We start from the raw sequence: 45,645 nt of genomic DNA, 5'->3' as shown, positions 1-45,645 counted from the left end.
GTCGCGGTGGCCGGCTGGGCCGGGGCGGCCGGCGGGACGTACTTGGCCTGGTTCTCGCCCTCGATCTCGAAGCCCATGAGGAAGTTCCGGTCGCGGTCGGTGTTCGTGGTGGCCCAGCCGCCGGCCAGCCCACGGCGCTGCGCCACCTCCGCGCCCTGCTTGGCCGCCTCGACCATGGCCGGTATGCGGTCCTGCATGGCCTTGCGCGCTCTGGCCAACAGCTCCCGTGAGTTGCGGTCGCGCAGCGCGCGGCGCTCGGCCATCTCCCGGCGGGTCTGGTCCATCCGCGCCGCCGCCAGTGCCGCTCGGTCCCGCACACTCATCGTCAGACTCCCATCACCACCGGCCCGCCGTGCAGGCGGACCACCACGCAGCCGACCATGCCGTCCCGTTCGACGGCCGTTGCCACCGCCACCCGCCCTCGGGCCGCGCCGGCACGCTCCGCGAGTGCCAGCAACGCCGTCAGGCCGAACACGCCGGACACCGCTCCGGTGTCCCCGACGAGTCGGCCAGGGGCGACCACCTGGTCGACCTGCATCCCCAACACCTCGTGTACCGCTTCGCTCTCCACACTGTCCATTCCGGACACCGCAAGACCCCACACCTCGCTCGGCGCCACCCCGGTGAGGGCGTGCCGCAGGCTGTCGACGAGCGCGCGCCGAGGCTCGCCGTCGCCGGCAAGGCGGGTGTCCAAGGCTACGACCTCCGCGACCGCCGATCGGTTCCCTTCGGTCGACCGCCGCAGGTACAGCAGTCCGCACCCCTCGCCGAGCCGGGCCTGGTCGCCGGCGCGGCGGGCCAGCAGCGCGCGGGCGCCGCTGTACTCCTCGGCCGCGCCGACGAACACCCCGCTCGCTCGGCCGGTGCGCAGCAGCCGGCCGGCGTAGCGCAGGGTGGCGATGCCGGCGAGCCGCCCGGCGGCGAGCGTGGTGTTCGGCCCGGTCAGGCCGTGCCAGCTCGCGCTGCGCGCGGCGGCGCTGTTCATCAGCGCGAACGGTAGTTGTGCCGGGTCGACGAGGTAGGGCTTGCGGCGGGTCAGCGAGTGGGCGGTGAAGGTGAACTGGGTCAGCGTGCTGCCGCTGGTGGTGCCGAGCACGACCCCGGTGCGCGCGTCGATCGGCACCGCGTCCCGCGCTTGCGCCAGCAGCTGGCCGACCGTGTGCACGGCGAGCCCGGTGGTCCGGTCCATGACGCTGGTTCCCTTGTGTCCCAACAGGTCGCGCAGGTCGAACGCGGGCACCAGGTGGGCGGTGTCCGGTTCGGGGAACCAGTCGTCGGCCACCTCGGTGGTCGGCGCCGGCTCGCCGGCCGCGATGCCGGTGGCGAACGCGTCGTGCCCGAGACCGAACGGGGAGGTCGCCGACCAGGCGGTGATCACGATCGCCATGTCAGGGTTTCCTGCCGAACAGCACCACGGAGTTGTTGCCGCCGAAGGCGAGCGCGTTGTTCTGCACCACTCGCAGGTCGGCGGTGACCGAGGTGTTGGGCACGCAGTCGATGGCGCAGTCCTCGGCGGTGCGCACGTGGTTGATCGTCGGCGGGATGAACCCCTCGGCCAGCGCCAGCGCGCACGCGGCGGCGGACAGCGCGCTGGCCGCGCCCATGGTGTGCCCGAGCATCGACTTGACCGACACCGTGCGCGGTGGCGCGGCGCCGAAGACGTCGTGAATCGCGCCACACTCGGTGGCGTCGTTGGTCTTCGTGCCGGTGCCGTGCGCGCAGATCAGGTCGACCTCGGCCGGCGCGACCCCGGCGTCGTCGAGGGCAAGGCGCATGCACGTCGCGACCGAGTCGCGGTCCGGCGCGACCGGGTGGCCGGCGTCGCAGTTGAGGCCGTAGCCGAGCACCTCGGCGTAGACGCGAGCACCCCTGGCGAGCGCGGCGTCCAGCGGTTCGAGCACCAGTACCGCGGCTCCCTCGCCGGTGAGGATGCCCTGCCGGTCGGCGTCGAACGGCCGGCAGGCCAACGGATCGATCGCGCCGAGCCGGTAGAAGCCGGTGAACGTCATGCGGCACATGGCATCCGCACCGCCGCACAGCGCGACGTCGACATCGCCGGTGGCGACCGCGTCGAACCCGTCACCGATCGCGTAGTTGCCGGCGGCGCACGCGGTGGCCACAGTGGACAATTCCACAGTGGACAGTCCAAGTTCGCCGGCGACCCCGACGGCGAGCAACGCGGCGGGCACCAACGCGGCCTGCTCCGCGGTCACCTCGCCGCCGCGGACCACCGTCCTGGCGATCTCCTCGCCCTGGTCGGCCGCACCGTCGGTGGTGCCGATGGAGATCATCGCGCGCGCGTCCAGGAGGCCGTCGAGGTCCGCGTCGCGCACCGCGAGCGTGGCGGCCGCGGCGGCGAACTGGCCGGCTCTGGGGAGGATCTCCGGTCTGCGCAGCCATTGTCGCGGGTCGAACCCGACGACCTCGCAGCCCGTGGCGTGCGCGAAGCCGGTGGTGTCGAACGCGGTGATCGGCCGGGCGCCGCTGCGTCCGGCCCGCAGGCCGGCGGCGAACTCGGCGGCGCCGGTGCCGATGCTCGACACCACGCCAAGCCCGGTGACCGCCACCCGCCGCATGCCGATCACCCGTCCAGTGCGGTGCTCAGCACGTCGTAGACGCCGTCCAGGGTGACCAGCCGCTCGAACTCGGCGGAGTCGACGTCCACGTCGAACTCGATCTCCAGGTTGGCCAGCAGCTCGATCAGTTTCATCGAGTCGGCGCCGAACTTGTCGACGAAGTGGTCGGTCGAGGCGACGGTGTCCTCGTCGACCTCCAGTACCCGGCACACCACGGCCTTGATCTCGTCGGCGCGCTCGGCGACAGTGACGTTCACTTGGCGTTCACTTGCGGTTCATCCAGGTCGACTGGTTGGAGTAGTCGTCCTCGTCGTCGAGTTGCTCGTTGGCGCGGACCGGCCGGCGCGCGGGTGGCGGCGGCGCCGGAGCCACCCGCGGCGGCTGCGGGGGTGGTGCGGGGGCCGGCGGTGGCGGCGGCTCGTCCTCGATGGTGCCGATACCGCCTGGGCGGGTCTCCCCGCGTGGTGGGGGGCGGAAGGTGAACGGCTGTTTGGCATCGGGTTCGTCGCCGAAGCCCATGATGTAGTCGCGGTCCCGTTCGGTCTTCTCAGTTGCCCAGCCGCCCGCCTGGGCGCGGCGGCGACCGAGCTCGCCGAGGTGCTTGGCGACCTGCGCGGCGACCGGGCCCTGTTTGCGCAGGCTCTCGGTGGCGCGTTCCCTGGCGGCGCGGGCGTTGCGGGTGCGTAGTGCCCGGCGCTCGGACATCTCCCGGCGGACCTGCTCCATTCGCGCCCGCGCCTTGGCGGCTCTGTCGTGCGCGCCCATCTCACTCTCCCCTTGCTACCGGCTGCCCTCGCCGAAAGCACCACGGACCTGGGCGTCGGTGATGTCGTCGAACAGGTCGCCGGTGGTGCGCCACTGGCTGCCGGCCCGTTCGCCGCCACCACCAGCACCCGCGGCGCCCGCGCCGGCGCCGGCCATCATCGGCATGCCACCCGCGGCGGCGCTGCCCTGCGCCTGGTCGTGCTGCTGGTCACCGCCATTATCCTCCTCCGCCGCGGTGGCGAGACCGGCCTCGCCGGAGGTTTCTTCGGCGGGGGTGTCGGTGTAGTCACTGGCGTCGGGGAGGCCGAACGCGCCGGCCTGGCCGGCGGCGCCGCCGTCGGGGTCGGCGACGAACCCGCCTTCGACGCCGGGGACGACGGACTGGGCGGAGGTGGCGCCGTACTGGCCCGCCGGGTCGGGCAGGGTGTGCTGGCCGAGGTTGGTCGGTTCGGGGAGCGCGGTGCCGGCGGCGAACTGGCCGCGCGGGTCGGGCAGCCCGCCGGGACCGGTGAACTGGCCACGGTGGTCCGGGGGCTCAGCGGGGCCGAACTGACCACGCGGGTCCGCCGGCTCGGCGGCGAACTGACCACGCGGGTCGGGCAGGCCGCCGGGGCCGGTGAACTGGCCACGCGAATCGGCCGGCCCACCGGGACTGCCGAACTGACCGCCCGGATCAGGCAATCCACCGGGACCGGTTACCTGGCCACGCGGATCAGCAGGCTCACCAGGGCTGGCGAACTGACCGCGCGGGTCAGGCAACTCACTTGCCGCAACGAACTGACCACGCGGGTCGGGCAACCCGCCGGGGCCGGCGAACTGGCCGCGGGGGTCGGGTAGGCCACCGAGTTCGGTGCCGGCCGGAGCGCCCGGGGCGGGCAGGGGGCGCGCGGCCGGCCCTTGTTCGGCGGCGTAGTCCAGGTTGTAGGTGACCGGCTCACCGGTGCCGTCGTCGACGGTGACCGTGACCGTGTCGGTCGAGCCGTCCGGCCGCTCGGCGGTGATGGTCAACTCGCCGTCCTGGATGACGCACCTGCCGTCCTCGTCGGCCTGGATCGGCTCGTCGGCCGTCGGCGGCTGGCTGCCGTCCGGGCCGAACGACGCGGTCGGCCCCCCTGGCACGCCCGGCTGCGTCGAGATCGGCGTGCCCGGGGTCTGCGTGCCCGGGGTCTGCGTGCCGTCGCCGAAGTCGAGCGAGTAGGTCTTCGGCTCGCCGGATCCGTCATCGACGGTCACCGTCACCTGGCCCTGACCGTCCGGACTGGACACCGAGATCGAGCGCTCACCATCGTCGATCGTGATGGTCTCCTGCTCGCCAGGAGTCGTCGGCGTCGTCGGCGTCGTCGGCATCAGGGAGTCCAGCTCCGGCGGGTCGCCCGCGCCGCCGCCTGGCGCGCCGGGCGCCTCCGGTGCGGGCATCTCCGGGATCGACGGGGCGCCACCACCCGATCCGCCACCGGAACCACCGCCGGAACCGCCACCGCCACCCTGGTCACCGGGGCCGCCGGGTCCGCCTGGCTGCTGCTCCGGGCCACCGAACTGCGGCGGCGCCTCGCCGAACTCGTTCTCGTAGTCCGACAGGTAGCTGTTCAGCTCGTCGTAGTAGGCGTTCACCGCGTCCAGCGTGTCCGCGCACGTCTGCATGAACGTCTCGTACAGGCTCTCGTGCAGGTGCGGGTTGAACGAGTCCCGGATCCACGACCGGCACTCCTGCCGCACGTAGTCCTTGTTCTCGTCGTTCAGGTCGCAGCGGTCGTCCCGGATCCGGTTCTCGATGTCGGTCCCGCACACCGAGTCCACCCAGGACGCGACCTCCAGGATCTTGTCCTTGCTGTCCAGCCCGTCCCCGTTGGCCAACGCGACGACCTTGCTCGCCATGTCCGGCGTGGCACTGCCGATGGTGGGCGTGTAGATCCCCAGCACGTAGTCGGCCTTCGCCTTGCACTCGGCGAAGATGTTCTCCACGGTCAGGGTGATCGTGTCCGGAGTGGCCGCCAGGAACTCGATCAGCTCCGTGGAGTTCGGCGTGATCTGCTCGGAGTAGTACTGGTAGGACGCGTTCGCCGCCGGCCCGGACCACGACTGGTACAGCGTGTTCAGCTCGGTCTGCGTGGTCGTGTCCAGCGCGCTGATGGCCCCGTGCGCGGTCCGGATCCGTTCGGCGTCCTCCAGGAACTTCTTGAAGGAGATGCCTTTCTGCTCGTCGAACTTGGTCTCGATCTCGTCCATGGTGAACCGGCCGGCCGGGCCGAGCGTATCGGCGGGCACCTGGTCGTTGATCGGGATGAAGTCCTCGAACACCCGTAACGCCGGGCGCGCCAGCTCGAACAGCTCGTCGGAGGACGCCACACCGGACGCCGACGACGTCGGCGCGGTCAGCTCGTCCAAAGTGGACGTGTTCTGCCCGAGATCGTCCTGCACCTGGTGCGAGCTGTAGCCGGCGTCCTCGGACTGGCCCGCGGCCCGGTCGTAGACGTCGTTCAGCGAACCCTGGTCGAAGTCGCCGCCCCGCACCGGGTACTGGTCGTAGTACTCCCGGACCTCGGCCGGCAGCTCGTCCTCGAAGACGATGCTGCCCATCGACAGGTTGTTCTCCTTGAGGTAGGCCGCGAGCAGGTGCTCCTTGGTGTCGGCCGCCACGAACGGGTCGTCGAGCAGTCCCCGGACGTCCTCCCAGGAATGACTCAAAGGTCACTCCCGGAGGCGGTCACCGTACTGGTGGCAGCCGTCTCCCCCGAGGAGTAGGTCTCGCCGGCGCCACCGAGCTGGCCGGCGAAGGACATGAGGTTCGCGCACATGGCGTTGGCGCCCTCGCCGAGCAGCTGGATGGCCGCGGCGTAGTCGGTGTGCTTCTCGGTGTGCGCGGTGCCGAACTCCTCGCCGGTGAGGTCGGTCTGCGACAGGTCCTCGATCTCGTCCTGTGCGTCCTCGGCCGCGTTGTTGATGTTGCGGCCGGACGAGCTCATCTGGTCGGTGTCGGTGGTGTAACCGTCCGGAGGCGCGACACCGCCCGTGCTCGAGTTACTGGTCATTCAGGTACTCCCCCTTTGGATCAAGAGGCACTAGGTGCGCGACGCCCTCTTCGACGCGCCGAAACGACGGCCGGTGCCGTTTCATCCACACCCAGAATGTACCTATCCGTGGCCACGGGACGTGCCCGCACCAGGTATTTGCTTACCCAAACCCCCGGGGCCGGTCACCGACTCCCGAGATCGTCCAGGACGAGCACGCCGTGCACGCTGTGCACGGGATCGCGGGAGTCGAACAGGTCGCCGTGCACGCTCCAGCCGATGCCGGCGGCGGCCGTCTCGTCCGAGGCGCCCGCCTGCTCGGGGACCACCACCTCGGCCGGTTCGGCCGGCGCGGTCGGCACCGCCACGGTGTGGATGGTCGGCTGGTCGACGCCGTTGTCCAGGGTCAGGGTGATGGTGGTGGCGTCGAACAGGGAGCGCTCGGCGGTGATGGTGACCGCACCGTGCGCGAACACGCACTTTCCGTTGGTGCCGGCCGGAACGCGCTCGTCGGCCTGGCCAGCGGGTGCGGCCGGTTCGGCGGTCAGGCCGCTGGCCGCGTCGAAGTCCAGGTCGTAGGAGGTGGCCGGGCCGGTCCCGTCGGCGACGGTGACCGTGAGGTGGTCGACGCCGCCGCCGAGCACCACGAGCTGGCGGCCGGTGGCGACGAGTTGGCGGTCGGCGGTGAACGGGGTGGCCTCGGCGATGGTGCGCAGGGTGACCAGTGCCGCCGCGAGCAGTTCGTCCACATCGGACTTCAGGTCGTCGGTCGCGCGGTACCAGGCGTCGACCTGTTCCCTGGTGAGGGCCTGGTCGTCGAGGCTCAGGTGGGTGTCGAGAGTCTGGTCGCGGTAGGTGCGGTACCGGTCGTGCGTGGCGGCCAGTGCCGATCGCAGGCCGGTGGCGGCCGCGCGGACCGCGGTGGCGTAGGTGGTGAGCGTCGCGGCGGCGGAGTCGTGCGCGATGCGGCCGACGATGTCGTCGACCACGGTGGCCAGTTCGGCCAGCCGGGCGACGTCCTCGCCGATCCGGCCCCAGTGCAGGCCGCGCAGCTCCGCGCGTTTGGCCGCCGGGTCCGGGTCGAGGTCCAGCTCGAGCTCGGCCACCGCGGCGACCCGCTCGTCCAGTGGCTCGCCGACGATCGCCCAGGCGTCGTCGGCGGGAACCTCGACGGCTGCCGGCTCGGGGGTCTGCTCGGGGGTCTGCTCGGAGGTCTGCTCGGTGTCCGATTCGGACGTTGGCTCGGCGTCCGATGCTGGCGACTCGACATCGGACTCGACGCCCGACGCACTGGCCGGCTCGGCTTCCGAGTCGGGGACCGGCTCAGCGCCCGACTCGGGAGTCGACTCGGGAGTCGACTCCGCAGCTGACTCGGCGGTCGGCTCGGCAGGCGACTCGGCCGCCGGGGCGGGAGTCGGCTCTGGTGGTGGCAGGTCGCGCAGGGCGGTGGTGTCGGCCGCGCCGATCGCGTCCAGGGTGGTCGGCAGGTGGGTCAGGTCCTCGACCACGGCGGCGAGGTAGAGCCGGAAGGCGGTGCCGTGCCGAGCCCACGACTCACCGAAATCCGACACCCTGGCACTCGGGGTCCGCAACACCTCGACGGAGGCGTGGACGATCTCCGGGTCGTATTCGAGGCCCTCAGCCATGTGCTCCCGGCGCTCCCTCGGTCACGCGTGCGCGGCCACGGATCGTACGCTCGCCGGCACTGTAGGTCAGCCCGCCGCAGAGACTACGCCCACCAGCCGTTGGGCCGCAGCCTCGGCCTCCGCATGCGACGGTGCCTCCACCATCACCCGGACGAGTTGCTCGGTCCCGGACGGGCGCAACAGCACCCGACCGGTGTCACCGAGAGTGGCCTCGACCTCGGCTACCGCCTCGCTGACCCGCGCCGAGGTCGCGACCGCGGCCTTGTCGGCGACCCGCACGTTCACCAGCACCTGCGGCAGCCGGGTCATCACCCCGGCCAGGTCGGCGAGCGACCGCTTGGTGTCCGCGATCCGCGCCATCAGCCGCATCGCAGTGAGCAGACCGTCGCCGGTGGTGGCGTGGGCCGGCAGCACCAGGTGCCCGGACTGCTCGCCACCGAGCGAGAGGTTCCCCGACCGCAGCTCCGCCAGCACGTACCGGTCGCCGACCGCGGTGGTGCGCAGCGCGATCCCGTTCGCCCGCATGGCCAGGTGCAGGCCGAGGTTGCTCATCACGGTCGCGACCAGCGTGTCCTCGGCGAGTTCGCCAGCCTCGTGCATGGCGATCGCCAGTACCGCCATGATCTGGTCGCCGTCGACCACCTCGCCGTCGGCGTCCACCGCCAGGCACCGGTCGGCGTCGCCGTCGTGCGCGATGCCGAGGTCGGCCCGCTCGGCGAGCACCAGCTCGCGCAGGCCGTCCAGGTGGGTCGAGCCGCAGCCGTCGTTGATGTTCTCCCCGTCCGGCAGCGCGTGCACGGCGATGACCTCGGCCCCGGCCTCGCGGTAGACCTGGGGCGCGGCGGCCCAGGCGGCGCCGTTGGCGCAGTCGACCACCACCCGGATGCCCTCCAGCCGGTTGGGCACGGCCTTGAGCAGGTGCGCGAGATAGCGGTCCAGCGCGTCGGAGATGTCGTAGACCCGGCCGACACCCGCGCCGGTCGGGCGGGTGAACCCGGCGCCGGCCGTGCCGGCGATGGTGGCCTCGATCTCGTCCTCGAGCGTGTCCGGCAGCTTGTGCCCGCCCTCGGCGAAGAGCTTGATGCCGTTGTCCGGCATCGGGTTGTGCGACGCGGAGATCATCACGCCGAGGTCGGCGTTCAGCTCGCCGACCAGGTGCGCGACCGCGGGGGTCGGCAGCACCCCGAGCTGCATCACGTCCGCGCCCGCCGAGGTCAGCCCGGCGGCCACGGCCGCCTGCAACATCTCCCCACTGGCCCGGGGGTCACGGCCGACGACCGCCACCGGCCGGTGGCTGCTGTCGTGCGCGGCCAGTACCCGTGCGGCCGCCGCCGCGACGGACATGGCCAGCTCAGGGCCCAGATCGCCGTTGGCGAGTCCGCGAACTCCGTCGGTACCGAACAGGCGCGCCATCGTTGGGGGAACCTCCAAGGCGAGAAAACAGTGAACGCCACGACCGATGCGTCGTCCGCACCGGTCGTGGCGTTCACCGCATGGCTACGGCGTGACCCACACCAGCTCTTGCCGGGAGATCAGCGCTTGCTGTACTGCGGCGCCTTGCGGGCCTTCTTCAGGCCGTACTTCTTGCGCTCCTTGACCCGGGGGTCACGAGTGAGGAAGCCGGCCTTCTTCAGCGCGGGGCGGTCGTCGCTGTCGATCTCGATCAGCGCGCGGGCGATCGCCAGGCGAAGCGCACCGGCCTGGCCGGTGATGCCGCCGCCCTTGAGGTTCGCGCGGATGTCGAAGGCTTCCGGCTTCTCCAGGATGACCAGCGGCTCACGGATGAGCTGCTGGTGCACCTTGTTCGGGAAGTACTCCTCGAGCGTCTTGCCGTTGAGCACGAACTGGCCGGTGCCCGCGACCAGGCGGACGCGGACGACCGCCTCCTTGCGGCGACCGACGGTCTGCGCGGTCTCCCCGGTCACGCGCGGCGTGGCGGGCTGGGCCGCCGGCTCGGCGACGCTGGTCTCAGGGGTAGTCAATGGTCCTCAATTCGTGCTGGTGGCGGTGTTACCGGCTGACCTTGGCGATCTCGAACGGCTTCGGCTGCTGGGCGGCATGCGGGTGGTCTGGACCCGCGTACACCTTGAGCTTCTTGCCCTGGGCGCGGCCGAGCTTGTTCTTCGGCAGCATGCCCTTGACGACCTTCTCCAGCAGCCGTTCCGGCCTGGAGTCCAGCAGCTCACCGAAGGACTGCTTGCGCAGACCGCCAGGGTAACCGCTGTGCCGGTAGGCAAAGGCCTGGTCGCGCTTGTTGCCGGTCAACACAACCTTGTCCGCGTTGACGATGACGACGAAGTCGCCAGTGTCGACGTGCGGCGCGAACGTCGGCTTGTGCTTGCCGCGCAGCAACGTGGCGACATTCGAGGCGAGCCGGCCAAGCACCACATCCTCGGCATCGATGACATGCCAGGTGCGGTCCACCTCGCCAGGCTTCGGGCTGTACGTGCGCACGGATCTACCTCGTCGTCATTCGTCTGGGTGCCTGCGCGGGCGTCAGCGGACACGAGCCCGCGCCGCGCAACAACACAGAAAGATACCCGGCGTCTCCGAGCAGGGTCAAAGCACCCCCTCCACCGGGTCGCCGCACGGGTCTCCACACGGGTCTTCGTACCGCTCAGACACGCGGGAACGCTACGGTGCAGCCGGGCTGATCAGGAGGGGTGTCATGGTGATCCGACGACTTGCCGCCGGGCTGCTCACGGTGTTCGTGCTGGCCGGCTGCACACAACCGACCGATGGCGCGCCGACGCCCAACCGGGCCGCCGCCGACCGGATCGTCATCGATGCCGCGATCAAGGCGTTCCAGGAGCACTTCGCCGGGCTCGGGGACGAGCACGCGCGGGTCTACAACTACCTCAACCACGGCGACACCAAGGTCACCACCGAGCACGAGTCCTACAAGCTCGGCGAACCACCGATCACCCTGCTGCTGCGCCGCCAGAACGAGGACGGGGACCAGTCGGCCATCCTGCACCCGCCGGACGCGCCGCTGGACTACGTCCGGCTCGACGAGCGGCACGCGGACCTGGCGCCGACGCCGTGGGTGTCGGTGCCGACGCTGTACCAGGACGGGTTCCAGACCTGCTTCCTGCTGACCGCGTGGGTGGCCTGCCACCTGGACAACGCGCTCGCGCAGACCCGGCTGGAGGCCCCGGACCTGCAGCCCCGCGAGGTGGTGACGACCGAGGACGGCTACGAGGTGACCACCGGCGCTCTGCTCGGCCTGATGATCGACGAGGGCTTCATCGCCATCCCGGAGGACAAGCTCGACGAGATCACCGAGCCGATGCGCAAGTCGATGGTGCCGGTCACCATCCAGCTCAACGAGAACATGCGGTTCGCCGGTTTCGAGATCCGCGGCAAGGTCTCCGACGGCGACGCGACACCGCTGGAACTCCAGATCGGCTACGAGATTCTCGACGAGGTGCTCGAGGACGACTTCCCGGAGATACCGACGGGTAAAGACGTGACCGCAATCACGGAAAAAGCCGCGGTCGACCGGTTCTGGACGGGATTCAACAGCCGAAAAGACGACTGACCGCACGCGGTCGGACACGAACAGCGAGTGGGGCCCCGGAGAAATTCTCCAGGGCCCCACTCGCGTTGTTCGACTTGCTGGCTCAGGCGTCCCAGCGAGCGGTGTTGCGCTGCTCGGTGTCGCGGTAGCCGTCGGTGCTCTGCACCACGGCGGTCTCGATCTTGGCCAGGACCGCGCGCAGGTGGTCAGCCGAGGTGAACCACTTGTTCTTGGTGTCCTGGAAGCCGCCCGACGCGCCACCTTCCCAGTCCTGCTCAAGGTTGCGGATCTGCTGGCCGAGCGTGTCCAGGTTGCCCTCGATCGCGCTGACCTGGGACTTGATGGTGCCTGCCAGCTCCTCCAGGGAGCCGAATGTAACCCTAATGTCGCCCATGAGACCTAACTCCTAGATGTGATGACGAACGTTTGACTTCGGGAGGTTGAACGATCAGCCGTCTTCCAGCGTCGCCATGATGGCCGAGACGTCGGACGCAGCGGTCTCTTCCTGCGTGGCGTAGTCGCGCGCAGAACCGGTGACCTGGTCGGCGATGTTGAACAGCGCGTCGTTCAGGTTCTTGAAGTCGGTCTGGTACTGCGTCATCAGGTTGGTGAACGCCGAGGCGGCGGCACCGGACCAGGCGCCCTGCACCGAGTCGACACCCTGCGCAAGCTTGCGGCCGTTGTCCTGAAGCAGCTCGTTGGTCTGGACCATCTGGTCCGCGGCCGTGGTGAGCTGCTCTGTCCCAGTCTTGAAGTCACCCATCGGGACTTAACCCCCTTCGTTCGGGTCTGTGGTCGTACGCGTCTTGGTTCGTACGCCTTCTGCGACGTAGACCCTGCCACGTCCGGTTCCACGTTGTCGCCACCTCTTCGGAGGTCGTTGCGACAGTGAACGTTGCACGTGGGAACCGGGCGTTCGTTTCGATTGGACACGCGGGTGGTGGCGATTTCATGCCGCACAACGACATTTGCCGAAGCAATCTCGGAAAATGAAGCTCTAGCTGCGGTTTTGTTCGTCGGAGAGCCCGAGGACCGAGTCCGGAAAGGCAGCCGGCCGGTAGGTTTCGTCAGTCACGTCAAGCAGGATTCGCTGTTGCGAAAAGTCCTCGTCGTCGGTGTCCTGGCGAGCCGTTGCCGCCGCCGATGGCGCGATCCCGGCCGAATCCGGCGCGTCCGCGACACGCCGGTCGTCGTCCCGGCGGTCGGTCGACCCGTCGTCGGGACGCTTCTCGGCGGCGCCGTCGGTGGCCGCCGGCTCGGCCCGCTCGTCCACGTCGAGCAGCAGCGCGTGTTGGGAGAAGTCGTCGTCCTCTGGCTCCGCGACCGGCTCGGCGGCGGGCAGGCGGTCGATCAGCGTGCCGGCGTCCGGCAGTTCCTCGACGGCCAACTCGTTGGCCTGCCTGAACTTCGCCGCCTCGTCGCGGGTCTCCTGCGTGGTCGGCGCCACCTGGTCGCGGTGAACTCCGCGCAGCCGTCCCGTTTTCGCCTGCTCGGCCAGCTCGCGGTTGCCGGAACGGAACTCGGCCGACTGCGCCCTGGCCGCACTCGCCGCTCGGCGGGCCCGCGTGAGCGCGGCCTCGACCTCGGCCGAGAAGCGTGCCGCTGCCGCGCGAAAACCGCCATCTTGCCCGGTCATCAAGCACCTCCACGTCGAGCGTAGCGAGTGCCTACCCGGTGACGGTCAACGTTGCGACAACTGTTTCGCAGGCGGTACTGACCGCTGACCGCGCGGCGCTGTCGTCGGCGTACTGACAGCCGATGTTCACCTGGGTCTGGCCGTCGAACACGACGTACCAGTCCACTGTGGCCTCGGGCAGCCGCTCCCGGTAGCTGATCACCTCCCGGCCGGCGAAGGACGCGCGGTCGTCGAAGTCCGCGTACGTCTCGCCCGCCTGCTCGAACTTGGCACGCAACTGGCTCACCGCGCGCGGGCGGTCGGCCGTGCTGTCGAAGGACAGCCGGACCTCCTCCACCAGCAACCGGTCGTCGCCGGCCTCCCGGCCGGTCGGCTTGAGCTCGGTGCGCAGCCGCTGCTGGTCCGAGCCGGTCTGCAGCCAGCCCTCCGGCAGCGCGAACTGGTACTCGTACTGGGCGATCACCCGGCTCGGCCGCGCCGGCGTCGACGAGGCCGGCCCGCCTTCCGTGCCGGTATCGCCGCCGCCGAGCGCGACCACCAGCACCACCGCGAGCACCACGGCGACCGCGCCACCCGCGCCGAACAGCAGCAGCCGGTTGTTGTTCCGGCGGACCGGCGGCGGGGGGAAGATCGGGGGCGGCGGCAGCACGGGCAGGCCGCCGGTCTGCGTCGGGGTGCGGGGAACCGGCAACCGGGGCACCGGCGGCCCTGGGCGGCGAGGGCCACGCTGGTCGGGCACGGTCAGGTCCTCGCCGGCCAGCGGGCCGGTGCCCTCCACGCCGCCGACCACGGCCCGCAGCGCGCCCCTGGCGACCACGGTCTCCGGCTGGTCAAGAGAGGTCGGCACGACGCCGGTGCGCTGGTGCACCAGCCGGGACACCAGCGGGATCCGGCTCGATCCGCCGACCAGGAAGATGCCGGTGAGCCCGGCGGGGGTGAGGCCGGCCTCGCGGATCGTGGCCACGGTGAGCTCGGCCGCCCGGTCGATGTGCTTGGTGATCAACCGCTCCAGGTCGTCCCTGGTGATGTGCGCGTCCGCGAACGGCGGCGGCATCGGGATGTCGGTGTAGGTGTGCCGCGACAGCGTCTCCTTCGCCCCGCGCACGTCCTGGTGGATCACCCGCCGACGTCTTCGGTCCGGCAGCTCCCGGCCCTCGATCAGGCCGCGCCAGGCCGCCTCGTCGGTACTGGCCACCACCGAGCCGACGTGGTCGAGCAGCAGCTGGTCCACATCCGCGCCGCCGAAGGTGGGGTCGCCGTGGGTGGCCAGCACCTGGAACCCCGGCGACCCGGCGCGCAGCGAGCGCACCACGCTGACGTCCATCGTGCCGCCGCCGAGGTCGAGCACCGCGAGCGCGGGCGGCGGGCCGGGACGGCGACCCGACGGGAAGCTCGCCGCGTGGAACACCGCGGCGGCCACCGGCTCGGGCACCAGCACGATGCGGCCGGCCAGGCCGACCGCGGCCCGGCGCAGCGTCTGGGTGCGGATGCCGCCCCAGTCGGCCGGGTGGGTGAGCACCAGCTGGTCGACCGCCAGGCCGCCGGCCACCCGGCGGGCCTCGGCGACCGCGCGGGCGAGCACCGCCCGGATCACGTCGCGCACCAGCACGACCGAGGCGCCGAGCAGCAGCTCGGTCTCGTCGATCCGGCGCTTGGGGTGTGGCTCGTAGCGGGACGGGTCGACCGCGGCCTGCCGGTCGGCCTCCTGGCCGACGAACAACGTGCCGTCCGCGGCCGCGTAAACCGAGGAGGACATCAGTGGGTGCCCGTCGACGGCGACCACCTGCGCCTCGCGACCGCGCACGGAGGCCGCGACACAGGTACTCGAGGTGCCGAAATCGACCGCCACGCGCAACGTCACGCCATGCCCCCGCCGTCCGGTCCGGTTACTCCGGCTGGATCCACGCCACCTGGATCAGCTGCTCACCAGCCTTCCGGCTGATCAACGTACCGCGACCGGCCGGCATCGCCGACGGTCGAATCTTGCCGAGCAGCGCGCCCTCGTCCCGGCTGCCGTTGCCGATCAGGCCGGGCGAGGCGATCTCCTTGAGCTTGCCGATGACCGGGTCGAACATCGCCCTGGACGCGCCACCGGTGCGCCGCATGGCGATCACGTGCAGGCCGACGTCCTTGGCCTGCGGCAGGAACTCCCCGAGCGGCTGGATCGGGTTGGTGCCACCGCCACCCGGCGCGACCAGGTCGTAGTCGTCGACGATGACGAACAGCTCAGGGCCCTTCCACCAGGAGCGGTTCTTCAGCTGCTCCTGGGTGACGTCCGGGCCGGGCAGCCGCTTGACCATCGACTTGCGCACGTCGCCGATGATCCCGCCGAGCTGGTTGGACGACACCGCGTAGCTCAGCAGGTGGTCGGACTCGACGAAGCCGAGCATGGTCCGCCGGTAGTCCACCAGGATGATCACGGCCTGCTTGGGCGTGTACCGCTCGGTGATGCCGCGCACGATCGTGCGCAGCAGGTTGGTCTTGCCGGACTCGCCGTCCATGAACGCCATGAAGTGCGGGTCGGCGTCGAAGTCCAGGTACACCGGGGCGAGCGCGTTCTCGTCCACGCCGATGGGCACCAGCTTGGTGCCGCGGTGGGGGTCCTGGGCGAGCAGGTCCTCGTAGGGCAGCAGTTCGGGCAGCATCCGGACCTTCGGCGCGTGCCGCCCGCGCCAGGCGCCGTTGAGCTTGGCGACCGCGTCCTGCACACCGGCGGCGACGTCCTGGTCGTTGCTCGACCCGTCGATCCGGGGCAGGCCGACGAGGAAGTGCAGCTTGTCCCGCGACAGTCCGCGACCGGGCTGGGCCGGCACGTTGACCGCCACCCTGCGGTCCACCTCGGACTCGCTGGCATCACCGAGACGCAGCTCGAACCGGGTGCCGAGCAGGTCCTTGAGCGCGGGACGGATCTCGGCCCACCGGTTGGCCGACACCACGACGTGGATGCCGAAGGACAGGCCCTGGGCGGCCAGGTTGACCACCTGCATCTCGATGGACTCGAACTCCTGGCGGAAGTTCAGCCAGCCGTCCACCAGCAGGAACACGTCGCCGAACGGGTCCTCGGTGAGCTCGCCGCGCCGCTTGCGGTTGCGGAAGTCGGTCATCGAGTCGATGGCCTTGTCCCGGAACAGCTGCTCGCGCGCCGAGAGCAGGCCGTTGACCTCGGCGATCATCCGGCGGACCTTGTCCGGGTCGAGCCGGCCGGCCACGCCACCGACGTGCGGCAGGCCCTGCAGGGTGGTGAGCGTGCCACCACCGAGGTCGATGCAGAAGAACTGCACCTCCTCGGCGGTGTGCGTGATCGCCATCGACATCACCAGCGTGCGCAGCAGCATCGACTTGCCCGACTGCGGGCCGCCGGCGACCGCGGCGTGCCCAGCGGCCCCGGAGAAGTCGGCCCACAGCAGGTCACGGCGCTGCTCGTAGGGCTTGTCGATCAGGCCGAGCGGCGGCTGCAGGCGGCCGTTGCCGAAGAAGCCGACCGGCGAGAGGCCCCGGTCCTCGGTCGGCTGCAGCGGCGGCAGCAGGGTGTCCAGCGAGTTCGGCGTCTCCAGCGGCGGCAGCCACACCTCGTGTGCCGGCGGTCCCTGGCCGATCAGCCTGCTGACGATGACGTCCAGCTCGCTCGGCTCGGTCGGGTTGTTGCTCTCCGGCTTCGGCGCCTCCTTGGGCGCCTCGACCGGCTTCTCCGGCTCCTTCGGGATCTCCACGTAGTCCGGCACGAACAGCTTCGCGCGCCGGTCGCCGGAGATCGGCGCGGCCGGGCCGACGTTCTGGATGCCGGCCGGGCGGTACGGGCCGGAGACGTAGGACGCCTTGAACCGGACCATGGTCGAGGTGTCGAACTTCAGGTAGCCGGAGCCAGGGATCGACGGCAGCTCGAACGCGTCCGGCACGCCGATGGCCGCGCGGGACTCGGCCGCGGAGAAGGTCTTCAGCCCGATCCGGTAGGACAGGTGCGAGTCAAGGCCGCGCAGCTTGCCCTCCTCCAGGCGCTGCGAGGCCAGCAGCATGTGCATCTGCAGCGACCGGCCCAGCCGGCCGATCGCGACGAACAGGTCGATGAAGTCCGGCTTCGCGCTCAGCAGCTCGGAGAACTCGTCGACCACGATGAACAGGGCGGGCAGCGGGTCGAGGTCGGCGCCGTTCTCCCGCGCCTTCTCGTACTCCCAGACGTTCTTGAAGTTGCCGCCGGTCTTGAGCGCCTCCTGGCGCCGGTTCATCTCCCCGGCCAGCGCGTCCTTCATGCGGTCGACCAGGGTCAGCTGGTCCTGCAGGTTGGTGATGGTCGCGGCGACGTGCGGCGCGGAGTCCAACCCGAGGAAGGTCGCACCACCCTTGAAGTCGACCAGGACGAAGTTGAGCGTGGTCGACGAGTGGGTGGCCAGCATGCCGAGCACCAGCGTGCGCAGGAACTCCGACTTACCGGAACCGGTGGCGCCGATGCACAGGCCGTGCGGGCCCATGCCCTCCATCGCGGCTTCCTTGATGTCCAGCTCGACGGCCTGGCCGTGCTCGCCGACGCCGAACGGCACCCGGTAGCGGTCGCGGACCGGCCGGGGACGCCAGGCCTGCTGCACGTCGAAGGTCATCGGGTCGCCGGGGATGCTGAGCAGCTCGAGCAGCGTCGGGTTGGACAGCAGCGGCTCGTCGCCGCCGTCGTCGTTCGCGGCCGCACCGAGGCGGTAGGGCGAGAGCTTGCGGGCCAGTGCCTCGGCCTCGGCCACGGTCATCGTGTCCGGCTTGGCGAACCACTCGACGCCGCTGGCGCTGCGCGCGCCGAGCCGGTCCGGCTCGACCACCAGGCGCAGGCCGCGGCGGGCGGTGAGGTTGCCGAGGCTGTCGGACAGGTCCATCAGCGTGACGCCGACCAGACCCTCCTCCAGGATGATCTGCTCCTCGCGGGTGACCTCACCGTCGTCGATGATGATCAGCACCTGCGGCTGGTCCGGCTGGGGCGGGGCGTTGCGGGTGAACCGCTGCCGGTCGCGCAGCTCCTCGTCGAGCCAGGCCTCCACCTGGGCCAGCGAGCCGGCCATCATCCGCAGCTGGCCGATGCCGTCGACCATCGACGGGTGCTGGGCGTGGGGCAGCCACTTGGCCCACTCCCACTCCTCCTTGGCCCGGCCGGCGGTGACCACGGCGACCAGCACGTCGTCGGGCGTGTGGAAGGTCACCAGCTGGGAGATCAGCGTGCGGGCCAGGCCGCGGGTCAGCTCCCGGTCGCCGGACAGGCCGACCGCGGCGAACCCGCGGATGGCGATCTGGATGGGCAGCTCCGGCACGATCGAGTGCGCGCGGACGAACCGGCGCAGCGCCAACGTGGCGATCGGCTCCAGCTCGTCGACCGGGCCGGTCTGCGGCGGCACCAGCCGGGTGGCCAGGCGCTGGGAGCCCCGGCCGGCCCGCAGGTGGCAGAAGTCGGGGTCGGACTGGCGGCGCTCCCACATCCGGCGGCTGGTGGCGATCGACCACAGTGCCTGCGGGTCGGGGTGCACCCACTCGAGCGCGGAGCGCTGGTCGAGGGAGGCCTCCCGGGCGCGGTCGCGCATCTGGCCGAGGTAGCGCAGGTAGTCCTTGCGGTCCTCGTTCATCTCGGCCTTCTTCGGGCCGCCGCCGCGGTTCTGGCCCATCATGCCGACCATCGAGAACATCATCATCATGGGGAACAGCAAGGTCACCGGGTTGCGGCCGACGGCGCCACCGGCGGTGAACATCAGCGCCATCATGCCGAGCATCGCGACCACCATCACGACCGGCATGAGCTTCATCAGGATGTTGCCCGGGATGACGCGGGGCACCTCCGGTGGCGGCTCGAGGTGTACCTCGCCGCCCGGCTGGCGCGGCGCCGCCAGTCGAGGTGATCGCTTGAACTGAAGCGTGCTCACCGTCTCCAAGCCCCCGTCATATCGAAGTCGTGTCGAATCGTCTCGAACGTGCCGACCGTCTATGTTGCGGAACCCACTCACACTCGGGAACCGGTACGGCCATACTAGGGGCCGCCCCGGACAGCAAGGGGTGGATATCGACAGACGCGGACAGTAAGGGGGCCGGGCCGTGGCAACCGGGACGACGGTGTTCAGCCGGGTGACGGTGGTGGCGCCGAGAACACGGATCGACGTCGCGCTGCCCGCCGGTGTGGCAGTGGCGGACCTGCTGCCGATGCTGCTGGAGATGGCCAAGGAGGCCACTCCCGACGGCGGCGCGCGGCACGGCGGCTGGTGTCTGGCCAAGCTCGGCGACAACCCGCTCGACCCGAGCAGGACGCTGGCCTCGCTCGGCGTCGTCGACGGCGAGCTGCTGCAGCTGCGCAAGCGGGCGGAGAACCCGCCGCCGCCGCTGTACGACGACGTGGTGGACGCCATCGCGGAGTCCTCGCCGGACAGCTACCGCCCGTGGACCAAGCAGACCGCCAACCGCATCGGCTACATCGCCGGGGCGATCGCGCTGGTCCTGGCCGCGCTCACGGTGCTGATGACCGGCCCGCTGTTCGGCGGCTCGCACATCGGCGCCGCGATCGCCGCCGGTGCGGCGGCCATCGTCACGGTCGCGCTCGGCGCGGTGATCGCCCGCGGCTACGACGCGCGGACCGCCGGGGTGCTGATCGCGGCGGCCGGCGGGTTACCGATGGCCTTCGTCTCCGGGCTCTACATCGTCCCCGGCGCCACCGGGCGGGCGAGCCTGCTGCTGGCCAGCGCGCTGGTGCTGATCGTGGCGTCGGCGTCGATCATGCTGATCGGCGCCGGGGTGACCACGTTCGTCGCCGCCGGCACGGCCGCGGCGATCGGCGTCATCGCCTTCGCCATCGCCACGCTGATCGCGCACCCGGCGCCGGGCATCGCCGCCGGCACCGCGGCGGTCGCGCTCGCCGGGCTGTCGGTACTGCCGAGGCTGACCATCCAGCTGGCCAGACTGCCGCTGCCGAACGTGCCGGGCAGTGCCGAGGACCTCAAGGAGGACACCGGCTTCCCGGACTACCGCTCCATCGAGCGGCGCGCCGGCCTGGCGCACGAGTACATGACCGGCATGATCATCGGCTGTGGGGTGGCGACCGCCATCTCGGCGATCATCACCGCCAGCAAGGCCGACTTCTGGGCCATCGCGATGGCCATCGCGGCCACCCTGGTGCTGCTGCTGCGGGCGCGTACCTACGCCAACGGCAGCCAGGCGATCGCGCTGCTGGCCACCGGCATGCTGTCCGCGGCCGGCATCCTGGTCGGCTGGATGATCGGCGCGGACACCTTCGACCGGCTGCTGTGGGTGTTCGGCTCGCTGGTGCTGATCGCAGCGGCCGCGCTGGTGTTCGGCGTGATCTTCCCCGAGCAGCGCTTCTCCCCGCCGCTGCGGCGCACGGTGGAGATCATCGAGGCGATCTGTATCGCCGTGCTGCTGCCGCTGGCGCTGGCCGTGATGAACCTCTACAGCGTCCTGCGCCACGCCAACATCATCCCCGCCAGCTGATGACTCGGCGCTCGATCACCGCCCGGCTGGTCGCGGCCGCGCTGCTGACGGTGCTGGTGCCGGCCGCGCCGCTGGCGAGTGCGCAGCCGGCCGAGGACACCGGTGCCGGCCCGACCCCGCCGCCGCTCGGTGGCGACCGGTCGGTGCCCGACGACAACGGCAAACCGGACAAGGAGTACACGCAGGTCACCGACAAGACCTGCGTGACCTCTCTTGACGGGCCGGTCGAACTGCAGGACAAGGCCTGGGGCCAGGACGTGTTGCGGTTCCAGGACCTGAGCCAGTTCGCCACCGGCGACGGCCAGACCGTCGCGGTGATCGACACCGGGGTGAACGCCCACGACTTCCTCGGCAACCGGCTGGTCAGCGGCGGCGACTACGTGCAGGACGGCGGCGACGGCCTGAGTGACTGCGACGGCCACGGCACGCAGGTGGCCGGGATCATCGCGGCCAAGGCGCCGGCGAACTTCGGCTTCCAGGGCATCGCCCCCAACGCCAAGATCCTGAGCATCCGCCAGTCGAGCGAGTTCTTCGAGTTCAAGCCGCCGGAGGGGTCCCAGGAGCCGCCGAGGGAGCGGGCGGGCAGCCTGGTCACGCTCGCCAAGGCGGTCGTCAGTGCGGCGAACCAGGGCGTCGACGTGATCAACATGTCGGTGGACACCTGCCGCGCGGCCGACGACGCCCGCATCAACGGGCCGATCAGGTCCGACGAGCGTGAGCTGCAGCGGGCGCTGCGCTACGCGGTCGAGGACAAGGACGTGGTCGTGGTCTCCTCGGCCGGCAACGTGCCGGGGCCGGACTGCAAGGACCAGAACAACGCCGACCCGGACAACCCGAAGTTCATCGTCACCCCGCCGTGGTTCTCCGAGTACGTGCTGTCGGTCGCCGCGGTGGACCAGGCAGGGGACGCCGCCGACTTCTCCATGCACGGGCCGTGGGTGAGCGTGGCCGCGCCCGGCACCGACATCATCTCGCTCAACCCCGGCGACCGGGACAGCCTGGTCAACGTGACCGCGTCGGCCAACGGCCAGGCGAGCCCGATCCAGGGCACGAGCTTCGCCGCGCCCTACGTCGCCGGGCTCGCCGCGCTGGTCCGGGAGCGGTTCGAGAAGCTGGGCACCCCGTTGACCGCCCAGCAGGTCATGGAGCGCATCCGGGCGACCGCGGCGCACCCCGGCGCGCCCGGCGGGCACAACATCGAGATCGGCTACGGCATGATCGACCCGGTCGCCGCGCTGACCACGACGATCCCCGGCGAGGGCGGCGTCGTGCCCAAGGACAAGGCGATCGACATCCCGTTCGAGATGCCGCCGCCCTACGAGAAGGACTGGGCGCCGATGCAGGTGGCGATCGTCGGCTCGGCGGGCGGGCTCGGCCTGTTGCTGCTGACGCTGTTCATCGTGCACACCGTCCGCCGCCAACGCCGGGACCCCGCCGACCAGCTGTAAGCCCTGAATGCCCCATTCGGGACGTTGAACGTCGCCAATGCCTCATTCGGGGCGTCAGCGGGTGCGGGCCGCCATCCGGCGGAGTTCGGCGTTGATGTCCTCGCGGGGCAACGGGTTCACGCTCATCCAGGTGTCGTCGCCGACGAGCCGGAACCGGCCGCGCTCGGTGTCCAGCCAGCTCAGCTCCTCGCCGACGCGGTGCCACTGGTCCTCGGAGTCGTCGCGGCGGGCGTTGCCGGCCTGGCCGTTGCCGAGCACCGGTTGCAGCGAGGAGACCATCCGGCGCGCGACCCGGTCGTCGATGCCGTGCGAGCGCAGCAGGTCGTCGAGCTCCTGCCCGGTCAGCTGCCGGGGGGCGCCGCCGTCGGCTGGCAGTTCGGCCATCATCGCGGTGAACGCGTCCTCCAGCGCGCGCCGGGGCAGGCTGAACGGCGCGGTCATCGGCGGGTCCAGCCGCGGCACCAGCCGCATCAGGCCGGCGACCGCGTCGTCGAGGGTGGCCGCCTTCATCCGGACGATCCCCTCCGGGTCGCTGAGCTGCTGGGTGACCAGCAGCGACTCGTCGCGGTGGGTCAGCACGACCGCGGCCATGCCGCCCTTCTCCGTGGACAGCGAGAGGTCGAGGGCACCGGTACTGGAGCGGATGAGGAACACGAAGTCCTCGGCGACGCCGAGCGGTCCGTTCTCGTCGGCAAGGCCACGGTCGGTCAGCTGCTCGCGGGCCTCGCGGAACCGGTGCCGGCGCTCGATCTCCGAGGTGCCCGACTGCGGGATCTCCAGCGGGAAGGGCGCCTCCACCTCGGCGAAGGCACACAGCAGGTCGATCTCGACCGGCAGCAGCAACTCGCCGAGGTCGAGTGTGGACGCCACTACTGGAACCTCAGTCCGGCGGCGTTGTCCTGGTCGGTCTGCAGGTACTGCGCCGCGGACAGCTCGGCGCTGGCGACGAACTCCTCCATGTGTCGCAACGCGACGGTCAACTGGCCGCGCAGCCCGTGGTCGCTGCCCATCCGGTCGGCGAACTTGTCGGCCATCTCCTGGCCGACCGGGCTGGTGCCGAGCATCGGCGCGTAGTCCGGCGTGGACAGGTCCTCGACCTCACGGGTGATCGCCATCAGGTCGGCGCGGACCGCCTCGACCGCGCCGGCGAACTCCCGCACCCGCTCCGGATCGACCGCCCATCCGCCGCCGGCGCCACCGGCCCCTGGATTGTCGACGTACATGTGGCTTTCCCCTCTCAGAGCCCGATGACGGGCGGTGCGGCCTTCAGGTCGGTGGCGAACGGGTCGTCCTCGATCGGCACCCGCCTGCGGTGCTCGCCGTCGCGCTCCTCCTCGCTCCGACCGCCTGGCACACCACCCATGCCGAACCCGCCGCCCCGGTTGAACCGGCCGCGTCCCCGGTAGTCCTTGTCGCCGCCGCCTCGGCCGCCCGCCATCCCCGGCGGAACGCCGCCGACGCCACCGCGGGCGCCCGCGCCGAGACCGCCACGGGCACCGGCGCCGGCCAGCGCACCGGGCCGGGCGCCGCTCATGGCACCCGGTGGCAGCGCGCCGAGGGAGCCGCCGAACCCGCTGAGGCCACCGCCGCCGCCGAGCCCGCTGGTCGCGCCGCCGCCGCCGATCGGGTTGGGCCCGAGACCGGTCAGCGACTGCCAGCGGCCTTCCGGCGACCCGGCGAAGGCGGGGTCGGTCGCGCCGTAGTCCAGATCGGTCTGCCCGCCCGGCCGGGGCAGCAGGCTGCCGCCGACCCCTGGCGGTGAGACCGCGCCCGGCGGCCGGTCGATTCCGGTGCCGGGGTTGGGATTCGGGCCGGTGCCGGGGTTGACGCCGTCGGTCGGCAGGCCGAAGCGGGGGGTCGACTGGTCGATGCCGAGCAGGGCGCCCTCGTAGCGCTGCATGGTCTGCACGGCCTTGCGCTTGAGCTTCTTCTTGCTGCTGCCGAAACCGAACGCGCTGGCGATGCCGCCGAGTGCGGCGCCGAACGCGGCCCCGATCGGGCCGCCGACCATGAACCCGGCCGCCGCGCCGCCGCCGGCGGAGCCGAGCCAGTTGTTCTTCGGCATGCCGGGCATGGTGTCCTGCGCGGAGGTGAGCGCGCCCGCGGCGTCCTGGATGGGGACCGACATCTGCTGGGCGGTGCTGCCGAGTTCGGAGATCCAGGTGACGTTGTTGGTGACCCGTTGCAGGGCGAGGTCGGACGCGTTGCCCGACCAGAACTGCATCAGGGTGGTGAGCGAGCGGCGCAGGTCCTCAGAGGTGCGCACGACGGACTGGCCGTGGCGGCTCCACTCGCCGGCCAACGCGTCGAGCTGTGCGGGATTGGCCCGTTCGGCGACCATTTTGATCAGCGGCTCGAGCCCGTAGCCGTTCCAGTTCACGCCGCCGTTGACGTAGATGTCGGTCTCCTCGCGGCGGCGGCGACGCTCCTGTTCGGCCGCCTGGGCCGCTTGCACGGCTCGGTCCCGTGCCTCCAGCGCTCGCTGGACGAACTGCTCGAACGTGCCCACGCCCAGCTCCCCATGATGATCGATTCCGACCATCCACGGTATCGGACCGAACCGCTGGTTAGGGAGAGCCCTTTGCTCTAATCTCGCCCAAATCGCGGTGAATTTCCAGCGGCAAATGTTCAGGTGCGAAGTGCCCCGGCCATTCGGCGCAGGCCGTTGGACAGGTCGGCCGGATGCATCGGATTGACGCTCAGCCAGCCGTCGTCCTCGGCGGCGAGGAGTTGGTAGCGGCCGAGTTCGGTGTCCAGCCAACGGAGTTCGTCGCCGACGCGACGCCATTCGTTGGCGTTGCCGCCGCGGGTGGCCAGGCCGACCTGGCCGTTGCCGCGTACCGGTTGCAGGTGGGTGACCAGGCGGCGGGCCAGCCGGTCGGTGACGCCGTTGGCGGCGAGCAGTTCGTCCCATTCGGTCGCGGTGAGCTGCCGCCGGGCCCGGAGCTCGGCGTGGATGCGGCGGAAAGTGTTGGCGGGTAAGGAGAACGGGGCGGTGCGGGCGGCGTCGTGGATGGGCACGATGGCGAGCAGGTCGTCCACGGCGTCGTCGAGGGGTAGCTCGGCGAGGTGGACGGCGTGGTCGCCGGTCAGTTGTTGGGTGACGAGCACGGCAAGGTCGCGGCGGGCGAGCAGGACGCCGCCGAGGACGTCGGCGCCGTCGGCGAGCAGCAGGTCGAGGACGAGGGTGCAGTCCTGGAGGAGGTAGGCGAACGCCTCGGCGACGCCGAGGGGGCCGCGTTCGTCGGCCAGGCCGCGGGCGGCGAGCTGTTCACCGGCGGCGCGCAGGACGGCACGGCGCTCGGTGACGGTGGTGCCGGTGGCGGGAATGCGCAGTGGGTAGGGCGGGGTGGAGTTCGCGGCCGTACACAACAGATCCACCTCCGCCACGGTGACGGCGACGGCAGATCGGGTGCTGCTGATCATCGAGACGGTTGGGGTAACGGGGGCGGGAAGATGGCCGGTTCGCCGGCCGCCGGGGCGGGTTCGGCGCGGTGGTGTCCGGGTTGTTGGTCGCCGCCATCAGGGGTGCTGCCATCAGGGGTGCCGCCGGCACGATCGACGGCGGGGTCGACTGCGGGGTCGACTGCGGGGTCGACGGCGGGGTCAGTGGTCTCGCGGTCAGTGCTGGCGCGCTCGTCATCAGCGCGGTGATCGCCGCCGGGGTCGGTATCGCCAGCGGCATCGCCCGCGCCACCAGCAGGACCATCGCTGCCTCGACCGTCACCACTGTCGTGACCGTCACCGGCATGATCGCCACGGTCGCGATCGTCGCGATCCTGGTTGTCGGGAGCATCGCCGCGATCGTGGTCTCCGCCGCGACCGGCGTCCTCACCACCGGGATCGGCACCGGGATCGCCACCGGGATCCTGGTCGTCGGGACCGCCTTCGCCCCGGTCGCCACCGTCACCTTTGCCGTCACCTTTGCCGTCATCCTGGCCATCGCCACCGGGGCCGCCATCGCCACCGGGATCGCCAGGACCGCCACCGTCGCCGGGACCACCGCCGTCCGCGTTGTCGCCGCCATGGCCGTTGTCGCCGTCTTGGCCACTGTTGTCATCGCCACCGGGGTCGCCACCGCCGGAGTCACCTTGGCCGTCGTCGCCGCTCTCGTTGTCGGCGTCGTTCTCGCCGTTGTGGTCTTCGTTGTCGTCTTCGTTGTCGTCGTGGTGGTCGTCGCCGTGACCATCGTGGTCGTCGTCGTGATCGTCGTGGTCGTCGTCATGATCGTCGTGGTCGTGGTGATGGCCGTAGCTGCCGTGGTCGTCGTAGGGGTTGTCATCGCCGTAGCCGGTCGGGCCGCTGGTCGTCAGGGTCGCGACCACCTCCCCCAGCACCCCGGCCACGTCCGGCACGATGCCCTTGTAGGTGGCCCGCGCCTCCTCGTCCATCTCCTCGTAGGACCGGGCGGCCGCCTCCGCGCTCGCCACGAAGTCCTGCATCCGGCGCATGGCCTCCTCGAGCATGCCCCGCAGCCCGACCGTCGAGTTGAGACGGTCGTCGAACTTCTTCGCCAGCTGTTGCCCGACCGGACTGATCCCCAGCTGCGGGGTGAAGTCCACGCCCTGCATCCGCTCCACCTTCAGCCGCACGGTGTCCAAAAAGGACCGTGCGCGGATGACCGCGTCGCCGAACTCCCTGACCTTGTGCGGGTCGATCGCCCAGCCGTAGGACGGCGACGCCACCGCCATGGTCTCCGGCATCGGCGGTGGCGGCTGCTCCGCCAGGGTTTCCGGCATGATCTCCGCGATCGTCTCCGGCACGGCCGCCGGCATCGGCGGCGGGACCGTCGGCTGCTCCTGCTCCATCTACCGCTTCCCCTTGTCCATCAGAGGTCCATCAGAGTCCGATGACCGGTGGCGACGCCTTCTGTCCCGTGTCGAACGGGTCGTCGGCGTCGAAGGGAAACCGTCTGCGATGCGGCTCCGGACCGCCCGTGCCCATACCGGCACCGGCGCCGATCGGCGCCCCGCCCATGTGCCCGCCGTAGGGCATACCGCCGCCGGCGTTGCCGCCGCCGATCACCGCGCCCGACGCCGCGGTCGGCATGCCGCGGCCGGGCATCGCCAGCTCTGGCCGGCCACCGGAGCCCTGCCCGGTCCGGCCGCCGACCGACCCGGTCGGCATCGCGCCGACGCCGATGCCGGCCGACGTGCCGCCGAGACTCCTGCCGGTGAACGGGTCGAAGCCGCCACCGCCACCGCCGAGCCCGCCGCCGGGGTAGGACCCGCTGGAACTCGGGTCGGTCATCCCGGTGAGCACCTGCCACCGCATGTCCACGCCGGTCGTCTGGGTCACCGTGCTGATCCAGACGGCCTCGCCGGGGTCGATCCCGAACCCGCCGTCCGGATCGGGGCGCAGCTCGCTGTCCGGGCCGAGGAATCTCGGCGTGGTCCGGTCGATGCCCACCGCGGCCGTCTCGAAGCGCTGCATGGTCTCCACCGCCACCTGTTTGAGCTCCGCCTGCTCGGCGTGCGCGGCGAACCCGCTGGTCGAGCCGGCCGAGGTCGCGCCGATCGCGGCGGCGACCGGGCTGCCGGTCAGTGCGGCGGCCTCGGCCGCCCCGGCGGGCGCGGCGCCCGGCAGCTCCGGCGGCGGGGTCACCGGCAGCGCGGGCATCGCCGCCTGGGCCGCCTGCAGGGCCCCGGCCGCGTCGTCGATCGGCGTGCCCATCTCGCGGGCGGTGGTGCCGAGGTCGGACACCCACTGGGCGTTGAGCGCGACCACGCTTCTCGCCTTGTTCGCCGACTCGCCGGTCCAGTAGTTCATCAGGTCGTCCAGCGCCTCGGCCAGGTAGTCGGCCGCGTCGACCACGGCGTCACCGGTCGATCGCCAGTCCTGGGCGAGCCGCTCGAGCTGCGCCGGGTTCGCCTGTTCGGCCACCATGGCCACCAGCTCGGCGAGACTGAAGCCCGCCCAGTTGACGCCACCGCTGACGTAGTAGTCACTGGAGTCGCTCGTCTGGCCCACCATTCGTGTCCGCGCTCCCTTATGGATCCCCGACAGTGTTTCTGAGGGTAATCACTGCATGCCGGTAGGGCACTAGTCCGGGGTGTATGCGCTTGCATCCGCACATTTCCGCCGGTCGTACCCTGGCGGTATGCCCAGGGTGCTCACCGTCTCCGACGAGGTGGTCGACTCGCTGTTGACCGACTGGGTCCACCGGCGCGCGGGAGACGTCGACCTGGTGCTGGCCGCCGGTGACCTGCCGTTCGACTACCTGGAACACCTGGCCGACGCGTTGAACCGACCGTGCGTGTTCGTACCAGGCAACCACGACGCCGACCTGTCCGGCTACACCGACACCCGCGGCCTGTCGCTGCGGGCCGGGCTGCCCGTCACCTACCCCGGCCCCACCGGATGGGTGAACGCCGACGGTCGGGTGGTGGACGTCGCCGGCGTGCGGATCGCCGGGCTCGGCGGCTCCATCCGCTACAACGGCGGCCCCAACCAGTGGACCGAGCGCCAGCAGGCCCGCCGCGCTGGCAGGCTGACCAGGGCCGCGACCCGTCGCCGGTGGCGCGACGGCCGTGGGGTGGACGTGCTGCTCACCCACTCCCCGCCGCGCGACCTCGGCGACCGCGACGACCCGGCCCACCGGGGGTTCGCCTGCCTGCGCACCACGATCGAGAAGCTGCGCCCGGCGCTGATGGTGCACGGTCACATCCACCCGCACGGCCAGCCGGTGCCCGACCGGGAACTCGGCGACACGCGCATCCTGAACACCGTCGGACACCGGATCCTGGAGCTACCGAGGAGGGTCGGCACCGATGAACCGTGACACCGGATTCCCCGCGGCGGACGCGGAGAACGACTTCCTGCGGGCACGCCGCCGGCAGGTGCTGTCGCGGCTGGCCGCCTGGATGCGGCGCGCGCCAGACGACGTCAACATCATGCTGCCCTTCGACGAGGTGGTCGCCGCGCTCGGCCGCGCTGGCGAGCGGCGGCTCGGCCTGCAGGTGATCCCGCTGGACTCGATCGTGGGCAGCGTTGACCGCGGCCGGGAGTTCGACCGCCGGTTCCGCCCGACCTCCGGACAGGTCCGGGAACGCTGGCAGCGGCTGGCGCTGGCCCAGCGCCGGGGCGAGTCCGTTCCCCCGATCGAGGTGTACCGGATCGGGGACATGCACTTCGTGCTGGACGGGCACCACCGGGTCTCGGTCGCGCACGCGCAGGGCATGAAGACCATCGACGCCTATGTCACCGAGGTGCTCACCCGGCTGTCCCCCGACGGCGTGCGATACCCGGGCGACCTGCTGGTGAAGGACTACCGCCGGATCTTCCTCGACCGCGTCCCGCTGACCGGCGACGCCCGCAGAGCGATCATGCTGACCGAGCCGGAGGACTACGGCGAACTGGCCGAGACCGTCGAGGCCTGGGGCTTCCGACTCATGCAGGACGAAGGCGAATTCCTCGATCGGGCGACAGTGGCCCACCGTTGGTATGACGAGGAGTTCCGGCCAGTGATCCGCATGCTGCGCCAGGCTGCGCTGATCGACACCCAGACCGAGGCGAAGGCCTACATGTCGGTGGCCTGCGAGCGGTACCGGCTGATCCGCAGCCACCGCTGGGACGACGAGGTGATCAACGCGATCCAGGAGAACAAGCGGCGCTGAGGCCCCTGTGGACAACCGTTTGGGCATCGCCGGACAACCCGCGATGCTCGAACCAGCCGGTCACGAGGACCGGCCAGCCACATCGAAGGGGAAGTCCAATGAGGAACATCGGCAGCCGCCTCGCCGTGCTCGGCACCGTCGTCTCGATGATGATCATCACCGGTCCCGGCCAGGCGAGCGCGACGGACAGCCCGTGTGAGCGCGGCGAGTTCTGCCTGTGGCCGGGCGAGCGGTACACCGGCGACCCACACCGGTTCACGCTGGCGAACACCAATCCCGGGGAGTGCGTGCCGCTGCCGGACACGGTCGACGGGCGCTCCTTCGCCAACCGCACGACCAGACCGGTCACCGTGTACCAGGGGCGCGACTGCGCCACCGAGGGCGAGTTCGACACCTACCCCGGCGGCGGCACGTTCGTACCGACGGCGCCCTACCTGGTCCGCGGGGTGCAGATCTGGCAGAGCTAGCGCCGCGCTGAGGTCGTTCTCAGGTCGGGTGCGGGAATCTGGTGGTGGCTGCGCGCGTTGACCAGGCAGTCGATCAGACGCAGGCGCGACCATCAGGGGAGAGGTGGGCGGGTCCAGTGGCACCCGGAACAAGGCACGTCTTCCCCAGCATGACGATTCCTGGTGTGCTGGACGGGCGGGGCGTCTCGGGTCTCGTCCAGCGCGCGCTGTTCGGGCTTGAGATGCTGATGCTGATGGCGCTCGTGGTGCGCCTGCTGCGGGTGGCCGTCAGCTCCGCACGGGAGAACCGGCAGCCAGCGAGAGTCGAGGCCACCTGATGATTGCGCTCGCCATCACGTTCGCCGTGCTCGGCGCGTTGTGCAGCGCGATCGGTGCCCAGCTCCAACACGGGGCCGTGCGCACCGAGACCAAGGACAAGGATCTCGGCCTGCGCGGCATCGGGCGGCTGGTGCACAACCGCAAGTGGCTGCTCGGGGTGGCCGTGCTGTCCTCGTGCGCGGTGCTGCAGATCCTGGCGCTGGCGCTGGCCCCGGTCACGATCGTGGCCCCGATCGTGGTGCTCGCCCTGCCGGCGGTCGCGGTGCTCAACGCCCGCGCGTCCGGCGTCCGCCTGCACAAGGTGGCCATCGTGGCGATCATCGCGAGCACGCTCGGCGTCGCGGTGTTCGTCGCGCTGGCCTCGGTGCGGGCGAGCGCGACGCGCTTCCCCGACTCGGCGGTGCTGCTGGCCTGCCAGATCGTGGGGGGCGCGGTGGTGCTGTTCGGCGGTATCGGCGCGCTGCGCAGCGGCATCACCCGCTGCGTGATGCTCGCCACCGGCGCGGGCGCGGCCTACGGTCTGGTGTCGATCCTGGTCAGGGACGTGACGTACACGTTCCAGACCGCGGGCTTCGGTGGCGTCTCCCCGCTGTCGGCGACCGCGCTGGTGGTGGCCTTCGCCGTCGGCTCGTGGTTCATCCAGCTCGCCTACGCCAGCGGCCCACCGGACATCGTGGTCGGCTGCCAGACCGTGCTCAGCCCCATGGTCGCCACCGCCATCGCCATCGGCCTGCTGGACGAGACCAGCGACGCGGGCGGCTTCACCGGTCTTGGCCTGGTCGCCGGCGCGCTGGTCGCCGTCCTCGGCGTGGTCCTGCTGGCCCGCCACCACCCCGAGGCCACCTCCCGCGCCACCCCCCACGCCGCCGAACGCCGCCTCTTCCGCAGCCGCACCTGAACCCGCGAGTCCAACGCTCCGGACACGCGAGTCCGACGTTCGCGGCGCCCTCAGCCGCAGCCGTCGGCCAGGCAGGCCGCCGGCGACGCCTCGACCGGGGATGGCGACGGCGGCGGCAGGGGGATCGACGCCGGCGCCGCCGGCCGCCGGTCGTCCGTGGCGAACGCGGCCACCCCACCACCCGCCACCAGCACCAGCGCGACCACCAGCGACCCCATCCTGATCAGCGCCGGCCGGCGGCTGCCCGCCACCCCCGGGTTGACCTCGCCATATCGCGACATGGCTCCTCGCATTCCGAGCACGAATTCAGTTGAAAGTCGAACTACACATCGCCCTTCAGCAGAATCTCGTTACCCGGCTCAGCGATCCCGGGACACATCCCGTCGCCGAAGCACCAGCACGACGAATCCACCGAACAGCACCACCCCGCCAACCATGGCCAACACCCACCACGGGAACGCCGAATCCGCGGCGAGCAGCCCGATATCCGTCGCCGAAACAGTGGCCGACGGTGTCCAGGTTGACGAAACCGATGGCGGCGCACTGGTCGGCACACTCAGTTGCGCATACTCCGGCCCACCGGAATCCGAGCCGCTGACCGTCAGCGCGATCTCGAACGACGGCTGCTCGTCCGGCACCGCCGTCCCCTCTGTCCACACCGGACTCAACTTGACGACCAGGTAGTACCAGCCGTCGTGCGCGGCCCTCGGGTACTTCCCGTCCCGGTTGGCGTAGGAGATCTCCGGCGTGGCAACGGGTTCGATGGCCACCGACGTCCCCGTGTAGTCGGTCGACCGCCACCAGTGCTCACGCATGCCGGCCCTGGCCGGCGAGCGCAGCTCGGTCACCGCGGTCGCCCGCCCCGTCTCGGCGCTGTCGGCGAAGGTGACCTGACAGGCCAGCGACTGTCCCCAGTCCAACCACACCTTGTACACGCTGTACTCGCTGTAGTGAATCCGGTCCAGATAGCGGCCGGTCCCCGGCAACGCCGCCGCGTCGTTGAACGACCCACCACCCCACACGATGTCCTGCCCGGTATCCGGCGGGGAGAACTCCACCGCTTCCTCGGCGGGTGAACCAACCCCGCCCGACGCCGCCGGCTCGACCGCGACGGACAACTCGATATCGTCGGAATCGTTGGTGAGCAGGTTGTCCCAGGTCACCTCGAGATAATGCGGCCCAGCCGGATCGCACCGGGAGTTCTCGACCGCCGTCCACGACAACGACGCCGTTTCCGGGCCGTCATAACTGAACTCCCGAAATCCCTCGTTCTCCGCGCACACCCGTTCCGCACCGTCGAGCAACCGCAGCCCGACGCCGGAATCCCACCGCTCCGAACCAGACTCCACGGTATGCACCACGGTGAACTGTCCGGTCGCCCCCGCCGGCACGTGCACCTGGTAGTAGTTCGGCGTCCGCCGCTCGATCTCGTCGGCGTACTGCCCCGGCACCAGGTACTCGGCATCGGCCATCGACGCCGCGCCGTCGACCGACTCGCCGTCCACCTCGTAGTGGCGCAACGCCCGGTCGGCGATCTCCGGCAGCAGATCCGCCAGCACCTCCGCGTCCGGCGCGTCGTGGTATTCACCACCGGTCTCGGTGGCGATGCACTCCAGCTGCTCGCGCGCCGCCGGGTCGACCTGGAAGCCGATCGCGTGCACCGCGAGCTCCACCCCGGCACCGGCCAGCTCGGCCGCGACCTCGCACGGCGCGGGCGGCGCGCACGTGTCGATCCCGTCGGACACCAGCACGATCGCCCGTGGACCGGAGTCCGGCAGCGCCGCCGCGGCCTCCTCCAGCGAGCGGCCGATCGGCGTGTAGCCGCGCGGCGTGATGCCGGCGATCTGGGCCAGCATCGCCTCCTTGTCCGCCCGGCCGACCGGCGCGAGCACCCGCACGTCCTGGCAGCCGGCCGCCTTCTCCGCCGGCGAGGCGCCCGTCGACGTGCCGTAGGCCGCCAGCCCGACATGGAGGTTCACCGGCAGCCCGTCGACCAGCGTGGTCATCGCGGCCTTGGCGGCGTCCATCTTGGTCCCGCCGGCCGGCAGCCGATCGACCATCGACCCGGACGCGTCGAGGACGAACATCATCGAGCCCTGTACCGCCTCCTCGGCCGGCGGCTGCGCCGCGACCGCCGCCGGTGCCGGCACGGCCATGGCCAGCCAGACCGCGAGCACACCGACGACCAGTCCCCTTCGCCCCATCGTGATCCCCTCCCGCTACGACTACCTGTCGACACCCTCGCTGGCCGCCTCACCGGAGCCGTAGCCGCGCGGTAGCGGGTTGGTAGCGTGCCGAGCGGACACCCGAGAGGAGCGCGCCCGGTGGACTTCCGGATCCTCGGCCCGGTCGAGGTGTGGCACGCCGGCAGCCTGGTCCCGGTCACCGCGCCGATGCAGCGCGCCGTCCTCGCCACGCTCCTGGTCCGTCCAGGCGAGACCGTGTCGGTCGACTCGATCGTCGACCAGCTGTGGGGCCCGCAGCCGCCGCACACCGCGCACGTCACCATCCGCAACTACGTCCAGCGCCTGCGCCGCGTCCTGCCGGCGCCGGTGCTGGAGACCGTCGCGCCCGGCTACCGGCTGACCGTCGAACCCGGTCAGGTGGACGCGACCAGGTTCGCCGCGCTGATCGAGCAGGCCCGCACGGTCGCCTCACCCAACCCGGTCCGCGCCGCCCAGCTGTTCGACGAGGCACTGCGGCTCTGGCGCGGCACACCGCTGGCCGACCTTGGCGACGTGCCGATGCGACTGGTGCACGGGCCCCGGCTGGAGGAGCTGTACCTCGGCGCGCTGGAGGAGAGCTTCGAGGTGCGCCTGCGGCTTGGCTGGCACGCCCGGCTCATCCCGGAGCTGACCGCGCTCACCAACACCTACCCGCTGCGCGAACGGCTGTGCCGCCAGCTGATGATCGCGCTCTACCGTGGCCGCCGCTCGGCCGAGGCGCTGGCGCACTACCAGCGGATCCGCGACCGGATGGTCGACGAACTCGGCGTCGAGCCCGGACCGGAGCTACGCCGGCTGCAGGAGTCGATCCTGCGGGAGGACCTGACGCTGTCGGTCCCGTTCGTCCGGATCAACGCGCCGCCCCAGGCCGAGCGCCCGCCGGCCGAGCCGCCGCCCCGGATCGCCACGTTCACCGGCCGGGAGGCCGAGCTCGCCGAGCTGCGGGAGCGCTGCGCTGGCGCAGGCCCGGTCGTGTGCTTCGTGCACGGACCGGCTGGTGTCGGGAAGTCCACGCTGGCCGCGCGGTTCGCCGCCGAACAACGCGAGCGGTACCCGGACGGGACGCTGTACGTCGATCTCGCCGGCAACCGGCCGGGCGCGACCCCGGCGAGCCCGTCGGCCGTGCTGACCGCGCTGCTCGGCGAGCCGGAGCCGGTCAGGTGGGGTGGGGACGCCGGTGTGGCGGTGCGGACCTTCCGGGCGCGGTTGCGGGGGCGGCGGGTGCTCGTGGTGCTGGACAACGCGACCAACGCCTCCCAGGTGCTGCCGGTGATCCCCGACGAACCGGGATGCGCGGCGATCGTGACCAGCAGACGGCCGATCGCCGGGCCGGACGGGACCGTGCATGTGCACGTGGACTCGTTGGCCACCACCGAAGCCGTCGAGCTGCTCGGCCGGATCGCCGACCCGCGCAAGGTGACCGCCGAGCCAACGGCGGCCACCGAGCTGGCGGAGCTGTGCGCGCACAACCCGCTCGCGCTACGGGTGCTCGCCACACGCGCGGCGGCCAGGCCACACTGGCCGCTCAGTGCCTGGGTCGAGCGGCTCGCCGATCCGGGCAACCGGGTCGCCGAGCTGTCCGAGGTGGTGGCGAGCCTGCGGGTCAGCGTCGAGCAGCTGGCCAGCAGCGGCAAGGAGACCGAGCAGGCGGCCGCCGCGCTGGTGGCGCGCCTGCCAGCGGCCGGCGAGCTGACGCCGGCCGGGCTGGCGCAGCTGACCGGATGGCCGCAACCCCTTGTCACCCAAGCACTCGAGGAGCTCGTGGACGCGCAGTTGTTGTACAGCCTGACTCCGGGCAGCTACGCCAGCTACGGCCTGACGACCCTGCTGAGCTACTCGGCGTAGGTCAGGTTGCGGCCGTTCGACGGGTCGAACAGCTGCACCTTGTCCGAGTCGAACCACACGTCCAGCGGCTCCCCCTCGCGTGCGCCCGAGGTGGCCGACAGCCGGGTGACCAGCTGGGAGCCGGACGCGCCGGTGTCGGCGGTGCCGGCGTCGGCGGCCAACTCGTCGAGTTCGCTACTGGTCGCGGACGCGCCCTCCACGGTGAAGTACGCGTACTTGTCCGAGCCCATCGACTCCAGCACGTCCACCGTCGCGGTGAACGTGCTGCCGGCCTCGGACGCGTGCGCGGCGTCCATCAGCGCCGCGTCCTCGAAGTGCTCCGGCCGGATGCCGGCGATCAGCTCGCGGGGCGCATTCGCCTGCTCCGCGAGCCGCAGCACCCGGTCGGACAGCTTCACCGGGCCGAGCGCGGTGGCCAGCTGGCCCTCCTCCAGCGTGCCGGACATGAAGTTCATCGCCGGGGAGCCGATGAAGCCGGCGACGAACAGGTTCACCGGGTTGTCGTAGAGGAACTGCGGCGAGCCGATCTGTTGCACCAGACCGCCACGCAGCACCACGACCCGGTCGCCGAGGGTCATCGCCTCGGTCTGGTCGTGCGTGACGTAGACCGTGGTGGTGGCCAACTGCTTCTGCAGCTTGGACACCGACGTGCGCATCTGCACCCGCAGTTTTGCGTCCAGGTTGGACAGTGGTTCGTCCATCAGGAACGCCTTGGGGTTACGCACGATCGCCCGGCCCATGGCCACCCGCTGCCGCTGCCCACCGGACAGGTTCGCCGGCTTGCGGTCGAGATGCTGGGTCAGGTCGAGGATCCGCGCCGCCTCGTCGACCTTCTGCTTCACCGTCGCGTCGTCCACTTTGGCCAGTCGCAGCGGGAAGGCCATGTTCTCCCGCACGCTCATGTGCGGGTAGAGCGCGTAGGACTGGAACACCATCGCGATGTCCCGGTCCTTCGGCGCCTTCTCGTTCACCCGCTGACCGTCGATGCGCAGCTCGCCGGAGGAGATGTCCTCCAGGCCGGCGATCATGTTGAGCAACGTGGACTTCCCGCAGCCGGAAGGTCCGACGAGGATGATGAACTCCCCGTCCGCGATCTGGAGGTCCGCCTCGGACACCGCGAGGGCACCGTCTGGGTACCGCTTGGTCACCTTGTCAAGGACGATCTCTGCCATTTACCTAGCCCTTCACGGCACCGGACGTCAGCCCCGCCACGATGCGGCGCTGGAAGAACAACACGAACACGATGATCGGGATGGTGATCACCACGGCGGCCGCGGAGATCGTCCCGGTCGGCGCCTCGAACTGGGAGGCACCGGTGAAGAACGACAATGCCGCCGGCACCGTCCGCGACGCCTCGGTCGAGGTCAGCGAGATGGCGAACAGGAAGTCGTTCCAGCAGAAGATGAACACCAGGATCGCGGTGGTGAACACACCCGGCGCGGCCAGCGGCGCGATGACCCGGCGGAACGCCTGCGCCGGCGTCGCACCGTCCATCTTGGCCGCTTTCTCCAGCTCCCACGGGATCTCGCGGAAGAACGCCGACAGCGTGTAGATCGCCAGCGGCAGCGCGAAGGTGATGTAGGGCAGGATCAGGCCAGGCCAGGTGTCGAACAACCCGAGCTGGCGCTCCATCTCGAACAGCGGGGAGACCAGCGACACCTGCGGGAACATCGCGATCAACAACGAAGCGCCGACCAACAACTGCTTGCCGGGAAAGTCCAGCCTGGCGATCGCGTAGGCGGCCATCGTGCCGAGCACCACCGCGATCAACGTGGCGATCAGCGCGATGCCGATCGAGTTGACCAGTGCGCGGACGAACTCGTTGGTGGTGAAGATGTCCTTGTAGTTCTGCCAGGTCCACGCGCTCGGGAAGAAGCTCTTGTCCGTCTGGGCCTCCACCGTCTTGAACGACAGCGAGACCGTCCACAGCACCGGGATCAACGCGTAGGCGACGATCGCGATGTCCACAATGGTCCACCGCACCTTGCGGCTGGTGGTACTTCCACCGATGACGGCCATCAGCGCTTTCCTCCAGGATCGTTACCGGGCGCGGAGGCACCGAAGAGCTTGATGAACACGAACGCGATGATGGCCACCGCGATGAAGATCAGCACCGACATCGTCGAGCCGATCCCCAGGTTCAACCCCTTGATCAGGTTGTTGTAGGTCTGCATCGACACCGACGACGTGTCGTTCGCGCCCTTGGTGAGCACGAAGATGTTGTCGAAGATGCGGAACGCGTCCAGCGTGCGGAACAGCAGCGCCACCAGGATCGCCGGCTTCATCACCGGCACGATCACCTTGGTGAACCGCTGCCACCCGTTGGCGCCGTCCATCGACGCGGCCTTGAGCAGGTCGTCGGGCACCAGCGCGAGCCCGGCCATCAGCAACAGCGCCATGAACGGCGTCGTCTTCCACACCTCGGCCAGGATGACGATCAGCAGCGACGGGATCTGCTGGGTCAGCGGTGCCTCCGCGCCGACCAGATCGGCGAGGTAGCCGGTGTCGGTGTTCCACGCGTAGAACCAGGAGAACGCCGCCACCACGGTCACGATGCCGTACGGGATAAGGGAAACCGTACGGATCAACCCGCGACCGACCAGCGTGCGGTGCATCGCCAGCGCCAGCAGCATGCCGAGCACCAGCTCGATCACCACGGACACCACGGTGATCAACGTGGTGACGCCGAAGGCGGTCCACCAGTAGCCGTCGGACAGCACCGCGATGTAGTTGTCCAGCCCGACGAACTGGCGCTCGTCGGGGAACCGCAGATCGTAGCGCTGCAACGACAACCACACCGAGTAGATGATCGGCCAGCCGGTGACCGCGAGCATCACGAACGCGGCCGGCGCGCAGAGCAGCCAGCCGAGTCTGCGCTCGGCCCGCTTGCCCTCGCTCAGTACCGGCTTCTCCTTACCCCGCTTGGGTTCGGCCACCGGCGGACTGTCCACAACGTGACTCACGACTCCTCCTCGCAGGCTCGGAGAAGCCGCTCGCGGTGACGCTGTGACATTGGTTCGCTCGCAAGCTCGCTCACGGCAGCACTCCCTTCGACTCGAGTGCTTTCTGCAGACCCGCACGCAGTTCCTCGGCCGTCGCCGGTGGATCGATGTCCGCCGGCGGGGAGAGCACCTTCGACGTGATGGTGGACAGGTTCTGGTACACCACGGTGAGCGGGCGCACCGCCGCGTCCTGGAGCTCCTCCAGGATCACGTCGCGCATCGGGTACGCGGTCACCATGCTCGGGTTGGTCTCCGCGTTCTCCGGCTGCGACGGGTCAAGCGGCCGCTCGTCGGTGTAGAGCGACTCGATGGTCGGCGGCACCCCGTCGCGAATCGCGGAGAACTTCTGCGACTCCTGGCTGCGCAGGCACAACGCCGCCTCGAACGCCTCCGGCTTGCGCTCGGAGTAGGCGCTGACCGCGAGGTTGTACCCGCCGACGGTCACCCGTGCCGGCCCGTCGACCCCGGGATAGCGCGCCCAGCCGAGGTGCTCGGCCCGCTCCGGGTTCGCCGCCCCGATGGCCGCGTAGACGTAGGGCCAGTTGAGCTCGAACGCGGAGTTGCTGTCCGGCGCCTCGAACGCCTGCTGGACCTGCTGTTCCTGCGCGTTGGTCAGCGAGGGATCGGTGATGCCCGAGCTCGCGACCTCCTTGAGGATCTCCAACGCCTCGACCGCGCCCTCGTCCATGACGACCTCGGAGCCGTCGTCGCTGAGGATCTGCCCGCCCGCGGAGGCGACCAGCGTGTTGTAGGTGACCACCAGGCCCTCGTACTGCGCGCCGGTGAACAGGATCTCGTAGGGCTTGCCGGCCGCCTTGAGCTCCTTGGCCTTGTCGATCATCTCGCGCCAGGTCTCCGGCGGCTGCGGGGTGACCCGCTTGTCGTACCAGAGCAACTGCACGTTGGTGTTCTTGGTCGCCGCGTAGAGCCGGTCGTTCCACATCGCGGTCGCCAGCGGGCCTTCCAAAACCCCGGCCGTGGCGTCCGACTTGTTCTCCCCGGTCCATTCCTCGAGCCAGTTGGCCTCGGCGAACTCGGGCACCCAGGTCACGTCCAGCCCGAGGATGTCCAGGTCGGTGTCGCCCGCGGCCAACCGGCGGACCATCTGCTCACGCTGGCCGTCGGCCTCCCGCGGCAGTTTTCGGTAGACCAGTTCGTAGCGCCCGTTCGCCTGCTCGTTGCAGGTGTCGATAACGCTCTGGAAATTCTCTTCTGGCGCGTAGTACACGTTGATCTGGTTACCGCCATCGGACCCACAGGCCGCGATAGTCGGTGCGGCGACGAGCGCGGCACAGGTCGCGGCGACGGCACGCCACCGCACCGCGCCCCGGCCACCCGCCCGGGTACTGCCCATCAGAATCCTGCCTTCCCTCCCGTCGACACGGGAGGTCCCAGGCTGGAACCGCCTAGCGCGCGGCCGTTACCCAGCACCTCGACGTGCCTCGGGAACGCGTGTGTAACGCCACACCTGATGCGTCGGTGCACTGAACCTAGGCCTGTTGATCACGAGCCGCAAGCCAGCTGTACAACGGTTCGGACAAGGGTGGTAACGCCTTGAGACAGCTTGGAAATCAGTCGACCATCGGTCGCATGGCCAGTTTGGCCAACAGGTCACGGCCCTTCTCGGCGTTGCGCGGTTGGACCAGCACGTCGTACCGGCCGGCGACGAGCTGGCTGGCCGAGGCGATCTCCCGACCGGAACTGCGCGTCGTGGCATAGCCGACCGCGGCGAACACCAGACCGAAGACCACCCCGGCGGACAACCCGACGAGAATCGGGGCGAAGGACATCGGCGCCGGGTTGAACAGCCCGAGCAGCAGCCCGACGAACAGGCCGAACCACGCGCCGGACAGCGCGCCGGTGCCGAGCACCTTCGGCCAGCTCAGCCGGCCGATCACCCGCTCGACCAGCATCAGGTCGACGCCGACGATGGTGACCTCCTGCACCGGGAACTCGTTGCCGGCCAGGTACTCGACCGCCTTGTGGGCTTCTTTGTACGTGCTGTATGACCCGATCGGCCACCCAGACGGCGGCGTCGGCACCTTGGGAAGGTTCTGATTCCCTCGTCCCGCGCCGGAGAACGCACCGGTCACCGTTGCTCACCTCGTTCAGCAGTTGACACCATCCTGCCAAGAGCACGGCAGTGGTGCTATTCCCACTCGCGGTCCACCTCGTAGAGCGTGTCCGCGAACTCGCTCGAGTAATAGGTGATCACATCATCGCCGTCGTGGTGGGCGACCGACTCGAGCCCACCCACCGGCAACGGTCGCCACCAGTACACCCTCGGGCTGATCCCGAACGGGTTCTCGGCGTACCACTCACCGGCGATCCGGCCGATCTCGGCGACCGCCCTGGTCGTCTGCTCCCGGTCGCGGATGACGTGGAAGATCAGCTGGTCCCGCGCCGGCATCGCGACCAGCGCACCGTTGGGCACCTCGGTCAGCCCGGTCAACGCCTCGATCACCCACGGGATGACCAGCACCAGCGAGCCGACGTACTCCGAGCCCTGCAGCACGTAGACGTCGTCGCCCTCGAGGTAGCGCTCCGGCAGCTCCCGGCACAGGTTCTCCATGCCCGCCTCGTACAGCCGATCGAACCCGTGCCGGGCCACGTGCTCGTCGGTGAGGTTCATGATGGCGTCGGGCAGGTCGAAGGCGAACTGCGTCACCAGGCCGGGCACGAGCTCCTCGACGTAGTCGGGCAGCTGGTAGGTCGGGCCGGGGTGCTCCATCAGCCGCACGTAGATCCGGCCGAGCAGCTCCTCGGTCGGCCCGGACAGCTCCGGCGGCTCGGTGGCCCCCAACGCCAGGATCCGCTCGAGGTACTGGTCGACCACCTCCGGCCACTGCCCCTCCGGGGCGTCGGCCACCAGCAGCGACAGTGATCCGAAGCCGAGCACGAGCTGTTCGGGGTGCAGGACCTCGACATGGTCCTCCTGCACCTCGATCCGCATGCCGATGAACGCGGGGCTGCGGCGAACCAGGCGACGCAGCCGCTCCTGCTGCGGGGCCGTCAGTTGATCCATCGGCCAGACGGTACAGGCGGGAGACGCAGCCTCAGCCCTTTGATCGATATTCCCGCAGCAGGCCCCGGCTGATGATGGTCTTCTGGATCTCGCTGGTGCCCTCGCCGATCAACAGGAACGGGGCCTCGCGCATCAGGCGCTCGATCTCGTACTCCTTGGAGTAGCCGTAGCCGCCGTGGATGCGGAAGCTCTCCTGGGTCACCTCGGCGCAGTACTCCGAGGCGATCAGCTTGGCCATGCCGGCCTCGACGTCGTTGCGGGCGCCGGAGTCCTTGAGCCGGGCGGCGTTGACCATCATCAGGTGGGCCGCCTCGACCTTGGTCGCCATCTCCGCGAGCTTGAACGCGATCGCCTGGTGCTCGGCGATGGGCTTGCCGAAGGTGCTGCGCTTCTGCGCGTAGTCCACGGCCAGCTCGAACGCGCGGATCGCGATGCCGCAGGCCCTGGCGGCCACGTTCACCCGGCCGACCTCGACGCCGTCCATCATCTGCGCGAAGCCCTTGCCCGGGGTCTGGCCGAGGACCGCGCTGGCCGGCACGCGGTAGCCGTCGAACACCGCCTCGGTGGTGTCCACGCCCTTGTAGCCCATTTTGTCGATCTTGCCGGGGATGGTCAGGCCCTTGGCGACCTCGCCGAACCCGGTCGGCTTCGACACCAGGAACGCGGTCAGATTCTGGTGGGGCCTGCTCGCGCCCTCGTCGGTGCGCACCAGCAGGGCGACCAGGTTGGAGCTGGCGCCGTTGGTGAGCCACATCTTCGCGCCGTCGATCACGTACTCGTCGCCGTCGCGCCTGGCCCTGGTCCTGATCGCCGCGACGTCGGAGCCCAGATCGGGCTCGGACATCGAGAAGCTGCCGCGCACCTCACCGGTGGCCATCCTCGGCAGCAGGTCGCGCCTCTGCTCCTCGGTGCCGTGGTGGCGGACCATGTGCGCCACGATGAAGTGGGTGTTGATCACGCCGGAGACGCTCATCCAGCCGCGGGCGATCTGCTCGACCACCAGCGCGTAGGTGAGCAGGGACTCGCCGAGCCCGCCGTACTCCTCCGGGATGGTGAGCCCGAACAGGCCCATCTCCTTCATCCCGTCGACGATGTCCTGGGGGTAGACGTCGCCGTGTTCGAGTTCCTGGGCGTGCGGAATGATCTCCTTGTCGACGAAATCCCGCACGGTCGCGAGGATCTCCTGCTGCACGTCGGTCAGTCCGGCGGTCTGAGCTAGGCGGGCCATGCCGGCCAGTATCGCTCGGTTAACGCTCGTTCGCGTCGGGGAAGTGCGCAGGGCCACGTTCCCAGCTCAGCCGACGCGGACCTGCACCCTGGTCCCGCAGCCGCGGCAGTCGTCGGCGAGCACGTACACGTCCTGACCGCAGCGGTTGCAGGCCTGGAAGCTCCGCTCGAACAGGTCGTCGTCGCGGGTGGCGCGGCCGAACAGACCTCTTCGGCCCTCCTTGATCACTCGGTGCTTTCCCATGCCCAACACTCTCACCTGCGAGCGGGTTCCGCAGGAAGAGCGGACCGTTATCTGTGCGTTATATCACCGCAACCTTCGACGCTCTGTGACGTCGGACTGGCGGATCGTGTCGAAAACTACTGAACGTGATTCGGACATCGCGGAACGGGCGTATCCGGTTCTTAAGTTTCTCCTGGACTTCGCGTGTTTCCGCTACCGAGACAGCTCGCCGCCCAGAGCCCGACGGTCACGCTCTGTTCTGAGTTTTTCAGCCGAGTTTCGCGACGGCCGCCGCGAGCGCGAGCACCCGGCGGGCGTTGTCCACGTGCAGGTTCTCGATCAGGCGACCGTCGACCGTGGCCACCCCGCGACCGGCGGCGCACGCCTCGTCGAACGCCGCGATCACCCGGCCGGCGTGCTCGATGTCCTGTTCGGACGGTGCGAACACCCGGTTGCACGGCTCGATCTGGTCCGGGTGCACCAGTGTCTTGCCGTCGAAGCCGAACTGCTTGCCCTGCAGGCATTCCTCGGCGAACCCGGCGGCGTCGCGGACGTCGTTGTACACCCCGTCGAGGATCACCCGGCCGGTCGCCCGCGCCGCGAGCACACACATCGACAGCGGGCCAAGCAGCGGGCCCCGGCCGGGCACCTGGTCGGCGAGCAGTTCCTTGGCCAGGTCGTTGGTGCCGAGCACCAGCACGGTCAGCCGCTCGCTGGCCGCGGCGATCTCCGCGCAGCGCAGCACCGCGACCGGGGTCTCGATCATCGCCCAGATCTTCGTGTGGTCGGGCGCGGCGGCCAGCGCGCGCTCGATCGCGTGCACCTCGGCCGCCGAGTCGACCTTGGGCACGACCACCGCGTCCGGACCGGCCGCCGCGACGGCGGCCAGGTCGTCGGCGTGCCAGGGCGTGCCCTTGCCGTTGACCCGGATCGTGACCTCGCGGTCGCCGTAGTCGCCGGCGGCGACCGCGGCACAGACCCGCTCGCGGGCGGCCGGCTTGGCGGCCGGGGCGACCGCGTCCTCCAGGTCGAGGATCAGCGCGTCGGCCGGCAGCGTGCGCGCCTTCTCCAGCGCACGCTCGTTGGCTCCCGGCATGTACAGCACCGAGCGGCGGGGCCTCACGCGCGCGCCTGCCGGTAGGTCTCCTGGTATGCGCTGGCCAGTTCCGGGTCGCGGGCGGCCAGGTCGTCGGCCAGCGAGGCGATCACCTGGCACTGCTTGACCGTCGCGTCGTCCTGCATCTTGCCGTCGAGCATGACCGCGCCGGTGCCGTCACCCATCGCGGCGATCACCCGACGGGCCCAGGCGACCTCGTCCGGTGACGGCGAGAAGACCTTCTTGGCGATCGCGATCTGCGCCGGGTGCAGGCTCCACGCGCCGACACAGCCGAGCAGGTAGGCGTTGCGGAACTGGTCCTCGCAGCCGACGACGTCACGGATGTCGCCGAACGGGCCGTAGTAGGGCAGGATGCCGGCCGCGACGCAGGCGTCGACCATGCGCGCGACGGTGTAGTGCCACAGATCCTGCTGATAGGTGACCCGACCCTCGTTCAGGTCATCTCCAGTCGGATCCGATCGCACCAGGTAACCGGGATGGCCGCCGCCGACCCGGGTGGTCTTCATCCGCCGGCTCGCGGCGAGGTCGGCCGGGCCGAGCGAGATGCCCTGCAGCCGCGGGCTCGCCAGCGCGATCTCCTCGACCCTGGCCACGCCGGCGGCGGTCTCCAGGATCGCGTGCACCAGCACCGGGCGGTCCAGGCCGGCGCGGGCCTCGAGTTGGGCCAGCAGCCGGTCGACGTAGTGGATGTCCTCCGGGCCGTCGACCTTGGGCACCATGATCACGTCCAGCCGGTCGCCGATCTCGGTGACCAGGGTGATCAGGTCGTCGAGCACCCACGGGGAGTCCAGGCTGTTGACCCTGGTCCACAGCTGGGTGTCGGCGAAGTCGACCTCGCGCCCGATCCGCACCAGCCCGGCGCGCGCGGCCTCCTTGCGGTCGGCGGCGACCGCGTCCTCCAGGTTGCCGAGCAACACGTCGGCCGTGCCGACCATGCCGGGGACCTTGGCGGCCATCTTCTCGTTGCCCGGGTCGAAGAAGTGGATCATCCGGGAGGGCCGGGACGGGATCTGCCGGACCGGCTCCGGCGCGCCGACCGCCAACGGGCGGAAGAAGTCCCTCGGTGACCGCATCTCCATGCCTCCAACCACGTGCTACCTGCGGCTCACCCTAGGGCGCTGGTGGGCCACACGCGGCGCTCATGTCACCAAGGCCACCCTGACGGCATGTCGATCACCGTGCCCCGCCGGTTCGCCGACCGGCTGACCGACGGCCTCGGCGAACCGGCCAGGCGCTGGGTTGCCGGGCTGCCCGCGCTCGCCGAGGAGTTCCTGGCCCGCTGGGCGCTGCGCCCCGACGGCGAGCCGTGGCACGGGTTCACCGCGCTCGTACTGCCGGTGCGCCGGACCGACGGCACCAGGGCGGTGCTCAAACTGATGTGCCCCAACGAGGAGGGCGCGCACGAGGCCCTCGCACTGTCCATTTGGGACGGCGTGGGCGCGGTCCGGTTACTCGCGCACGACGAACAGGCGTGGGTGCTGTTGCTGGAACGGCTGGACGACACCCGCAGCCTGCGCGACGAGCCGCTGGACGAGGCGGTCGCCGTGCTCGCCGGCTTCGTGCGCAGGCTGGACGTGCCGGCCCCGCCCGAGGTGCGCACGCTGCGCGCGCTGGCCGCGCGC

Annotated in this window: 43 protein-coding genes and 1 pseudogene; 10 read left to right on the top strand and 34 right to left on the bottom strand. The window is 70.6% G+C overall.

The annotated features are described in order from the left end of the window. The 11 genes and pseudogenes from ACYVIP_RS08160 to rplM form a co-directional block, all read right to left on the bottom strand. A pseudogene (locus ACYVIP_RS08160) lies at positions 1–323 on the bottom strand (hypothetical protein); the annotation flags it as partial. Between the two features lie 2 nt (positions 324–325). Further along, positions 326–1,387: a beta-ketoacyl synthase N-terminal-like domain-containing protein gene (locus ACYVIP_RS08155; RefSeq protein WP_460393728.1), complete on the bottom strand. Its 1,062-nt coding sequence runs from the start codon at positions 1,385–1,387 to the stop codon at positions 326–328. Position 1,388: 1 nt separating this feature from the next. Beyond that, positions 1,389–2,576: a beta-ketoacyl-[acyl-carrier-protein] synthase family protein gene (locus tag ACYVIP_RS08150; RefSeq protein ID WP_460393726.1), complete on the bottom strand. Its 1,188-nt coding sequence runs from the start codon at positions 2,574–2,576 to the stop codon at positions 1,389–1,391. 5 nt (positions 2,577–2,581) lie between these two features. Then, on the bottom strand, positions 2,582–2,833 hold the full coding sequence (locus tag ACYVIP_RS08145; protein WP_460393724.1) for an acyl carrier protein: 252 nt from the start codon (positions 2,831–2,833) through the stop codon (positions 2,582–2,584). 7 nt (positions 2,834–2,840) lie between these two features. Continuing rightward, the gene (locus ACYVIP_RS08140) at positions 2,841–3,341 is read right to left on the bottom strand and encodes a hypothetical protein (RefSeq protein ID WP_460393722.1); all 501 of its coding nucleotides are present in this window, start codon (positions 3,339–3,341) and stop codon (positions 2,841–2,843) included. A gap of 15 nt (positions 3,342–3,356) precedes the next feature. After that, positions 3,357–6,026, bottom strand: coding sequence for a hypothetical protein (locus ACYVIP_RS08135; protein WP_460393720.1), 2,670 nt, complete (start codon positions 6,024–6,026; stop codon positions 3,357–3,359). Beyond that, a complete protein-coding gene (locus ACYVIP_RS08130; RefSeq protein ID WP_460393718.1) occupies positions 6,023–6,370 on the bottom strand; it encodes a hypothetical protein in 348 nt (115 codons plus the stop codon). The genes ACYVIP_RS08135 and ACYVIP_RS08130 overlap by 4 nt, the downstream gene beginning before the upstream one ends. A gap of 164 nt (positions 6,371–6,534) precedes the next feature. Beyond that, entirely contained in the window at positions 6,535–7,995 is a 1,461-nt protein-coding gene (locus ACYVIP_RS08125) for a hypothetical protein (protein ID WP_460393716.1), read from the bottom strand. Between the two features lie 66 nt (positions 7,996–8,061). Beyond that, entirely contained in the window at positions 8,062–9,408 is a 1,347-nt protein-coding gene (gene glmM, locus ACYVIP_RS08120) for a phosphoglucosamine mutase (protein ID WP_460393714.1), read from the bottom strand. 119 nt (positions 9,409–9,527) lie between these two features. Next, positions 9,528–9,977, bottom strand: coding sequence for a 30S ribosomal protein S9 (gene rpsI, locus ACYVIP_RS08115; RefSeq protein WP_460393712.1), 450 nt, complete (start codon positions 9,975–9,977; stop codon positions 9,528–9,530). 28 nt (positions 9,978–10,005) lie between these two features. Continuing rightward, positions 10,006–10,449, bottom strand: coding sequence for a 50S ribosomal protein L13 (gene rplM, locus ACYVIP_RS08110; RefSeq protein WP_460393710.1), 444 nt, complete (start codon positions 10,447–10,449; stop codon positions 10,006–10,008). A 214-nt stretch (positions 10,450–10,663) separates the two neighbouring features. Between rplM and ACYVIP_RS08105 the strand changes: the two genes are divergently transcribed. Further along, positions 10,664–11,536 carry a hypothetical protein gene (locus ACYVIP_RS08105; protein WP_460393708.1) on the top strand — a complete coding sequence of 291 codons (873 nt, stop codon included), beginning with the start codon at positions 10,664–10,666 and terminating at the stop codon, positions 11,534–11,536. An 82-nt stretch (positions 11,537–11,618) separates the two neighbouring features. On the opposite strand, the gene ACYVIP_RS08100 is transcribed toward ACYVIP_RS08105, so the two are convergent. From ACYVIP_RS08100 to eccCa, 5 genes are all read right to left on the bottom strand, one after another. Beyond that, positions 11,619–11,909, bottom strand: a complete 291-nt coding sequence (locus ACYVIP_RS08100) for a WXG100 family type VII secretion target (protein ID WP_460393706.1) — start codon at positions 11,907–11,909, stop codon at positions 11,619–11,621. 54 nt (positions 11,910–11,963) lie between these two features. Then, positions 11,964–12,278 carry a WXG100 family type VII secretion target gene (locus tag ACYVIP_RS08095; protein WP_460393704.1) on the bottom strand — a complete coding sequence of 105 codons (315 nt, stop codon included), beginning with the start codon at positions 12,276–12,278 and terminating at the stop codon, positions 11,964–11,966. Between the two features lie 234 nt (positions 12,279–12,512). After that, positions 12,513–13,151 (bottom strand): hypothetical protein, encoded by a 639-nt coding sequence (locus tag ACYVIP_RS08090; protein WP_460393702.1) that lies wholly within the window; start codon positions 13,149–13,151, stop codon positions 12,513–12,515. 31 nt (positions 13,152–13,182) lie between these two features. Continuing rightward, positions 13,183–15,012: a type VII secretion-associated protein gene (locus tag ACYVIP_RS08085; protein WP_460393700.1), complete on the bottom strand. Its 1,830-nt coding sequence runs from the start codon at positions 15,010–15,012 to the stop codon at positions 13,183–13,185. A gap of 25 nt (positions 15,013–15,037) precedes the next feature. Then, positions 15,038–19,039, bottom strand: coding sequence for a type VII secretion protein EccCa (eccCa, locus tag ACYVIP_RS08080; protein WP_460393698.1), 4,002 nt, complete (start codon positions 19,037–19,039; stop codon positions 15,038–15,040). A gap of 169 nt (positions 19,040–19,208) precedes the next feature. Between eccCa and eccD the strand changes: the two genes are divergently transcribed. Further along, the gene (gene eccD / locus ACYVIP_RS08075) at positions 19,209–20,612 is read left to right on the top strand and encodes a type VII secretion integral membrane protein EccD (RefSeq protein WP_460393696.1); all 1,404 of its coding nucleotides are present in this window, start codon (positions 19,209–19,211) and stop codon (positions 20,610–20,612) included. Then, positions 20,612–22,060, top strand: coding sequence for a type VII secretion-associated serine protease mycosin (mycP, locus tag ACYVIP_RS08070; RefSeq protein ID WP_460393694.1), 1,449 nt, complete (start codon positions 20,612–20,614; stop codon positions 22,058–22,060). Before eccD ends, mycP begins: the two co-directional genes overlap by 1 nt. A 54-nt stretch (positions 22,061–22,114) precedes the next feature. Here mycP and ACYVIP_RS08065 read toward each other — a convergent pair whose 3' ends face one another. The 6 genes from ACYVIP_RS08065 to ACYVIP_RS08040 all read right to left on the bottom strand — a co-directional run bounded on the left by ACYVIP_RS08065 (position 22,115) and on the right by ACYVIP_RS08040 (position 28,033). Beyond that, the gene (locus tag ACYVIP_RS08065) at positions 22,115–22,930 is read right to left on the bottom strand and encodes an ESX secretion-associated protein EspG (RefSeq protein ID WP_460393692.1); all 816 of its coding nucleotides are present in this window, start codon (positions 22,928–22,930) and stop codon (positions 22,115–22,117) included. Further along, positions 22,930–23,283 (bottom strand): hypothetical protein, encoded by a 354-nt coding sequence (locus ACYVIP_RS08060; RefSeq protein ID WP_460393690.1) that lies wholly within the window; start codon positions 23,281–23,283, stop codon positions 22,930–22,932. Before ACYVIP_RS08060 ends, ACYVIP_RS08065 begins: the two co-directional genes overlap by 1 nt. 14 nt (positions 23,284–23,297) lie before the next feature. Then, on the bottom strand, positions 23,298–24,569 hold the full coding sequence (locus ACYVIP_RS08055) for a WXG100 family type VII secretion target (protein WP_460393688.1): 1,272 nt from the start codon (positions 24,567–24,569) through the stop codon (positions 23,298–23,300). Positions 24,570–24,688: 119 nt separating this feature from the next. Then, positions 24,689–25,441 carry an ESX secretion-associated protein EspG gene (locus ACYVIP_RS08050; protein ID WP_460393686.1) on the bottom strand — a complete coding sequence of 251 codons (753 nt, stop codon included), beginning with the start codon at positions 25,439–25,441 and terminating at the stop codon, positions 24,689–24,691. Between the two features lie 41 nt (positions 25,442–25,482). Next, positions 25,483–26,868 carry a hypothetical protein gene (locus ACYVIP_RS08045; RefSeq protein ID WP_460393684.1) on the bottom strand — a complete coding sequence of 462 codons (1,386 nt, stop codon included), beginning with the start codon at positions 26,866–26,868 and terminating at the stop codon, positions 25,483–25,485. 31 nt (positions 26,869–26,899) lie between these two features. Beyond that, on the bottom strand, positions 26,900–28,033 hold the full coding sequence (locus ACYVIP_RS08040) for a WXG100 family type VII secretion target (RefSeq protein WP_460393682.1): 1,134 nt from the start codon (positions 28,031–28,033) through the stop codon (positions 26,900–26,902). 127 nt (positions 28,034–28,160) lie between these two features. On the opposite strand from ACYVIP_RS08040, the gene ACYVIP_RS08035 reads away from it, so the two are divergent. From ACYVIP_RS08035 to ACYVIP_RS08015, 5 genes are all read left to right on the top strand, one after another. After that, positions 28,161–28,841: a metallophosphoesterase family protein gene (locus ACYVIP_RS08035; RefSeq protein WP_460393680.1), complete on the top strand. Its 681-nt coding sequence runs from the start codon at positions 28,161–28,163 to the stop codon at positions 28,839–28,841. Then, positions 28,831–29,676 carry a chromosome partitioning protein ParB gene (locus tag ACYVIP_RS08030; RefSeq protein WP_460393678.1) on the top strand — a complete coding sequence of 282 codons (846 nt, stop codon included), beginning with the start codon at positions 28,831–28,833 and terminating at the stop codon, positions 29,674–29,676. Before ACYVIP_RS08035 ends, ACYVIP_RS08030 begins: the two co-directional genes overlap by 11 nt. Before the next feature lie 98 nt (positions 29,677–29,774). Beyond that, positions 29,775–30,143 (top strand): peptidase inhibitor family I36 protein, encoded by a 369-nt coding sequence (locus ACYVIP_RS08025; RefSeq protein ID WP_460393676.1) that lies wholly within the window; start codon positions 29,775–29,777, stop codon positions 30,141–30,143. A gap of 149 nt (positions 30,144–30,292) precedes the next feature. Beyond that, the gene (locus ACYVIP_RS08020; RefSeq protein ID WP_460393674.1) at positions 30,293–30,460 is read left to right on the top strand and encodes a hypothetical protein; all 168 of its coding nucleotides are present in this window, start codon (positions 30,293–30,295) and stop codon (positions 30,458–30,460) included. Further along, positions 30,460–31,359, top strand: a complete 900-nt coding sequence (locus tag ACYVIP_RS08015; protein ID WP_460393672.1) for a DMT family transporter — start codon at positions 30,460–30,462, stop codon at positions 31,357–31,359. Before ACYVIP_RS08020 ends, ACYVIP_RS08015 begins: the two co-directional genes overlap by 1 nt. Before the next feature lie 50 nt (positions 31,360–31,409). Here ACYVIP_RS08015 and ACYVIP_RS08010 read toward each other — a convergent pair whose 3' ends face one another. Both ACYVIP_RS08010 and ACYVIP_RS08005 read right to left on the bottom strand, forming a co-directional pair. Beyond that, positions 31,410–31,640, bottom strand: a complete 231-nt coding sequence (locus ACYVIP_RS08010; protein WP_460393670.1) for a hypothetical protein — start codon at positions 31,638–31,640, stop codon at positions 31,410–31,412. Between the two features lie 78 nt (positions 31,641–31,718). Next, entirely contained in the window at positions 31,719–33,563 is a 1,845-nt protein-coding gene (locus ACYVIP_RS08005; protein ID WP_460393668.1) for a vWA domain-containing protein, read from the bottom strand. Between the two features lie 120 nt (positions 33,564–33,683). Between ACYVIP_RS08005 and ACYVIP_RS08000 the strand changes: the two genes are divergently transcribed. After that, positions 33,684–35,429 (top strand): AfsR/SARP family transcriptional regulator, encoded by a 1,746-nt coding sequence (locus ACYVIP_RS08000; RefSeq protein ID WP_460393666.1) that lies wholly within the window; start codon positions 33,684–33,686, stop codon positions 35,427–35,429. On the opposite strand, the gene ACYVIP_RS07995 is transcribed toward ACYVIP_RS08000, so the two are convergent. From ACYVIP_RS07995 to ACYVIP_RS07950, 10 genes are all read right to left on the bottom strand, one after another. Continuing rightward, positions 35,417–36,601 carry an ABC transporter ATP-binding protein gene (locus ACYVIP_RS07995; protein ID WP_460393664.1) on the bottom strand — a complete coding sequence of 395 codons (1,185 nt, stop codon included), beginning with the start codon at positions 36,599–36,601 and terminating at the stop codon, positions 35,417–35,419. The genes ACYVIP_RS08000 and ACYVIP_RS07995 overlap by 13 nt on opposite strands. A gap of 4 nt (positions 36,602–36,605) precedes the next feature. Beyond that, the gene (locus tag ACYVIP_RS07990) at positions 36,606–37,448 is read right to left on the bottom strand and encodes a carbohydrate ABC transporter permease (protein WP_460393662.1); all 843 of its coding nucleotides are present in this window, start codon (positions 37,446–37,448) and stop codon (positions 36,606–36,608) included. Continuing rightward, on the bottom strand, positions 37,448–38,392 hold the full coding sequence (locus ACYVIP_RS07985) for a carbohydrate ABC transporter permease (RefSeq protein ID WP_460393660.1): 945 nt from the start codon (positions 38,390–38,392) through the stop codon (positions 37,448–37,450). The genes ACYVIP_RS07990 and ACYVIP_RS07985 overlap by 1 nt, the downstream gene beginning before the upstream one ends. A 70-nt stretch (positions 38,393–38,462) precedes the next feature. Continuing rightward, positions 38,463–39,785, bottom strand: coding sequence for an ABC transporter substrate-binding protein (locus ACYVIP_RS07980; RefSeq protein WP_460393658.1), 1,323 nt, complete (start codon positions 39,783–39,785; stop codon positions 38,463–38,465). Positions 39,786–40,002: 217 nt separating this feature from the next. Further along, the gene (locus ACYVIP_RS07975) at positions 40,003–40,524 is read right to left on the bottom strand and encodes a YflT domain-containing protein (protein ID WP_460393656.1); all 522 of its coding nucleotides are present in this window, start codon (positions 40,522–40,524) and stop codon (positions 40,003–40,005) included. 56 nt (positions 40,525–40,580) lie between these two features. Beyond that, positions 40,581–41,456 (bottom strand): DUF1444 domain-containing protein, encoded by an 876-nt coding sequence (locus ACYVIP_RS07970; protein WP_460393654.1) that lies wholly within the window; start codon positions 41,454–41,456, stop codon positions 40,581–40,583. A gap of 31 nt (positions 41,457–41,487) precedes the next feature. Next, positions 41,488–42,684 carry an acyl-CoA dehydrogenase family protein gene (locus ACYVIP_RS07965; RefSeq protein WP_460393652.1) on the bottom strand — a complete coding sequence of 399 codons (1,197 nt, stop codon included), beginning with the start codon at positions 42,682–42,684 and terminating at the stop codon, positions 41,488–41,490. A 66-nt stretch (positions 42,685–42,750) separates the two neighbouring features. Continuing rightward, positions 42,751–42,927, bottom strand: a complete 177-nt coding sequence (locus ACYVIP_RS07960; RefSeq protein WP_460393650.1) for a hypothetical protein — start codon at positions 42,925–42,927, stop codon at positions 42,751–42,753. 247 nt (positions 42,928–43,174) lie between these two features. Further along, positions 43,175–44,029, bottom strand: a complete 855-nt coding sequence (locus tag ACYVIP_RS07955; RefSeq protein ID WP_460393648.1) for an HpcH/HpaI aldolase/citrate lyase family protein — start codon at positions 44,027–44,029, stop codon at positions 43,175–43,177. Beyond that, positions 44,026–45,096 carry an HpcH/HpaI aldolase/citrate lyase family protein gene (locus tag ACYVIP_RS07950; RefSeq protein WP_460393730.1) on the bottom strand — a complete coding sequence of 357 codons (1,071 nt, stop codon included), beginning with the start codon at positions 45,094–45,096 and terminating at the stop codon, positions 44,026–44,028. Before ACYVIP_RS07950 ends, ACYVIP_RS07955 begins: the two co-directional genes overlap by 4 nt. 93 nt (positions 45,097–45,189) lie before the next feature. Between ACYVIP_RS07950 and ACYVIP_RS07945 the strand changes: the two genes are divergently transcribed. Then, the coding region (locus ACYVIP_RS07945; RefSeq protein ID WP_460393646.1) for an aminoglycoside phosphotransferase family protein at positions 45,190–45,645 on the top strand (456 nt) is incomplete at its 3' end.

This window comes from Actinophytocola sediminis (genome assembly GCF_054779715.1).
The sequence above is the reverse complement of the archived record's forward strand: the minus strand, read 5'-3'. Positions and strand labels throughout refer to the sequence as shown.

Coding starts and splice junctions, on each gene's coding strand:
- ACYVIP_RS08090 (WP_460393702.1), bottom strand. CDS start 13,151: ATGACCGGGCAAGATGGCGGTTTTCGCGCGGCAGCGGCACGCTTCTCG.
- ACYVIP_RS08140 (WP_460393722.1), bottom strand. CDS start 3,341: ATGGGCGCGCACGACAGAGCCGCCAAGGCGCGGGCGCGAATGGAGCAG.
- ACYVIP_RS08035 (WP_460393680.1), top strand. CDS start 28,161: ATGCCCAGGGTGCTCACCGTCTCCGACGAGGTGGTCGACTCGCTGTTG.
- ACYVIP_RS07960 (WP_460393650.1), bottom strand. CDS start 42,927: ATGGGAAAGCACCGAGTGATCAAGGAGGGCCGAAGAGGTCTGTTCGGC.
- ACYVIP_RS07965 (WP_460393652.1), bottom strand. CDS start 42,684: ATGGCCCGCCTAGCTCAGACCGCCGGACTGACCGACGTGCAGCAGGAG.
- ACYVIP_RS08105 (WP_460393708.1), top strand. CDS start 10,664: ATGGTGATCCGACGACTTGCCGCCGGGCTGCTCACGGTGTTCGTGCTG.
- ACYVIP_RS08060 (WP_460393690.1), bottom strand. CDS start 23,283: ATGTACGTCGACAATCCAGGGGCCGGTGGCGCCGGCGGCGGATGGGCG.
- ACYVIP_RS08150 (WP_460393726.1), bottom strand. CDS start 2,576: ATGCGGCGGGTGGCGGTCACCGGGCTTGGCGTGGTGTCGAGCATCGGC.
- ACYVIP_RS08045 (WP_460393684.1), bottom strand. CDS start 26,868: ATGGAGCAGGAGCAGCCGACGGTCCCGCCGCCGATGCCGGCGGCCGTG.
- ACYVIP_RS08040 (WP_460393682.1), bottom strand. CDS start 28,033: ATGGTGGGCCAGACGAGCGACTCCAGTGACTACTACGTCAGCGGTGGC.
- ACYVIP_RS08010 (WP_460393670.1), bottom strand. CDS start 31,640: ATGTCGCGATATGGCGAGGTCAACCCGGGGGTGGCGGGCAGCCGCCGG.
- ACYVIP_RS07970 (WP_460393654.1), bottom strand. CDS start 41,456: ATGGATCAACTGACGGCCCCGCAGCAGGAGCGGCTGCGTCGCCTGGTT.
- ACYVIP_RS08015 (WP_460393672.1), top strand. CDS start 30,460: ATGATTGCGCTCGCCATCACGTTCGCCGTGCTCGGCGCGTTGTGCAGC.
- ACYVIP_RS08020 (WP_460393674.1), top strand. CDS start 30,293: ATGACGATTCCTGGTGTGCTGGACGGGCGGGGCGTCTCGGGTCTCGTC.
- ACYVIP_RS08155 (WP_460393728.1), bottom strand. CDS start 1,387: ATGGCGATCGTGATCACCGCCTGGTCGGCGACCTCCCCGTTCGGTCTC.
- ACYVIP_RS08030 (WP_460393678.1), top strand. CDS start 28,831: ATGAACCGTGACACCGGATTCCCCGCGGCGGACGCGGAGAACGACTTC.
- mycP (WP_460393694.1), top strand. CDS start 20,612: ATGACTCGGCGCTCGATCACCGCCCGGCTGGTCGCGGCCGCGCTGCTG.
- ACYVIP_RS08130 (WP_460393718.1), bottom strand. CDS start 6,370: ATGACCAGTAACTCGAGCACGGGCGGTGTCGCGCCTCCGGACGGTTAC.
- ACYVIP_RS08125 (WP_460393716.1), bottom strand. CDS start 7,995: ATGGCTGAGGGCCTCGAATACGACCCGGAGATCGTCCACGCCTCCGTC.
- ACYVIP_RS07990 (WP_460393662.1), bottom strand. CDS start 37,448: ATGGCCGTCATCGGTGGAAGTACCACCAGCCGCAAGGTGCGGTGGACC.
- ACYVIP_RS08025 (WP_460393676.1), top strand. CDS start 29,775: ATGAGGAACATCGGCAGCCGCCTCGCCGTGCTCGGCACCGTCGTCTCG.
- ACYVIP_RS07995 (WP_460393664.1), bottom strand. CDS start 36,601: ATGGCAGAGATCGTCCTTGACAAGGTGACCAAGCGGTACCCAGACGGT.
- ACYVIP_RS08095 (WP_460393704.1), bottom strand. CDS start 12,278: ATGGGTGACTTCAAGACTGGGACAGAGCAGCTCACCACGGCCGCGGAC.
- ACYVIP_RS07950 (WP_460393730.1), bottom strand. CDS start 45,096: ATGCGGTCACCGAGGGACTTCTTCCGCCCGTTGGCGGTCGGCGCGCCG.
- glmM (WP_460393714.1), bottom strand. CDS start 9,408: ATGGCGCGCCTGTTCGGTACCGACGGAGTTCGCGGACTCGCCAACGGC.
- ACYVIP_RS08100 (WP_460393706.1), bottom strand. CDS start 11,909: ATGGGCGACATTAGGGTTACATTCGGCTCCCTGGAGGAGCTGGCAGGC.
- ACYVIP_RS07980 (WP_460393658.1), bottom strand. CDS start 39,785: ATGGGCAGTACCCGGGCGGGTGGCCGGGGCGCGGTGCGGTGGCGTGCC.
- ACYVIP_RS08005 (WP_460393668.1), bottom strand. CDS start 33,563: ATGGGGCGAAGGGGACTGGTCGTCGGTGTGCTCGCGGTCTGGCTGGCC.